Here is a 57,671-nt window from a genome sequence, read left to right as displayed (position 1 = left end):
GAAATTTTACAGGAGTTTAGCCCTAAAAGCACTAGCTATTTTAGCACCCTCAAAAGCCTATTTAAAAGCTACGCCCCCCCCACGCAATTGGCCCAAGAATTGCAAGCCACGATTAAATCGGATCAAATCTTAGAAGTGATTAAGGCTTTTTCGCTCTATCACATCTTAGCTAATCTCGTAGAAGAGCGCTATAGAAACAAACAACCCTCCACCATGGGGCTAGCCAAAGCCCATAAAGATCTCAGCCAAGCGGGCTTTAGCCCTAAGGAACTTGCCGACAAACTGCAACACATCCGCTTTTACCCCGTTTTCACCGCCCACCCCACGCAATCCATGCGCCGCACCTTTTTAGAAGCGATCCAGGAAATGTTTGGCGATCTTGCTACGATTTTTGACCACCCCTGCGACCCTTTGGGGATGAAAAAAGCCAAAGAGCGGCTCGCCTACCGCCTGCGCCTGCTGTATAAAAGCCACCTCGTGCGCCAAGAAAAACTAGAGGTCTTGTTTGAACTAGACAATCTGCTGTATATCCTAGAAAACTCGTTTCTGCCTAGCTGTTTAGATTTATGCCAACAAATCCAAGCGGCATTTAAAACCCCCCCCACCCCCGCCCCGCTCAAACTGGGCAGCTGGATCGGCGGGGATCGCGATGGTAACCCCATGGTTACTAATGCCCTCATGCGTGAAGTCGTGGCGATCCAACACCACTTTATCATCGACCTCTACCTCAAAGAGCTAGACAAATTGCGCCGTGAGTTGTCTATCTCTGTGGACTTTTGCCCCATCTCTGCTGCCCTGCAAGCCGATTTAAACGAGTCCTATCACAAACTAGACCCCACGAGTGCAAGGTTGCACCCCAAAGAGCCCTTTAGAGCCAAATTGCTTTTAATGCAAACCAAATTAAAAAACCGCCTCATCGCCCTTAATTCGCCTATCCCCATTGACTTTAGCTACCAACACGCCGGCGAACTTGTTGCCGACATTGATTTGCTTTTAGAAAACTTAGAGCCTAGTTTGCAAGGCTCTATACGCCGTTTTAAAAATTTAGTCTTGCTCACGGGCTTTCACTTGCTGAGTTTGGATTTTAGAGAACATCGGGCGGTGTTTGTCAATGCCCTGAGCGAGGTTTTTTCTCTACTCTCTCTTGCCACCGACTTTTACGCCCTGCCTGAAGAGCAAAAGCTAGAAGCCCTAAACCATGCCCTCAAACTAGAACCCATTTCCTTTTGGTCGCTGCTGCCACAGGTGAGCGCAGAGTGCAAACGGCTACTAGAGGGCTTTTTAACCATGCTTTGGGCACAGTGCAAAATCGCCAAAAACGCCTTTTCAAGTGTCATCATCTCCATGACAACGCAGGCAAGCGACCTACTCGCCGTGCTGTGGCTGGTCAAACAAGTGGGGCTAGAAAAAGATTTATACATCACTCCCCTTTTTGAAACCATTGAGGATTTAAACCACGCCCCCAAAATTTTAAAAGCCCTGCACGCCAACCCCCACTACCAAGCCTATTTGCAGGGCATGCAAAACACCCAAGAGATCATGGTGGGTTACTCCGATTCAAGCAAGGATGGGGGGATTTTTGCGAGCAACTACAACCTACACATGGCGATCTGCCGTTTGGTCGCTTTGGGTCAAGAGCTGGGCATTGAATTTATTTTGTTCCATGGGCGGGGGGAGTGTGAGTCGGGGCGGGGGAAGCTTAGAGGACGCTTTATTAAGTGCCCCGCTTTTTAGTGTGCAAGACACCTTGAAACTTACCGAACAAGGCGAAACCATCAGCTCGAGATACCTCAACAACACGAGCGCGCTCAATAATCTATCTAACATTGTGGGGGCGTTGCTAAAAAAGTCGCTCTACGATGAAAAGGGGATGTCTAAAAACCCCATTAGCCCCGCCACTAAAGAGCTCATGCAACAACTCTCAAAAATCTCTTACACCACCTACCGTCAGCTCTACACCATGCACGGCTTTTTGGAATACTTCAAACAAGCCACCCCCATCGCCTTTATCCAAGAGTTGAATTTAGGCTCACGCCCCGCCAAGCGCAAGGAAAGCACGAAGTTAGAGGATTTAAGGGCGATCCCATGGGTCTTTGCGTGGACGCAAAATAGAAGCATTTTACCGGCGTGGTTTGGCGTGGGCAGTGCGCTTAAGAGCGTGGATTTAGCCGATTTGCAAAAATGCTACCTTGAGGGTGGGTTTTTTAAGGTGGTGATCGACAACATCGCCCAAGTCTTATTAAAAGTGGATTTAGACACCGCTAGAGAATACCACCAATTCGCCCACGATGTCCCCAATGCTGCGCACATTTGGGCGCAGATTAAAAACGAATTTACCACGAGCCTAGAGCGCATTTTAGCTATCCGCCAAGAGAGCGCGTTATTAGAAAAAGACGAACTAGTTAGGCAAGGGATTTTATTTAGAACCCCCTACATCAACGCCCTTAGTTGCTTGCAAACCGAGCTCATCAAGGCGTTTAAGCACCACCCCAAAGACGAAATCAAGCTTGCCATACAAAGCACTTTAATTGGCATTGCTCAAGGCTTGAGAAACACCGGCTAGGGGGTTTCATGTTTTGGGTGTTGTGGCTTTTAGCGGTGGCTTGTTTGCAGGGTTTGACCATCCAAACCCTCCAAGATTTGCCCCTAAAACAAAAGAGTGGGCGTTTTAGCGGGTATGTCCTTTACAAAAACACCGCCCAAAAACAGCTCATTGTCGAGGGGGTGTATCGACTTCAGGGCAATCAACTTTTTTTACAGACCTTGCGCCTTAAAAAGTTACCCTCAAGCAAACGCGCAACGCCAGCAAAACACGCACTGCGTGTTTTGCCCCTAAAACTCCAAACCACGCAAGAGCTAGGTGCGCTTTTGCTAAATAAAATCCACAAAGGCACACGCATTTATTTCAAAGACCCTAGCCCCTCAAAAATGGCACAAATGCTAGACTTGCCTCCACAAACTTATCCGCACTTTGCGTCCCCACAAAGTGCCCCTTTTCTAACACCTCTAAGCCCCACAAGTGTGGGCGTAAACCCACCAAATATAGGCACGCAAAACCCGCCCCAAAACAGCACCAAAGAGAGCCAAGAGAATAAAAGTGTAAAAACCACATTCCCTACATTCCCCACCTACAACCCTAGAAGCTATAGCAGAAAACCCATGAGCACAAGAAAAACCACAAGCTCTAAGAGTTCTAGCCCACGCCCCAGCTCTGCTAGAAGTACAAGGGGTTCTACAGCCACAAGCCGCAATGCAGGCAGTTCTACGGGCGCAAAAAGCACCACAAGCACTAGAAGTTCTCCTTCTGCCCACAGTGCAGGCATACAAAGTAGAAACACACGCCGCTACAGCCCAAGGCGCACAAGCCCCAACCCCCAAAGTCCTCGTTCGAGCGCACAAAACACACCCCCTCTTTTAAGTCTGCCTTTAAGCACACAAGGGGCGCAAGAGGAAGCTTGTGGGGTTTGGAGCTATGACGATGAAAAATTGCAAGCCACACGCCCGAGTGTCGTGCGCGCTTTGGATAAAGCCAGCGGGCACTACATAGACATTAGCCCTTGTAGCCTTCAAGCCGACAGCGCACATGGCAAAGAGGCGGGGATCACGCTAGATTACGTAGAATTGCCCCCTAAAATTGAAGTGTTAGGACCCACCACGACCACACACACTTTTATTTTAAGCAAGGCAAATTACAGCGAAGGGCTATGCCCTAGAGCACGCACCCGCCAATGCCTGCAGATCGAGCCTAGCCGTGTTACAGAGTGGAGAAGCACCTACTCCACCACCACCACAAGGACCATTAGGACCTACCAACGCCCCCCCCAAGTGGGACAAACCACCCCCACGGAGTTTAGCACCACCACAGATGAGGTCAAAGCCGAGAGAAAAACCGACATCAAGAAGAACGACTTGCACTTAAGCCCTAAGTTTTTGGAGTATGTGGAGGTGTATGAAAAAGAGTATTTGGATAGCCAAGTGGCGCACTCTAAAGAATATTTGGAGTGGCAAGATAAGTATGTCCGCCCAAGTCAAGGCACTTGCAAAGAATACCAAGTGCAAGAGCTGAGTAAAGGTCAAAAAACGCGCCCAAGCATCCACAACACCCGAATCCTTTGTGTCAAGAGCGGAAACTATCTACTAGAAGAAGATAAACAAAAAGTTAATTGAGCCAAATTTTTTAGAAAATCTTAAGTTTATTAGAATACAATACGCCAACTTTATTAAAAAAGTTCGATTTTTATTACTGGCTTTGCCGGTGGTTAGGTTGAGGGCTTTCGGGTTCTCTGTGTTTTGTGTTCGACCTTTAAAATTTAGAGCGAGGAGTTTTTCGCATCATGCATAAAAGATTGCTTTCGGCTTTGATAGCCTCTTTGGCGTGCCAAGTGGCTTTAGACGCTAAGGATAAAACCTACACCCTAGGCAAAGTTTCTACCGCCGGGCAAAGAGGCAAAACCGACTACTCCGGACATGTCAATTTGGGCTATAGCGGAATCACCGCGCCTAAAAGCTGGCAAGATGAAGAGGTGAAAAAATACACGGGTAGCCGCACGGTGATCTCGCATAAAGCCCTCAGCCAACAGGCCAACCAAAGCATCGAAGAGGCCTTGCAAAATGTCCCGGGCTTACAGGTGAGAAACGCTACTGGCGTGGGGGCGATGCCCAGTATCCAAATCCGCGGTTTTGGGGCGGGGGGCTCAGGGCACAGCGATGCCACCTTGATGTTGGTCAATGGCATCCCCGTTTATATGGCGCCTTACTCGCACATTGAGCTAGACATCTTCCCCGTAACCTTCCAAGCCATCGATCGCATCGATGTGATCAAGGGCGGGGGAAGCGTGCAATACGGACCCAACACCTATGGCGGGATCGTGAACATCATCACCAAGCCCATTCCCAAGCACTGGGAAAACCAAGTGGCGGAGAGAACCACCTTTTGGGCTAAGGCGCGCAATGCAGGATTTGCTGCGCCTCCTGGCAAAACCGGTAATCCCTCTTTCTTAAAATCTTTAGGCAATGACATCCTTTACAACACCTATGTGCGTAGCGGAGGGATGATCAACAAACATGTCGGCGTGCAGGCGCAGGCTAACTGGGTCGATGGACAGGGCTTTAGGGACAACAGCCCGACCAATATCCAAAACTACTGGCTCGATGGAGTCTATGACATCAACGAAAAAAACGGCATCAAAGCCTACTACCAATACTATAAATTCAACATCGCCCAGCCCGGGAGCCTAAGCGCAGAGCAGTACCAAGAAAACCGCTTTGCCAACATGCGTCCTTTGAACTCCAAAGGCGGGCGATCCCAGCGCTTTGGCATCGTGTATGAAAACCGCTTTGGCGACTTAGAAAAAATCGGGGGGACTTTTAGCTTCACCTACTATGGGCAATTCATGACGCGCGACTTCCAAGTGAGCTCTAGCTACAACAGCGCGAACATGGTGACTTGCTTTAGTGCTGCAAGCTGTGCGGCGCAGGGGCTTAGTGGCTACAACTTAGCCGTGCCCTACTACGCCACGAACTACAATGGCTGGGGCGAAGTGGAAAACCCCGTGCGCTCCATCAACAACGCCTTTGAGCCCAAGGTGAATCTCGTGGTGAATACTGGCAAGGTCAAACAAACTTTTATCATGGGCTTGCGCTACATGACCACCACCTTTTTACAACGCCAATACATGAACACCAACGAGTGTGCCACTAAAACGAGCGGAGAGGGGGCAGGCTTTTTATGTGAGGGCGCAAATGTGATGAGCGGCTGGCAACCCCACATCAAGCATGGTTTGTATAAGAACTGGAATAACTGGCGCAACGACTACACCGCCGTGTATTTGAGCGATCGCATCGAAACTTGGAATGGGCGCTTTTTTGTGGTGCCCGGACTGCGCTACGCTTTGGTGCAATACAACAATGAAAACGCTGCTAACTGGGCCTCCATCCCTAAAAAAGACCTAGAAAAAATTAAGAATATGAATAACTGGATGCCCTCGACTAATATAGGCTTTATCCCCATACAGGGCGATCACACGCTGCTCACTTACTTTAACTACCAACGCTCCTATGTCCCGCCACAATTGGATGTTTTGAGCTATGGCGGGGCGGAATACTTCACCCAACATTTTGACACCGTAGAAGTTGGGGCGCGCTACACTTATAAGAGTAAGGTTAGCTTCAATGCCGACTTTTTCCGCATTTGGGCTAGAGATTTTGCGACCGGGCAATATTCTATCTACACCAGCGGACCTATGAAGGGCAATGTGCGCCCCGTCAATGGCTATTCTCAGGGTGTAGAGTTAGAGGCATACTATAGACCCATTCAGGGTTTACAGCTCCACGCCGCCTTTAACTACATTGACACGCGTGTTACCAGCCACGAGCAATTAACAGATTTAAATGGCGGTGTTTTGCCCGGGACCAGCTACAACAAGCACTTCCCCTTTGTGAGTCCCTACCAATTCATCTTAGACGCGCGCTACACCTATAAAAAAACCACCTTTGGTTTGTCTAGCTACTTTTATAGCCGGGCTTACAGCGGGATCAGCAACAGCGCAGCGGGGGGCTACTATGGAACCCAGCGTTACACTAATTCTGGTCCAAATGCCAATGGCGGACAATGTGCGGCGTGGTGTATGACCCAACACGAGGGGATGTTGCCCTGGTATTGGGTGTGGAATATCCAAGTGAGTCAAGTCTTTTGGGAGAGTGGGCGGCATAAAATCGTGGGCAGCTTACAGGTGAATAATATTTTCAACATGAAGTATTACTTCACCGGCATTGGTTCTAGCCCAGCAGGTTTGCAACCCGGCCCCGGGCGCTCGGTTACGGCGTATTTGAGTTACACTTTCTAAACTTTAGATTGGGTGATTTAGGCTATAATGTGGTTTAAATTTTGAATAAAGGCTAGCCATGTTGCGATCTCTTTACAGTGCGACCACAGGAATGCTCGGGCAACAAACTCACATCGACACCACTTCTAACAACATCGCCAATGTCAACACCGTGGGCTTTAAGCGCCAAAGGGCAGACTTCAACGATCTCTTCTATCAGGCTTTGCAATACGCCGGCACTTCCACCTCGGACACCACCAAATCGCCCAATGGCATTGAAGTGGGCCTAGGTGTGCGGACTTCTAGCGTGACGAAAATGTTCTCTCAGGGCAGCCCTAAAGAAACGGAGAACAACCTAGATTTAGCCATCACAGGCAAGGGGTTTTTCCAAGTGCAAATGCCCGATGGCTCTACGGCTTACACCCGCGCGGGCAATTTTAAAATTGACGATCAGGGCAATATGGTAACCACCGAGGGCTATTTACTCATCCCCCAAATCACCTTCCCCCAAGACACCACGCAAATTAGTATCGGCGTGGATGGCACCGTGAGTGTAACGCAGGGCAATGCCAGCACTTCTAATGTGATCGGGCAAATCACTTTAGCAAATTTTATCAACCCCGCCGGCTTGCATGCTTTGGGTGATAACTTGCTTGCCGTAACCTCAGCCAGCGGTCCGGCGATTGTGGGTAACCCTAATGCCGATGGCTACGGGCAGTTGCGCCAAGGGTTTTTAGAACTTAGCAATGTGCGCTTGGTCGAGGAGATGACGGACTTAATCACTGCCCAACGCGCCTATGAAGCTAACTCTAAGACGATCCAAACGGCGGATAATATGCTCCAAACGGTCAATAGTTTAAAACGCTAGGGGGCTTGACAAAGTCTTTTCTTTTGCGTTAGAATGTGCGGTTTATTTAATTTTTGTAAAGGAGTTTATGGTATGGTGAAGAAAGCAATCAGCAATCAGCAATCAGCAAGGACAAGGCAAGTAAAAGTAAGTTTCTAGCTTTCTTTGGCTCTCTAGCCCTTTGTTCTTTTGCCCCTTTGAGTGCAGAGAAAAACGGGGTTTATACTTCCATAGGGTTTCAATACAGCATGGTTAAGACGACCAATAGTGGCGCAAGTTATGGGAAAATGAAGGTTGAACAGCCTACTTTCAGCTATAAAAACGGGCAAAGCAACATGTATGGCTTTGGCTTTAACATAGGCTACAAAGCGTTCTTTGGCAAAAGCAAACGCAATGGGTTGCGTTTCTTTGCCTACTACGATTATGGCTACAGCAACCCCAACTTTGATGGCCCACGCTATAACCTCAATGCCTACGGGGCGGGCATGGATTATCTCTTTGACTTCATCAACAAAGATGATACGCAAGTGGGCTTTTTTATCGGCTTTGCGCTTGCGGGTAACTCTTGGAACAACTCAGGAGCGTCTAATATAGAATCCACAGCTAAATATCTCAATGATGTCTTAGCCCCCTTAGCTGCCGCAAATGATGGAAGCGTAAAAGCCAGCACAAATTTTAGCTATTTTCAACTCCCTATCCAATGGGGGATTAGGGCAAATGTCAGCAAACACCAAGGTTTCGAGTTTGGCATGAAAATCCCCTTAGTGCGCAACTACTACTTTAAGTCGGTCGCCAAAAGCAATGCCCCCGGCGACAAAGCCGTTCACATTGACGGCATCACCTTCCAAAGAAGCGTGGTGTTCTACGCCAACTATGTGATCAACTTCTAGGCTAAGACTCTCTTAGCCAAAGTGGGGGGGTCGATTTGCAAGGCTTGCTCGACTAAAGAGCTTTTGCCATGCGCGGGGTAGCAATCTGCCACTTCAAAACTTTCAATGCTGACCCCCCCGCCCAAAAACTCTAACAAGGCGCTAGCTACTCCCCCCATTAAGTAGGAATCGCTAAAGACATAGATTTTAGAGTAGCGGGGCAGAATTTCTTTAAGCGCACTATCTAGGGGTTTTAAAAAACATAAATCCAAGAGAGCCACTTTTAGCCCCTTGTCTTCTACAAGTTTTAAGGTTTGGTGCGCCCGCCCCACGCCATTGCCATAGCCCACAAATAAAATATCTCCCTCAGGTTTGAGAAGTGCGCATTTGCCTAGCGTGTAGGGCGTGGGCGCAAAAACCCCCTCTTCTAGCAAAAACGCCCCCCGTGGGTAGCGAAAAGCACAGGGACCCGTTGTGTGCTCTTTAGCAAAATGGATCGCATTTTGTAGCGTAGCGTTGTCTCTTGGGGCAAGTAAAGTCATATTAGGGATCGGGCGCAAATAGGCGATGTCTAACAAACCTTGGTGGGTTTCGCCATCCTCGCCCACAATCCCGGCGCGATCGATCGCAAATTTTACAGGCAAGGACATGATACCCACATCATGCACGATTTGATCGAACGCCCTTTGTAAAAAGGTCGAGTAAATGCTGACAAAGGGTTTAAAGCCCTCTTTGGCTAAAGCCGCCATAGAAGTTACGGCGTGTTGCTCGGCAATGCCGACATCCCAAAATCTTGTAGGGTAGCTGTCTATGAGTTTGCCAAGCCCCGTGCCCCCGGGCATGGCTGCCGTCACGCCCACGATTTTATCATCACGGCTGGCTAGTTCAAAAAGTGTGTTTGAATAAACTTGGGTGGGGTTAGCCACTTTGGGTGCGCTTTTGAGGCTTTGCCCCGTTTCTAAGTCAAAGGGACCCACGCCATGCCACTTTTCATACTTGCCCTCTGCCATTTTATAGCCCTTGCCCTTAGTGGTTTGGGCGTGGATGAGTAGGGGGGTTTTGGTGTCTTTGGCAATTTTTAACGCTTGCGTGATCGCCTCTAAGTCGTGCCCGTCAATGGGACCTAAATAGCTGATGCCTAGCTCTTCAAAGAAAATCCCCGGGGTGATGAGCTTTAAGGATTCTTCAAAGCGGTTAGCTAAATAATTCACGCCCTCGGGCATGGACTTTAAAATGTTTTTGATCCTCTCTCTAAAAGACTGGTAGAGTGGGCGTGCCATGAGTTGCGATAAGGCGTTGCTGATCGCGCCTATGGGCTTGGCGATACTCATTTCGTTGTCGTTTAGCAAAATCACTAAGGGGTATTTGCGATCGCCCAGCTCATCTAAAGCTTCGTAAGCAAGCCCTGCACTCAAACTTCCATCGCCCACCATCACCACCGGCACTTCTGCCTTGCCTTGCAAAGCGTAAGCCTTAGCCACGCCCACGCCCACAGAGATCGCCGTAGAGCTGTGCCCGGCGATGAAGTAGTCGTAGGGCGACTCACTAGGGCGCACAAAACCGCTAAGCCCGCCCATTTGGCGCAAAGTGCTAAAGCTCTCAAAGCGTCCTGTTAAAAGTTTATGGGCGTAGGCTTGGTGGCTGGTGTCAAAGATGAAGGGGTGTTTGTCCTTGTCAAAGACATTATGCAAGCCCACAATCAGCTCAATCGCCCCAAGAGACGAGCTTAAATGTCCCCCATGCGCACTCACCACTTCTAAAATCCGCTCCCTCAGTTGGGCACACACCCGCTCTAAATGGGGCAAATCTCTTTGATAAACTTCTAAATCCATGCCTTGTCTAAGCCTTTAGATTGTCTAGCACGCTCTCTTTTAAGTTCTTGTAGCGCGCCATTAAATTGCCATCAATGTTGCCCTGTGAGCTGGTGATTAAAACCCCCCCCTTAGCGATCGCATCGCTGGGTTCTAGCTTGATTTTGGGGAGGTTTTTAAGGTTTTGGGAGAGAAAGGGATAATCTAAAGTGTTGACCTTCACGCAAATGTCGGTGGCATCCATGATATTTTTTAACAACTCTTTAGCTAGGGCTAGGGCGACCTCTTGGCTCTTTTCCTCCACTTCTTTAACGATCACCTCTTTAGCAATTTCTACCGCGATCGCACTAAGTTCCTTTTCAAGGGCTTCTAAGTGGGTTTGGGATTGTTGCATTTTTTGATCGATCGTTGTGAGCGATTGCAATAAATGGTTTTTTTCCTCATCTATGCTAGCGCTCAGCTCGTCTTTAGCCTTTTGCTCGCCTTCTTTAAAACCTATTTTGTAATTGTCCTCCCTAGTTTGTTGCAAGAGGGTTTGGTTCTCCTCTTGGCTCTTTTCAAATTGCATTTGGAGTTTGGCAAGTTGCCCTGAGAGTTCATCGGTTTTTTTTAGCAAACACTCGATGAGGTCGTTTTCTAATTGTATGGAGCGTTCAATGGGTGCGCTTTCTTCAATGGGCTCGGGGTGTTGTTCTTTGGGCGGTTTTTTCTCCTCGGGTTTTTCGGCGGCAATTTCAGCAAAGGATTTAAAGGTGTATTTTTTAATCGTGTGCTTGTCAAGATCTTCTTTGGGGATTAAATTTTCATCGCTCGAATTATTCAATGACATCTTCCTCTCCGCCCATTTGGATCACGCCTTTTTCTGCGAGCGATTGGACGATCTCGATAATCTTGCGTTGCGCTGATTCGACATCTTTGATTTTTACAGCCCCCAGATACGCCATTTCCTCGACGAATTGGTCGCTTGCACGGGTGCTCATATTGCTTAAGAATTTTGTTTTTAACTCTTCTGTGGAAGTTTTAAGTGCCAAAGTGAGATCTTTTTTATCCGCCACCTTAAGGATTTCACGGATCGCAAAGTTGTCAAGCCCACTGATGTCTTCAAAGGTGAACATCATCTCTTTAATGTCATTGGCAAGTTTAGCATCGATGTTTTCAATGCGCGCCAAAGTCGTTTTAGCCGCTTTTTGCCCCAAGCGGTTAAAGATTTCAGCCACCGCACGCGTGCCGCCCACTTCGACTTTGTAGCTAGTGAGGGCTTCTAATTTATTTTCTAGCACGGTGGAAACCCGTTTAACCACCTGCGGGGAGATGTCGCCAAGACTTGCCATGCGGATACTCACCTCTGCTTTCATGTCATCGGGGAAAAAGCTTAGGGTTTCGGCGGCATTGGCCGATTCCATATGCGCTAAGATCAAGGCGATGGTTTGAGGGTGTTCGTTGATGATGAAGTCAGCAAGTTGCTGGGGTTTGATACGCCCCAAGTAAGAAAAGTTTTTTTGGGTTTGCAGGCTACGGCTCAGTTTCTCTAAAATGATCTTTGCCTGCTCGGGACCTAGTGCCTTAATTAAAAGCTCTCTAGCATACTCCAAACCGCCGCTGTTGATGTATTGGTTGGATTGCAAAATGGCAAAAAACTCTTCTAAAACCGCTGCCCCGATGGCTTTATCCGTGCCGTTAAGTTGCACGATTTGCTTGCTGATCTCGGTGATCGAATCCACATCTAAATGGCGTAAAATCCCGGCAGTGGCCTCCTCGCCCACTTGGATGAGCAAAATAGCAATTTTTTCAGACATCGTAAACTCGTCTAATTGCGTCTTCTGTCTAGGGGTTAGTTTAGCCATTAATTCCCTTTGGTGTTAGTGATAGCAACCTCATCCTTAATCAAAAGCTTAAACAAAGAGGCGATTTCTTCGGGTTTTTCTTTAATAGAGCTACGCACCCGCTCAAGCATAATATCATACTTAACATCCTCTTCATTAAAGCTCGCACTAAGCCCCAACTGATCCTCCACCTTTTTACGCATTTCGCCGAAACGATCGACCTCCTCCTCATCATCCTCATCCATAGCAAAGAGGGATTGCACCTGTTCCTCTTCATCGGGGTGGATCTCAAGCATGCGTTGGCTGAAAGGCGTGATGACTTTTTTGTAAAAGACAAACAGCACCAAGCCTACAATGATGTATTTAAGCAAAGATGAGAAAGGACCTAAAACTTTCTCAGTAGTCGCCACGACTTTTTCATATGCACTCATGGGTACATATTTAGCCGACTTACCATTAAATTCAAAATTGCTGACGGTTACTGCATCGCCTCTAGCTTGATTATAGCCGATGGCTTGCTTGACTAAGGCATTGATTTTACTCATTTCATCCGCACTCAATGCGACATATTCTACACTCTCTGTGCCGTTTTTATCTACTTTTTTGTATTTGCCATCCACGACTACAGCGGCATTTAAACGGGTTAAGACCCCAAATTCGCCCTTGATTTCGCTCACGGTCTTACCCACTTCGTAGTTGGTGGTATTGGTGGATTTCTCGTATTTTTCTTTTTCTGCGCTGTTTAAGCCTTGCACAGGCCCGATGTTGCTCACCACTCCGGGCACCCCACCCACTTGCTTTTTGGGTAAGCCCTCTTTTTTCTCTTCCATCGTTTGCTCACTGCGCACGACATTGTTAGGATCAAAGGTTTCTTTGGTGCTTTTCTTTTGGCTAAAGTCAAACTCCGCGCTCACCTTTGCCACGACCTTGTCGCGCCCGCCCACGATGGGAGCTAAAATGTTGGCAATTTTACTTTCTAAAATGTTTTCAAAGTTTTGTTTGTAGTGCAACTGGGCTTGGGCGAGTTCTCTCGTGGTGTCTAGCTCGTCATTTTCGCCCAAAGGCTCGCCATTCTCATTCACCAGCTTGACATTTTCCACCGTGAGTTTAGGCACAGAGGCGGCGATTAAATTTTTAATGCCTAAGATTTGCTTAGGCAACAAGCGCATGTTGGGTTTGATTTTGAGCATCACCGAGGCAGTAGGGGGGATCTCGCGGCTCACAAACACGCTGTCTTTGGGAATAGCGATGTGCACATCCGCCTTTTCAATCGGCACAAGGCTTTCAATGGTGCGGCTTAATTCCCCCTCAATCGCGCGGATGTACTTAATGTTCTGATCAAAGTCTGTTGCCCCAAAATCCTTCACATCAAAGATCTCATAGCCGACCTTACTAGTTTTGGGGATGCCCTGAGAAGCTAGAGAAATGCGCTCCTCATAGACCTTGTCTTTGGGGATTAAAATGGTGTCGTCCTTGGGGATTTTATAGGGGATGTGTTTTTGCTGCAGATGTTGTAAAATCAGCGCATTGTCGCTAGCGTCCATGCCCTCAAAGAGCACCCCATACCCGCTCAAATCCCCCCTATCTTTGGTCGGGTAAACCAATAAAAAGATCAAAAAACCCACAATTAAGGATACCGCCACCACAACAGTGATCTTTTGTGCTTTATTGAGTCTTGAGAAAAGACGGATAATCTGTTGTAATAAGCCCCTAAAATCCACGAGCCATCCCAAAAGTCATTGAACTAAGTCCGTTTTAAATAGCCTAAATAAAATCCCATAGAACAACACACACAGCCCATGCCCATTAAAAATCCCCCCAAAACATCCGTAGGGTAGTGCACTCCCAAATACACCCGATCATACATCATCAAAAAAATCCAAAAAAACAAGAACACAAAGCCTCCCACCTTTGCCCCCACATTTACTCTAGAGGTGCAGAGCAAAAACGCCAACAAACCATAAAAAAGTGTAGCGGCTAGGGCGTGTCCGCTAGGAAAGCTAAAACCATGCGCCAAATACAATTCCCCATTAGTGGCAGGGCGGGGGCGTTGCACAAGGTGCTTTAAGGTTTTAAGTGCCACCTCACCCACAAGCACGGTGCTAAAAAACCAAACCCCCAGAGCGGTGCGCTTTTTAAACACCCACCAAAGGGCGATGAGTAGAGCCGCTGGTGTGGTGAGTTTGGATTGGGCAAACCAAGTGCTCAAAAGCACAAATTTAAGCCAAATCCCTTGAGTGGGCTCTGGAGTGCGGATCAAACCAATGAAAAAGCGATCCACACTTTGCACCCACTCTTGTTTTTGGATCACCCCACTGGCATCTAACCCCAACAACACAAAGAAAATCGCCCCCCAAAACCACAACAACTTGACCGCTAATTTTTGCCCATTTCTCACACCCACCGACCCTTTATAGGGAGTTGCCATTTAAAACCTCCATACCACATAATAAGCGGGAATGATAACGAAAAATTGGTAAAAAATAGCCATAAACCCAGTCATTTACTAAGTATTTGCCCTACAAACGCATAAATTTTGACTATAATATCTCCACAAAAGCATAAAGGACAGTCCATGACAACAAATCCCTCAGAAGATGTAACCCCCCAAAATGAGAGCCGTCGAGAGTTTTTAAAATCAGCCGCCTTAGCCTCTGCGATGGGCAGTGCAGGGCTCTTAACCCCTCCCGCTTTGCAAGCCAAGGCCGAACATGCCCAAGAGGGCTGGAAGTGGGATAAAGCCGTATGCCGCTTTTGCGGTACGGGTTGCGGGATCATGGTTGCCACCAAAGGCGATAAAATCGTCGCCACAAAGGGCGATCCACTAGCCCCCGTCAATAAGGGGCTCAACTGCATTAAAGGCTACTTCAACGCCAAGATCATGTACGGGGCTGATCGCCTTGTCGAACCGCTTTTAAGGGTCAATGACAGGGGTGAGTTTGATAAAAAGGGCAAGTTCCAGCAAGTTTCTTGGAAACGCGCCTTTGATGAAATGGAAAAGCAGTTTAAAAAATATTATAAAGAAATGGGGCCCACCGGCGTGGGGGTCTTTGGCAGCGGGCAATGGACGATCCTAGAGGGCTATGCCGCTTTAAAACTGATAAAAGCCGGCTTTAGGGGCAACAACATCGATCCCAACGCCCGCCACTGCATGGCAAGCGCGGCTGCCGGATTCATGCAAACCTTTGGAATCGATGAGCCCAGCGGGTGCTATGACGACATCGAAATCACGGACACCATCATCACTTGGGGGCAAACATGGCAGAAATGCACCCCATTTTATGGTCAAGGGTGAGCGATCGAAAGCTTAACAGCCCCGACAAGGTCAAGGTCATCAACTTAACAACCTTTTCTAACCGCACTTCTAGCGTGGCAGATGTAGAGATCATCTTCACGCCCAACACGGACTTAGCCATTTGGAACTACATTGCGCGCGAGATTGTCTATAACCACCCCGAGGCGATCGACCAAAAATTCTTAGATGATCATATTGTGTTTGCCACCGGATACGCCGACATTGGCTATGGCATGCGCTCTGATCCCAACCACCACGGCTTTAAAGCGAGCGAAAAGGACACCGTGGCTAAACAAAACGCCATCACTCTAGATGAGGATGAGGCGATTGCCCTCAAACACTTGGGCGTGAAAGCGGGCGAGGTGTTCAAAATGGAGCACCAAAAAGAAGCGGGCAAACACTGGCAAATCACCTTTGCCCAGTTTAAAGAAGCCCTAGAACCCTACACCCTAGACTATGTCGCCAGAGTCGCTAAGGGCGATAGGAACGAGTCGATGGAGAGCTTTAAGCATAAATTGCAACACCTTGCCAAACTTTACATCGAGAAAGACCGCAAGGTGGTGAGCTTTTGGACGATGGGCTTTAACCAACACACAAGGGGTTCTTGGGTGAATGAACAAGCCTACATGGTGCATTTCTTGCTCGGCAAACAAGCCAAGCCCGGCTGTGGGGCGTTTTCACTCACCGGCCAGCCCAGCGCATGTGGCACGGCTAGAGAGGTGGGGACATTTAGCCACCGCTTGCCCGCAGATATGGTCGTGAACAACCCCGAGCATGTCAAAATCGCCGAAAAGCTTTGGCATTTGCCCAAAGGCACGATCAACCCCAAACCCGGCTACCACTTTGTGGCGATGATGCGTGCTTTAGAAGATGGCAAGGTGAAATTCATTTGGGTGCAGGTAAACAACCCATGGCAAAACACCGCAAATGCCAACCATTGGATCAAGGCGGCTAGAGAAATGGACAACTTCATCGTGGTGAGCGATTGCTATCCGGGCATCAGCGCGAAGGTGGCGGATTTGATTTTACCCACCGCCATGATTTATGAAAAGTGGGGGGCGTATGGCAATGCCGAGCGCCGTACACAACACTGGAAACAACAAGTTACGCCCGTGGGCTCAGCCATGAGCGACACTTGGCAGATTTTAGAGTTTGCCAAACGCTTCAAGCTCAAAGAAGTTTGGGGCGAGCATAAAATCGATGACAAACTCACCTTGCCCAATGTCTTGGCTGAGGCACGTAAAATGGGCTACAAGGACAACGACACGCTCTACCATGTGCTCTTTGACAACCGCTTTAGCCGTAAGTTTTTAGCCAATGACCCCATCGGTCGGGGTGCGCCCAACTCCGAAGTCTTTGGCGATAGACGCCATGTGATCGGCAGTGATGGCAAGCCTTTTAAAGGTTATGGCTTCTTCATCCAAAAATACTTGTGGGAAGAGTACCGCAAATTCGGCAGAGGGCATGGGCACGACTTGGCTTATTTTGACGACTACCACAGAGCAAGGGGGCTAAGATGGCCGGTGGTCAATGGCAAAGAAACCCTCTGGCGTTTCAACACCAAGTACGACCCTTACGCTAAAAAAGCCGCCCCCAATGGGGATTTTGCCTTCTATGGTAAGGCGGGTAAAAAGCTCGTGAGCGGGGATTTAAGAGGCCCACAGGGCACAGAGGCCAAAAGCCTAGCCAACAAGGCTAAGATTTTCTTTAGACCTTTCATGAAAGCCCCTGAGCGCCCCAGCAAAGAGTATCCCTTTTGGCTGGCTACGGGTCGGGTCTTGGAGCATTGGCACAGCGGTACGATGACCATGCGTGTGCCCGAGCTCTTTAGAGCTGTGCCCGAGGCTTTGTGCTACATGAATGAAGAGGATGGCAAAAAGCTAGGCCTAAATCAAGGTGATGCAGTGTGGATTGAATCACGTCGGGCTAGCGTGAAGGCTAGGGTGGATATGCGTGGGCGCAACAAGCCACCCGCAGGGCTGGTTTATGTGCCTTGGTTTGATGAAAATGTGTTCATCAACAAGGTTTGTTTGGACGCAACCTGCCCCATTTCTAAACAAACGGATTATAAAAAATGTGCGGTGAAAATCACCAAAGCTTAAGGGAGCTTGATGACAAAATTTAAGAGGGCTTTGGCGGTTTTGGCTGTGTCGGGGTTGTGCGTGGGGTTGTGGGCAGACCCAAACCCCTTTGCCCGCCCATGAGAGCGACCAAGAGCTCATCAGCATGGCGGGCAAAATAGACGCAGAAAAAGTCCCCGACTACCACATGGAGCTATACAAGCGGGCAAAAAAATTGAGCCTAGCAGAGCGCAAGAAGTTTTACCATAGGGTGATTGCAGCGGCGAACAAAAACACCGCCAACATGACAATGGAGGAATTTGAAAACCACATGGAGGCGATCCAAAAAGCGATTAGGGCTAGGGTGGCTAAAATGACGCGCACACAATTTGACGCCACGGGGTTACGCCTAGATGGCAAACTCCCCTACACAAATTAAAGGTTTTGATGCAAAGACGGGCGTTTTTACAAACAGCCCTTAAGGGGGCTTTGCTGTGCGGCAGTGGGGGGGCGTTTTTGGCTGCCATGCTCAAAGCCAAGCACAGTAAGGACTCGTATGCGCTAAGACCCCCCGGGGCAGAGGATGAAGAGCGTTTTTTGAGCCTATGTATCCGCTGTGGGCTGTGTGTGAAGGATTGCCCCTACAACACCCTAAAACTCGCTACTTTGCTCGATCACGCCAAGGTCGGCACGCCTTTTTTTGAAGCCCGCAAAGTCCCTTGCTACCTCTGTCCCGACATCCCTTGTATTAAAGCTTGCCCCACAAGCGCGCTAGACAAGAAGCACTTAGAGAAAAATCAAGGCGTGGGATCGCTTAAAATGGGTGTAGCGGTGGTCGATCCGATCTCTTGCGTGGCGTTTTGGGGGATTCGTTGCGATGTGTGCTACCGGGTTTGCCCCCTCATCGATCGCGCCATTAAGCTAGAAAACAAACACAACGAACGCACGGGCAAGCACGCCTATATGTTGCCCATGGTCCAAAACGATGTGTGCGTGGGCTGTGGGCTGTGTGAAAGGGCGTGTATCACCAAAGAGCCGGCGATTCGGGTCTTGCCCGTGGCGTTTGTGAGTGGCAAGGTGGGCAACCACTATGTCAAGGGCTGGGACGCAAAAGATCAAGAGCGGGTGAAAGACGCCAAGCCCAACACCCTAAACCCCAAGACAGACAACCCCCTAGACTACCTGAATAAGGGGCTTTAATGCGCTATTTAGTGCTAAGGCGGCTCATGCAATGCGGTATTTTAGCCCTTTTTGCCGCCAACACTTGGATACTCAAGGGCAATTTGAGCGCGTCTAGGTTGTTCAACACGATCCCCCTAAGCGATCCTTTTGCGGCTCTGCAGGTGTTTTTAGCCAGTTTGCACGTTGAGATCACGGCACTCTTGGGGGCACTCTTGGTGCTGTGTGTGTATGGCTTGTTCTTGGGGCGGGCGTTTTGTGCGTGGGTGTGTCCGGTGAATATGATCGTGGATTTTGCGGCGTGGGTGCGGCGCAAACTCCAATTTAGGGGCGTGCATTTGGGCTTGCCTAAGAATTTGCGCTACATCCTCTTAGCTCTAAGCTTAATCCTCTCCTTTGCGCTTGCCACGCCCGCCTTTGAGAGTGTGTCCTTCATCGGGGTGGTGCAAAGGGGGATCATTTTAGGCACGGCCTCGTGGCTCATTGTGGCGTTGTTGCTCTTTTGCGTGGATGCGTTTTTGGGTGATAAAATCATTTGCTCCAAACTCTGCCCCTTGGGGGCGTTTTATGCGCTCACCAGCCGCTACGCGCTCTTAAAGATCAAGCATGACGCGATGCGTTGCACCAAGTGCGAACTGTGTTGGGAAATTTGCCCCGAGCGGCAGGTGCTGTGGATGGTGGGGCTTAAAAGCGTGTCGGTCAATTCGGGGGAGTGCACCCGTTGCGGGCGGTGCATTGAGGTGTGCGAGGACGATGCGTTGGGGTTTAGCATTTTGGACTTGAAAGGAAGTTTTAAGAAAAAGGACCTAGGCTAGAGCTTTTATCGCTTTGGAGGATAAAAGCCATGCTAACCCTTTTTGCCATCCTCATCATCACTTCGTTGATCGCCTTGCTTTTGACCGATAAACTCTCGCCAATGGTCGCCTTAACCCTCGTGCCTTTAGGCGGATTGTTTGGCTTTTGGCTCACTTCTGCCCTAATCTTTCAGCCTGTAGTGCCTAAGAATTACGCTTATATGCTCAGCCACTCCAATGAAAAGCACTTTTTAAAGCACCTTGCTAAAGATAATGGTTTTGATCCACCAGATGGGCATTTGCGCCACGCCTTTAGAAAAGCGGGCAATGTGGCGCTGGGTTTCAAGCCCAAAATGAAGGACTACCCCCCACTCTCTAAAGCGCAAGTGGAAAAATTTTATCTAGCCGGCGCAGCAGCCCTTTATCCTAATGCCAAACACATTGAGGAGAATTTAGCTCCGCTCTTTGCCAAGCACAACGCCCTCTACACCTTTAAAGACCATATGCAAGAGTTGGTGCGCTACTTCAAACAGGGCATCGGCAAAGTGGCACACATCGCGATCATGTTCATCTTTGCGATTTTGTTTTTTGGGGTTTTAAACGATGTGGGGGTGTTTAATCCGCTCATCAATGCGCTGATTAAACTCAGTCAAGGCAGTGTAGTGGCGGTGTGTGTGGGGACATGCCTCATTGCGATGATCGCCCACTTGGATGGCTCTGGGGCAAGCACCTTTTTAGTGGTGATCCCTCCGCTCTTGCCCATTTATAAACGCTTAAACATGAACCCTTATTTGCTCCTACTGCTCGTAGCCGCCAGTGCGGGCGTGGCAAACATGCTCCCTTGGGGTGGGCCGCTTGGGCGTATCGCCAGCGTGCTAGGCACAGATGTGAGTGCGCTCTACACCCCCTTGATCAAGGTGCAGCTGCTTGGCTTTGCGTGTATTTTGCTCATGGCGGTGTTTCTAGGCTTTAAAGAAAAGCGGCGCATTATGAAGACGGGGCTAGAAGTGCAGGGGGGTTTAGGTGTGCAGACATTGGATCACCCTCGCTTTTTTTGGATCAATGTCGTAACCGCCCTGATTGCTTTGGGATCGGTGATGCTTAAAATCTTGCCTCCTGAGTTTTGCTTTCTCTTGGCCTTGTGTGCGGTGCTTTTAATCAATTACGCTAACCCCAAGGAGCGCATGGCAAAGGTGAAGGAATACGCCCCTGAAGCCATCTCTATGGCGGTGATCTTGCTTGCCGCCGGGGTGTATATTGGGATCTTAAGCGGCTCTGGCATGCTTGTGGATTTAGCCCAACATTTAAGCCTGCTCTTACCCGACTTTGCGACTAAACACCTACACATCATCACAGGAGTTTTTGGCGTGCCTTTTGAGTTGCTCTTAGACACCAATGGCTATTATTTCACACTTTTTCCCATAGTCGCCCACATCACCGCCCCCTATGGTGTGAGCGGGGAAGCGACAGGCTATGCAATGCTCATCGGTTCGATTGTGGGGACTTTTGTCTCCCCCTTTGCGCCCGCCTTGTGGCTAGGTTTGGGGCTAGCTAAACTTTCTATGGGGCGGCACATCGCCTACAGCTTCTTTTGGCTTTGGGGGCTCTCCTTAGTGGTGCTCGCCCTTGCCAAACTCTTGGGGTTGTTTTAGACTACATGCTTTGGGGGACTTTCACATCTCCATAGTTCATCGCATCCTTAAAGACTTGGCGGACTGCTTGTTGCAGGGCTTTGATGGTGTTGGTGTGGATGGGTTTGATGGCGAGTAAATTCTTTTCAAGTAAGCCCCGATCGTAGCCATCCACGCGCACCAAAATAAAAACTTCTTGGTTATTGGGGTTGATGTATTCGCCCAGCTGGACTCCCTGATCTAGGCTGGCAGCGATGGCTTGGACAATCTGTTTAAAAATATTGTCATCAAAGGGGCGTTGATTGGCGTTTTGGGTTTGTTTGAACACATCTTTAATTTGCTTGCCGATGTGCTGGGCGACTCGAAAGCGCGCCCGCTCCCTAGCGATTTTCTCCGAGCGGGCGATCTGCCCGTCTATGATGTGCGAACTATCGATGCCCTGCGTGATGAAGGCACTACGGTCTTCAAGCATCCAAGCGGGCACATTGGCTAGAAAAACATCTTTCTTGTGTGTGCTGGTGCAAGCCGAGAAACCTAAAATCACCAAATAAAGCAAAGTCGGGGGTAAAAAGCGTGTTTGAAACACTTCAGTTCCTTTCAACAAGTTTAGGAACTGTAGTATACGCTTTTAGAGTGAATAAATCCCCCCCACTTGCAAGAATTACGAGAGTTGCCCTTTCACTTCACCGATCCAAGCATCGATGCGGCTGTCGGTGAGATCGTCCTGGTTGTCTTCATCGAGCACGAGACCCACGAATTTACCACCCTCTACAGACCTAGAAGCCTCGAAATTGTAACCATCTGTAGAAGTGAAGCCCACAACCTTACCAGCTTTGGCTTTTTCATAGATGTGGAAAATGCCCTCAGCAAAGGTTTCAGAGTAGGTGTCTTGATCACCAAGACCCACTAGAGCGATGGTTTTGTTGGCAAAATCCGTATCGCTCAAAGTACCTAAAAACTCCTCCCAGTCACTTTGCAAATCCCCAGCTCCTGCAGTGGGTGCGACCAGAACTACAGAGCTACAACCATCAAAGTCTGCTTTAGACGCTTTGGCCACATCATATACTTTCACCCCACCTAGTTTTTCAGCAATTTTACCGCTAATTGTTTCAGAATTTCCGCTGTCTGTGCCGTAAAAAATACCAACTGCCATGTTAATCCTTTCGTTTTTTAAAAATAAACCCGCCCATTATAACGAATTTTGGTAAAAATGCAAAAAGCAATCAATAGCAATCTGCAGAGAGTTTAAAGGGGGCTTGTTTATAGGGGTAACCCTCGATGTCCATCGCCAAATCTTGGGATTTTTGTGGAGGGAGTTGCACCTTAAAAGACTGCGTGTAGGTGTGTACAAACACCCATTGGTATAAATAGTCTTGGAGTCTGTTGTGCGGTTGGTGCAGAACATCTAGGCGCAAAAGGCATTGGTTAATGGTCAAACGGCCGACATTTTTGACATTGATCTTTGCCATGAAAGCGTTGGTGTAGGTGAAGGAAAAGGTCTCGTATATGTGGGTTTGGATTTTAAAAAGCTGCTCTTCAAGGATGTAGCGCACCACAAGGGGGGCACTCAGCATGCACAAAGCGGCTAGAATGTAGAAAAAGTAGGACATAAAGCCCCGAAACGACAAGCCGGAGATATAAAAGCATAAAAAAAACGCACAATGCATGCCAAAGATCACCAACGCAAAGGGGCTAGCATTTGCCCAAAAGATTTTTAGATGGGCGAGGACAGAATACAAAATAGCGGTCGTGTCGATCATTTATTGTGTGTGGTCGCTATTGCCTTTTGGCGGCTCTTGGTGTCTAGCCAAATGTTGGGCACGGCGCCGCCGGGGACTAAAAAGATTTGGGCATTTTTATTCACCTTTAAGGCTTCGTTAAACTGCCCCTGGGTTTCAATTTGGCGCAGACTCAAAAGCTTTTCACTCAGGCTTTGGGCGATGCTGGCGTTGGCTGCGGATTTGGCTTTCGCCTCGATCACGATCGCATCTGCCACGCCTTGCGCTTTAATGCGGTTTGCATCCGCCTCGCCCTTGGCTAGGGCTGCTGCTTTTTGCGCCTCTTGTTTGGCTTTTTCCACCTCGTATTTCACCCGCTCGGATTCTTGGCGGGCGATCTGCACCTTCTCGATCTGTTCTTTGATCTTGGTGGGCAAGACAATTTCACGTAATTGGATAGAGCTAAGCTGCACGGGGGAATTGGGCAGTTTGGAAACCTCTTTGTTGATGTCGGTATTGATCAAAGCGGCGATTTCATTGCGCTTGATGGGTAAATCCTCAGCCGGATAGCGCCCCACCACAGAGCGCACGACATCACGCACCACAGGGTTGATGATCTTTTGCTCCCAACTAAGACCATAGGTGGCGATCGTTTGGGGCGTGGTTTGGGCGTTGAGGCGGTATTGCACGGTGAGCTCAATGGAGACGGTGAGCCCCCTTGAGTCCATCACATTGATCGCATCGTTTCTAAAAATCCCCTGATTTTTCCCAACAATCCCCATGTCCTCGGTGCGCGAGAAGTTGATCGTGCGCACCCTTGTATCTATGACTAGAATATCCTGCACTAGGGGGATAAAAAAGTGTATCCCGGGTTGCAAGGGGATCGGGTCGTAACGCCCCGCCGTAACCTTAATGCCGATCTCACCCGATTGGATCACCATGAAGGGCTTTGCCAAAAAGAGCAAGGCACATACAACAATCGCAATGATTAAAGTGGTGAATCGCTTGGATTGCAAGAAATTAGAGGGCAGAGTTGGGGGTTTGGGGCTCTTGGGGGTGTTGTTAGAATTATTGGGGGTATTGTTGTCAGAGTTAGGACTCTGCTTACGCTTTAGATGCTCGTTGAGATCAATGGGCATACACTTCCTTTAGACCCGAACGACATAATGCGCAAATTTTTCTAAATCACCGGCGGTTTCGCCTTTAACAAGCTTCATGTAGGTGTCAAATAGAGCTTTGGTGATGGGATTTTTGTCCGTGCCAATGGGTCTAAAGTCCAAAGACTTAATGGGTAAAATCTCCATACCCGTGCCCACAAAGAAGGCTTCTTGGGCGCTGTAAATTTCCTCACGCACCACATGGCGGTGCACCATGGGGATGTTTAAGTGCTCGGCGAGCTCAATGATGGTTTGGCGGGTGATTGAATCGAGCGAATAATCTAGGGGGGGGACAATGAGTTTGTCTTTTTTCACCATAAAAAAGCTTTCAGCCGAACCCTCCGCCACAAAGCCATTGACATCAAGCAGCAAGCCCTCATCGCAACCGCAATCTAAGGCTTCTTGCTTAGAGAGTTGGGAGTTTAGGTAGTTGGAGCTGGCTTTGGCTTTATTCATCGTGGATTGCACGCTGGGCTTTCTATAAGAGCTGGTTTTGACCTTAATGCCCTCGTGTTGGTTGTCTTTCCAAGTTACGGTGGCAATGGCAGTGTGGATGGGGGGGTTGCTCGCACAAATGCCAAGTGTGCCAAGCCCCATGAACACAAAGGGGCGGATGTAGGTGTTGGCATCGCACTTATTCGCCCGCAAGGTTTCTAGTGTGGCGTGGTTTAGCTCTTCTATGGAGTAGGGGATCTTTAGCCCCACCGCCTTACACGAATCCAAAAGCCGTTGCATGTGATCGTGCAAACGGAACACAAACAAGCCGTCCTTGCCCTTATAGGCGCGGATGCCTTCAAACACCAAATTAGCGTAGTGCAGACTATAACTGAGAACATGAATAGTGGCTTTTTCAAAGGGGACAAGCTTGCCATCTTGCCAAATAAAAGGGTGGTTCATGATGTTTTCCTATTTTTCTATTTTCTTAATACTTGCGTCTGGAGTCCTTAAAACGCCCATTTTTGCGGGGTCTCGAACTTCTTGGGGGTTTTTTAGACTCGCTTGGCTTTGACTCTGTAAAAATATGGTCTAAATCTACCTTGTGGCTCTTAAATTGCAAACTTAAGAGCTTGAGCACCAACTGAGAGGGTTCAAACTGCTCAGTCAGTTGCTCGTATAAGCTCACGACCTCAGCGTCCACTTCCACCTTTGAAAGGGCTTTGACCAAGCGATCCTCATCCATGTGTGGGATTTCGTAAAGCTCTAAAGACGCGCCGATGTCCTTTTGCATGCGTTGCAACTCTTTATACTCTAAGGGGGTTACAAGTGTGATCGCCACGCCCTTTTTGCCCGCCCGCCCCGTGCGCCCGATACGGTGGATGTAGCTCTCGGTGTTTAGGGGCATGTGGTAGTTGAATACATGGCTTACATCGCTGATGTCTAGCCCCCGACTCGCCACATCGGTGGCGATCAAGACATCCGCTTGTTTGGATTTAAAGGCTTTAATAGAAGCTTGCCTCGCCCTTTGTTCCATGTCGCCGTGTAGGGGCGTGGTCTTATAGCCCTTCGCACTCAAAAATTGGTGCAATTCATCCACTTCTCTTTTCATCCGCATAAAAATGATGCTTTTGCTGGGGGTTTCTTTATCCAACAAGCGCATGATCGCTTCGTTGCGCTCATGTTCATTGATCACATAAAAGCGTTGCGCAATGTCGGCGTTGGTTACATGCGTGGGGGCAATGTGGACGGACACGGGGTTTTGCAAGATCTTATTTGCCAACTCTTTAATGGGCGGGGGCATGGTGGCAGAAAATAAGAGAATCTGCGCATTTTCGGGCAAATAGTCAAAAATCTCTTCAATGTCATCCAAAAAGCCCATGTCAAGCATTTCATCGCTTTCATCCAAGACCACGACTTTGGGTGCAAAGCGTTTTAAGCGTTTGTTTTTTAGGTGATCTAAGAGCCTGCCCGGGGTGGCGATCATCACCTGCGGGTTGCGCTCTAGTAGCTCGCATTGTTTGCGGATGCTCTGCCCCCATAAACGCATATCGTGCGGGTGCGTGAGCTCTTGCCGAGTTTAAAAATCTCATCGCTCACTTGCATGGCCAGCTCTCTAGTGGGTGTGATGACTAGGGCTTCCACGCTCTTGTTGTTTTGCAAGTTTTGGATAATGGGCAAGGCGAAGGCGGCAGTTTTGCCCGTGCCGGTCTGGGCTTGGGCGATCACATCCTTGCCTGCGAGCACTAAAGGGATCGCCTTTTCTTGTATGGGGCTAGGCTGGGTGAAGCCCACTTCGGCGATAGATTTTAAAATCTTGGAGTTTAAGCCCAAATCTTTAAAAGACTTCGTGGGCTGGGTGGTTTCTTCAATGGGGGTTTGCATCGGTGGCTTAATGTCCTTAAATCTAAATGCTAGGTGTACTATAATTGTGCGGTATTATAGCAAAAAACTTAGGATAGGTAGATGTTCGAGGACAACCTTTTGACGCTCTTTGACAAAACACCCTTGATTGCTTCATTTTTGGCGGGCATTTTGGCGTTTTTAAGTCCCTGCGTTTTGCCCCTAATCCCCGCCTACTTGTCCTACATCTCGCAAACTTCTTTAGAGGAATTAAAAAGTGGCAACGCCCCGCGTTGGGCGGTTTTGGCTAAGGCTAGCTTGTTCGTGCTGGGCTTTGGTTTGGTCTTTTGGCTCATCGGGGTGTCTATGGCAAGGATCATGCACGCTTATTTAAACGCCCCTTGGGTGCGGGTGGTGGCGGGCTTGGTGGTGGTGGTCTTTGGCTTACACTTTTTGGGGGTCTTGCCTATTAAATGGCTTTACAAAAGCAAAACCCTAGAAGTGCGCCTAGAGTTTAAGAATCCTTTTTTAAACAGCCTCATCCCCTTCATTTTGGGCGTGAGTTTTGCTCTAGGTTGGACTCCTTGCATCGGCCCTATCTTTACAAGCATCGTCCTACTTAGTGGGGCGGAGCACGCCTATGGCATGGCGCTTTTGGGCGTGTTTGTGCTGGGTTTTGGGCTGCCCTTTTTGGTGGTGGCGCTGTTGCTTAACCAAGTGTGGGGAGTGCTCAAAAAAATGCGCACTTACAGCCGGGCGGTGGAGGTTTTCTCAGGGTTGCTCTTAGTGGGCATGGGTGTTTTGATCTTAAGCGGACAAATGGATCGCTTGGGGGCGTTTTTACTGCAACTTTAAGGAGGTCTTTTGTTACTCAAAAATATCAAGCTTATGGGCGGTGCGGGCGTGGATGTGCGCATTTTAGGCGCACACATCGTCCAAATCGCCCCATCCCTATGCCCCACAGAGGGCGAAAAGGTTTTAGAGGGCAAGGGGCTTACACTTTTGCCTAGCCTTGTGGATTTGGGCGTGTTCTTGCATAACCTGCAAGCCACCACCTACGCCGCCCTAAAAGCCCAAGCCTTTAAAGGGGGGGTGGGCACGCTCATGGGGATTGATTTAGAGCCCCTTTACTCTTTACACGAGCCAGAAATGCAGCCTTTGGACTTTAAAGAGGCAGAGGACAATTTAGAAAACACCACCGCCAAAGAGGCGCAAAAAGCCAAAGACCCCATTTGTTTGCACCCCTTAAACGCCAAACAACGCCTACAAAATTTATCTAAGATTGTAAGCAGTTTATCTAGCCCTGCCTGCCTTTACATTTACAACCTAGAGGGGCAGAAGCTCTTGCCCGCCCTAGATTATGCCAAAATGTTGAACTTGCCCCTGGTGTGCGGTGTGCGCGGCTATGAGGGCCGCCCCACTCTAGGCATCGCAGACAGCACCCCCCTAGCCTACAAACTCGGGCTGCCCAGTGTGAGCCCGCTCATCCAAATTAAAGAGGTGGGCAAATACGCCAGCATGGCGCTGCATATCCAAAGAGACACCATGCTAGATAGCGTGGTGGAAATGGACGCGTTAAACATCGCCGCAAGCTTAAAATCTCTAGGCGCGCCCCTATTCGTGCAAACCCCTCTACACCACCTCATCCTCACCGAGAGCGTTTATAGAACCTACGAGCCCCGCTTTAAAATCCTGCCCCCCCTGCAAAGCAAAGAGAAGCAAAAAGCTCTACACAAAGCCCTAAAAGGGGGGCAAATTGACATGCTAACAAGCCTACACTACACCCGTCCCCCCAAAGCGCAAGACATCTTTGAAGAAGCTCCTTTTGGCATGCATTGCATTGAAAGTAGCTTTAGTCTCGCCTACACGTATTTAGTCCAAACGGGCCTAGTGAGCCTTGAAAGGCTCATAGAGCTCATGGCAAGCACGCCGGCTAAATTCTTGCGCTTAAATTGCGGTGCGGTGCAAGAGGGCAAAGAAGCCCGTTTAATGCTTGTGGACCTTGAGGGGGAGGAAGTGGTGCAAAACCCACACAGCCCCTACTATAAAGAGAGTTTAAAAGGGGTTGTGCGCTTGGTATTGCAAGGGGAAGATATTGTCTATGGGGCTTAAAATTTTGGGAGCGAAGTGCGCGCTTGTGTGTAACCCGAGCTTTGATATTCTGCCTAATGGGGGGGTGTTGTTTGAGGGGGGGCGCATTTTAGAAGTGGGCGATTACGCTAAACTTTGCACCAAGCACCCAAGCGCAAAAGCCCATTTTTATAAAAACGCCCTTTTAATGCCCGCTTTGGCAAACCCGCATATCCATTTTGAGTTTGCGGGGCAGAAAAATAATTTTAGCTATGGGAGCTTTGAGGGGTGGCTTAGCTCAGTCATGTCCAACAGAAGCCAAGTGCTCAAAAAAGCCACAGCGCATATGCAAAAAGCGGTGTGCGAGCAACTCATGCAGGGTGTGGCGAGTGTAGGGGCGATCAGCAGTTATGGTTTGGATCGCCCTATCTTAAAAGAGAGCCCCTTACGGGTGGTGTTCTTTGATGAGCTCATCGGGGCAAACGCCGATATCACCCCCGCTTTTGAGGCGTTTAGTAAGCGCCACGCTCTAAGCCTTGAATGTCAAAGTGCGAAATTCACCCCCGCCATTGCCATCCACGCCCCCTATTCAGTGCATAAAGACTTAGCCAAGCAGGTTTTAAGTACCTACAAAAGTCCCGTGGTCTCCACGCATTTTTTGGAGTCTAAGGCGGAGTTGGACTTTTTAGAGGGGCGGGGGGGATATTTCAAGGATTTTTACGCCAAACACGGGCTAAGTGCCCCACACTATGTAAGCCCTTTAGAGTTTTTAGACCTATTTCAAGGGCAAAAGTTGCTTTTAGTGCATGCCATGTTTGCCACAAAGGTGCATTTACAGCACGTCAAAGAGAGTGCGCACCCCACGCTCATTTCTTGCCCGCGCTCTAACCGCCTGTTAAGCGGTAAACTCTTGGATTTTAAGCAGATAAATAAGGCGGGTGTGAAGATCGCCCTAGCCACAGATGGCGCAAGCTCTAATGCCAACACCCTACTTTTAGAGGAACTGCGCATCGCCCTTTTTGCCTTGAATGTTCCCCTTTTAGAGGCCCTACCCCAAATTTTGCTCGGGGCGACCCTACGCGCCAGCCACGCTTTGGGCCTACAAGGGGGGAGTTTGCAAGCGGGCTTTTTAGCGGATTTTGCCCTCTTTGGTTTTAACTCTCAGCCCAACTTACAAGGGGTGTTGCATTGGCTCTTGCAAGCAAGAAAGGTGCAGAGTCTATACATCGGCGGGGAGTGGGTGTGGGGCTCTAAAAGGGGTTTTAAGGCAAGGTAGGCTAAACTTCAAGGCTATTTCATGGGAGGTCTTAATGGAACTGCGTTTAGCCAAAATGGATCGCAAACAGAGCAAAACCCCTAGCTTGAGTTTAGAAGAATTGCACCAAAAATACCTCAAAAGCGAGCATATTTTTTACTTCGCCCCCACAAATCCCCATAAGGATATGTTGGCCACGGTGGCGTTTTTAGAAAAAAAGAATTGTCGGGTGCATTTGTCGCAAGTGCAAGTAAGCTCGGATGAAAAGGACTTCATCTACCAAATGCACATCATTTAGGGCGGTTTGTGAAACTTTACATTGAAACGATGGGTTGCGCGATGAATAGCCGTGACAGCGAGCATATGGTGGGCGAACTTGGCAAGGTGGGCTACACCCCCACAAGCGAGCCTAGCGAGGCGGATTTAATTTTAATCAACACTTGTAGCGTGCGTGAGAAGCCAGAGAGAAAGTTGTTCTCTGAGATCGGGCAGTTTGCTAAGATTAAAAAGCCGGGGGCGAAGATCGGCGTGTGTGGTTGCACGGCAAGCCATATGGGCGCAGAGATTCTAAAAAAAGCCCCGAGCGTCAATTTTGTTTTGGGCGCGCGCAATGTGTCTAAAATCAGCCAAATCATCAAGCAGGATAAAGCAGTTGCCATCGATTTAGACCATGACGACAGCACTTATGTGTTTGCCAGCCAAGCCCCAAGCAGCATTAAAGCCCTTTTAAACATTTCTATCGGGTGCGACAAGCATTGCACCTATTGCATTGTCCCCCACACAAGGGGCAAAGAGATTTCTATCCCTATGGATTTGCTCTTAAAAGAGGCGGACAAATTAGCACAAGCTGGGGTGAAAGAGATTTTGCTTTTAGGGCAAAATGTCAATAACTACGGCGTGCGCTTTAGCACCGCACACCCAAAGGTGAATTTCACCACCTTGCTAGAGAAGTTGAGCCAAATTAGTGGGCTTAAACGCATCCGTTTTACATCGCCCCACCCCTTGCACATGGACAACGTTTTTTTAGAGCATTTTGCCACAAACCCCAAGGTGTGTAAAAGCATCCATATCCCCCTGCAGAGCGGCTCTAATGCCATTTTAAAAGCCATGAAAAGGGGATATAGCAGAGAATGGTATTTAGATCGCATCACCCGTTTAAAAACCCTCGTGCCTGAAGTGGGCATTAGCACGGACATCATCGTGGGCTTTCCTGGCGAAACGCCTAAAGACTTTGAAGACACCTTAGACATCTTAGAGCAGGTGCGCTTTGACACACTCTATAGTTTTATTTACTCCCCCCGTCCGCTCACGCCTTCTTACACATGGGAGAATAAAGTCCCCAAAGAGGAAGCGAGCGCGCATTTAGAACGGCTACAAAGCCGCCACAAAGAGATTTTAGAGCAAAAGGCTAGAGCCGAGCTTGGCAAAACCCACGAGGTTTTGATCGAGAAAATCGCCGAGGGTGTGGCTGAGGGGCGCAGTGGTAACGGGCGGCTACTTAGCTTTGAGGCTGGCGGGGCTGGCGTGGGGGATTTTGTGGCGGTTAAAGTGGTGGCGCACCACAAGGGGAGTTTAAAGGGGAGGATCGCTTAAGTGTGTTGTTGAAACGCTTACGAAACGGCTTTGTTTTACGCGCTTTACCCGTGTTGCTCTATTGGGTTTTGCGGATTTTGTTTAAAACTTGCAAAAACCGCTTTTTTTTAGCCGAGGGGCTGCAAAAACAAACTTTCATCGCTAGCTGCTGGCATGGGGAGATGGCGATGTTGCCCTTTGCCTATTTGCGCATCAAGCCTAAAGCAAATTTATCAGTGATCGCCAGCCAGCATTTTGACGGCGGGCTAGCGGCAAAACTCTTTGAGTGCTTTGGCTTTCAAGCCATTAGAGGCTCTAGCAAAAAGGGCGGGGTGGGTGCGCTCATTGAGGCGATCAAACGGCTAAAGGGCGGGGAGGATATTGGCATCACCCCCGATGGTCCCAAGGGACCAAGGCATAGCGTTGCCGATGGGGTGGTGGCGTTGGCACAAAAAACGGGGGTGGGGGTGGTGGTGTGCCGCGTGGTTTTTAGCAACGCTTTCACGCTCAACACTTGGGATCGCTTTAAGTTGCCTAAACCCTTTTCTAAAATCAATTACTACATGTTCTCCCCCTTGTTCATCCCTAAGAACATGGATTTACAAGAGGCTAAAGCGTTGCTGAAGCAGCGCATGGAGGCGGTGTAATGGGGGTTTTTAGCTTTTTTAAAACCGTCTTTCATGACAGCGTGCGCTCCTTGCTTTTCTCCGATGTTTTTATCTGTTTTAATTTAGACCATGAGGTTTTACTCGGGCGGGCAGAAAGGTTAAAATGGAGAAAGACACGCGAAATTGTCAACAAAGCCTACCCCGTAAAAGATGGCATGATCCCTATCAAGGCAGTAAAGGATACCCGCGATTTTACTAGCGTCTACCCTTTTTCTTATATCTGTGGGATGTCTAAAAGCACAGATCAAGGGATGTGTAAAAAATCTGAGTTGGAGCAACACATCCCACAGGGGTTGCGCAGAAAGGACTTAGTTGTCCTAGAAGTCGATGATTACTGCTTTTATATCCCCAAGCAATCTTTAGAAAGCGACCGTAAAACCTTTTCCCTCGCCTTCAAGGTCGACTACATTTTTTCACCTTTTCTTCTTATGTATAGCTTCATCAAACCCATGTTAGAAGAGGAAGTGGCCGTTTATGCACTCTTAGAACACTCTCGTTTGTTTGTGATGGTGAACAACTGCAAGAGCATTTGTTACAGCAAATTCTACCCCCTAGAAGTGATCGAGGCGGATTATGGGGTACAAATGCAAGAAGATCAAGTTGGCTATGAACACGAAGAGCATGTTTTGCAATCTTTTTTAAAGTCTATTGAGGCTAACCTGATGCAAATGGATTTTAATTTTGAGTCCCCTCCACCTAAAGAAAAGTCTAATCAAGACCCCAAAGCCTTAGTGGATAACATGTTCCACGCTTCCGATATTATCAAGTATTTAGAGGAGTCGATCAAGACAGCCTACGAAAACCCAAACTACCGCGTTGAGGATTTTGTCCAAAAGGTGTGGGTGTTGCACACCTATGAAATTTCTTACCAACTCATCGATGCGCTAAAAGACGAGCTCATGCTAGAAGTTGTCCACATCCCTATGTCTTTAGTCGAACAGATGGGAATTTTAGCCAAAAAAGAACAATACAATGAAGTTCAGCTATAGTAAACCTTTCCCCAAACACATGTTGGATCTGCTTGCCAAGATTTGGCTGTTTTATATTCTGCTTTCTATGGGGGTTGTATATGGCCTAACTTATCTTTTGCAAAAATACATTGAGATCACCAAAAGCAGGACAGAAATATCTCAAGTGCAGGGCCGTATTTATAGCCATGAGAGCCACTATGTCCAAGAACGCATCGAACACACAAGACAAGCTTTAAAAAGTGCGCAAAGTAAAGCCTCCCACATAACTAGTACCAAAGACTCCATTAGGGGGATTTTAGAGATAATCCCCGACTCTATCACCATCAATTCTATCACCATCGATTATTCCAGCTTGGTTCTTAAGGGTGTTGTCCCCTCCAAAGAGGTTTTTAAGCGCACAATCCAACAAAGGCTCAACTCGATCTTTGAAAATAGCAATGTCAAGTTTTACCCTCTCAGTAATGGGTGGTTTAGCTTTGTTTCCATAAATTCCTCTGTTTTACCCTACATTGAAAAGGCGAGCGACTGACAGAGCAAAATCTCGAACAACTCTACGCTACCCGCTACGCTGAGGATTTGGCCTTTGAACGCTTGGTTAAGAACTTCGTCTTTTTCATAGTTTTTGTGGTGGTGGGGGTGGTGAGTGTGAGTCTGTGGCTCTACCCAAAGATGATCGGTTACCAATCTCAAGATGCCGATGCCCGCCAGCAAGCCATGATTGTTGCCTACCAGCGCCAAAATTTTGTCAACGCCTTGCAGGTCTACCGCACCATAAAACAAAAAAATAGTCGTTTGCTCAAGCACCCCAACTATGCCGTGTTAAACAATCATCTAAACACTCTACTACACAAGCACTTCACCCACATTCAAATCCGAAAAAAAAATCGTAGGATCGACCTCATAAACCATTGCATCTACGAGGAATTGCGGGTGAGCGCCCACGCACGCAATTTGGATGATTTTTACGCCTTTTTTGATGGTTTAGTGGGCTTTAGTGCGCATATGGAGATTGAATTTCCCATCACCATTGCCAAGAGTGAACATGCCCTTGCTTTAGACTTTGGCATGCGTGTCGCTTACAAAGCTGTTGAGCCTTAATGGATTTTACTTTTAACCCCAAAGCTTGCGCCACATGTGGGGCAAAATGCTGTTTAGGGCAGAAAGGTTATGTTTTTCTCAAGCCGGTAGAAATGCAAGCCATCAGCACATTTTTAAATTTACCTTTTGAGAGTTTCACCCTTAAATATGTCAAAAAAGTGGGCTATGCCTACAGCCTGCTAGAAAAGCCCGCTAGCAACCCTAAAGAGGGCTATGCGTGCATATTTTTGGATGAAAACACAAAGCTTTGTCAAATCTACCCCGTGCGCCCCAAACAATGCAAGACTTTCCCATTTTGGGAGTGTTTCAAGGATGTAAAAGAGATGAGAAAATTGTGCGCCCTTTGCCCAGGGGTCAAAGTTAACTAAAACATGTTTTTTATGCGGTATACTCCGGTGCAAATTTTACACATAAGCGAGGTTTCGAGGTTTTATGCCACAACAGAGAATTAAAGCTTGGAGGTTTTTGGGTCTAGGGCTGGCTCTAAGTAGCATGCTCTTTGCCCAAAGTGCTACAGAAGATCAGCAAATTTTAATCACATCGGATGCCTTCCACAGGGGCGACTTTGCCACGGCTAAAAAGGGCTATCTACAGCTTTACAAAGAAACGCACAATATCATTTACGCCAAAGAGGCTGCCATTTCAGCTGCCAGCTTGGGCGACATTAACACCGCCGTAGAGCTCGCCATGCTCTATAAAAAGGTTACCAAAAACAACAAAGACTTGTCGATCAACAAGATCTTAGTGGATGGCTACATCAAAACGGGGCAAATCCAAAAGGCAATCACTCTACTAGAGAGGATCCGCAAAGAGGACAAGTCTTTGATGCTCGATAGCGTGTTAGGTGCACTCTACATTGGCGAGAAACAATACACCAAAGCCTTTGACATTTTAAGTAAGCTCTACAACCAAGTGCACGATGAGGACACTTTAGAGAAGCTCATCACACTTTACTTCATCCAAAACAGCCAACAAGAAGCTGCAGACCTCATCGTTTCTCACTTAGAAAAATACGGCTGTTCGCCCGGATTGTGCCAAAAGAGTTTCAACACTTTAGTCCAAATGAACCAACTTGCCAAAGCCAAAGAGGTCTTTGGGGTGCTCTACCACAAAAACCCCATAGTGCAAAACGCACAGCTTTACATTGAGGTTTTGGTGATGCTCAAAGAATTTAATAAGGCTGAAAAGATTGCCAAAAACTTCCCCTTTAACCGCCGTTTGCTCCTAGACCTTTACACCGCTCAAAAAAACTTCGCCCTAGCCTCCAAACAAGCCGGCTTGCTCTACAAGGAACATAGGGACCCTAAATTTCTAGCCCTAGAGGCGGTTTACACCTATGAACACCTAACAGCACATAAAAAACTCAGTAGAGCGGACATGTTGCCTATCACCCATAAACTTGAGAGGGCCATTGCCGAACGGCGGGAGCAAATTAGATTGCATAAGGGTCGATTAGATGTTCAAGATGCCTTTTTCTATAATTTCTTGGGCTATTCGCTCATTGAGTCCGGTCTAAATATCCGCAAGGGGATTAACTATGTTAAGGTGGCTTTGCAGATCGAGCCCAAATCGATTTTTTACATCGATTCGTTGGCATGGGGTTACTTCAAGCTGGGCAATTGCGCTTTAGCAAAGAAACTCTTTTTAGGCATTTCTAAAGAGGACATTGCCGCCCAACCCGAGTTAAAAGCCCATGCCCAAGCCATCGCTGAGTGCCAATAGACAATCTTAAAGCCCTTTTAAAGCTCAAACAAGAAATCCGCCCCTTTGAACTTTTGGGGCGTAGCCTTGCCTACAACCCCTACTTGCCACGATTAAGCCTAGAGCAACTTAAGCGCCCCAAAGAAACTCCCCTAGCCCACGCCCTTTTAGCCCTAGATTTACGCCAAGATTTAGAACAATTCTTAAAAAATCTACAAAAGGCGCAAGAGAGCCAAGCTTTGGCTTTATTGCTTGACTTCACCCCACTTTATGCCAAAGAGCCGTCCCTAGAAATGTTGGATTTGTTGGGCTATGTGCGCCGTCTTTGCACCAAGCCCTTGATTTCAAAAGATTTGATTGTGGATCGCTACCAAATTTTAGAAGCCTTGGTTTATGGCGTGGACGCTCTAGTTTTAGACCCTAGCTTGTTGCAAAAGGATTTAAAAGACATGCTTGCCTACACCACGCATTTAGGCTTACTTGGCATCGTGCAAGTGGCGAGTGTGGCGGATTTAAAAAATGCCATTTTAGCACGGGCTAGAGCCCTTTACATCGTGCAAGATTTTAAAGAGATTTTGCAACTTGTCCCGCAGGGCTTGGTTATTTTAAAAGATTTAAACAACCCCCCCATTGATCCCACAAATTCCTATGGAGTGGATGGCTTGGTCTTGTGGGGCTAGTAGCTGTTTTGCGCTGAAAAAAGCTCGCCTAGTTTTTTTAAGAGGGTGGGTGCATCGTCCCTAGCCATCCCCACCTCTATCAGGGCTAATTTATCAGGGTGGCTGTAGGCTTGCTCTAAAGCGTGGCTCAAACTTTCAGCCGTGTCTACCTTGAAGGATAGGGGCTTTCTGTGCAAATGCACATCAAAGGCTTCTAAAAGCTTGGTGTAGTGCCACATATTAATGTCGTTGTATTTACGCTCAGGCCCATGGATACAGCGCTCCACCGTGTAGCCATCGTTGTTGATGACCAAAATAATGGGAGTGATGTTCTCTCTAAGCATAGTGGAGAGTTCTTGAGCGGTGATCTGCAAAGAACCATCGCCCACTAACAGCACATTGCGCCGCTTGCGATCAGCAAGCGCACTGCCTAGCAATGCCCCAAAGGTGTAGCCGATGGAGCCCCAAAGTGGTTGTCCAATAAAGCTTGTCCCCTTTGGCAAATTTACATCTATTGCCCCAAAAAACGAAGTTCCTTGTTCGGCGATCAAAACCCCGTTAGGCTGTAAATGCCCCTCAATCACTTTAAAGAATTGTTTTTGGGTGAGTTTGCCGCTGAAATGGGGCTTTTCTTTGGGCTCTTTGGAGGGCATTTTGGATTCAAACTTGAGCGTAGAGAGTTTTTTAAGCACATCTTGCATGAGAATATCGCTGTAAACTTTCTCACCTATCTTGCTGTAGAGCGGGTGGATTTCTATTTTAGGGGTGGGTTCTTCACAAATATAGTGGAATCCAGCGGTTAAAGAGTCGGTGAGTTTCACTCCGATTAAAATGTTGCAATCGGATTCTTTAATGGCGTTTGTAATGCGTTCATCGCTTAGTATCCCATTGTAAACCCCAATGAAATTTGGGTGTTGCTCGCAAAACACCCCCTTGCCCATAGAAAGAGAGGCGATGGGTAAATTCGTGGCTTCGATGAAGTCGTGCAATTCTTGATTTAAATGGTAGCGGTTCACTTCGTAGTCGGCTAGAGCAATGAAGGATTTATAAGTTTTTAAGCTTTTTTTTACTGCTCCAATGAAGGCGTTGAGGTTTTTTTTATCGCTCTTGGGCTTGTAGAGCATGGGGCTTGAAACTTCAATTTGCATGTGGGGCACATCGGCAGGGATACCGATGTATACGGGCTTTTTATGCAAGGCACACTCGGCCAACACCCGATCGATCTCACTCTTAGCATTTTGTTTATTTAAAATCGTTTGCGCCACACTGATGCCCTGATACATGGCATAAAACTTCATAAACTCGCCATCGCCCAAAGTGTGGTGCACAAAACGCTTGTTTTCTAATACATTGCGCGAGGGCATCCCCACGATTTTCACCACAGGCACGCTTTCGGCATAAGAGCCCGCCACGCCGTTAATGGCACTAAGCTCGCCCACGCCAAAGGTGGTTAAAAGCGCACCCATAGGCTTAATGCGCGCATACCCATCCGCCGCATAAGAGGCATTGAGCTCGTTACAATTGCCAATCCACTCTAAATCTGGATCGTCTTCAATCAAGTCTAAAAAACTCAAGTTGTAATCCCCGGGCACACCAAAAATGTGCTCCACGCCGTAATCTTTTAATCTCTCCAATAAATACTGACCAACGCTGATTGCCATAAAATCTCCTTTGTGCTATTGAACGATAAGCACTATTTTAACCTAAAAGTGAAGCAAAACTAGCGGTTTGGGCTTGAGTCAAACAATTTTTAGCCGATTATAGGTGCGCCAAAGCAAGGAAGCTTTAGGAGATCAACAAGGAGTTAGTATGGCATTTCAGGTCAACACGAACATCAATGCGTTGAACGCCCACGCCGCTGGGTTACTAACGCAACGCAATTTGAGAGAGTCGTTGGAGCGGTTGAGTTCTGGACTACGCATCAATAAGGCAGCCGATGACGCTTCTGGGATGACGATTGCCGATTCACTGCGTTCTCAAGCCAAGAGTTTAGGGCAAGCAATCGCCAACACCAACGATGCGATGGGCATCATCCAGATCGCTGACAAGGCAATGGATGAGCAAATCAAAATCCTAGATACCATCAAAACAAAAGCCACTCAGGCGGCTCAAGATGGGCAAAACACACAATCTAGAAAGGCTCTACAAGCCGATATCGTGCGCTTAATCCAAAGCTTGGATAATATCGGCACCACCACTTCCTACAATGGGCAAACTCTCTTAGCGGGTTCTTTCTCTAATAAAGAATTCCAAGTGGGGGCTTATTCTAACCAAACCATTAAGGCAAGTATCGAAGCAGCCACCTCCGACAAAATTGGGCAGACAAAAATCGTTACCGGTAAGACGATCACCGCTTCAGGTCAAGTGGCTTTGACTTTTAAACAGGTCGATGGTACCCATGACATTAGTCTAGAGAGTGTGAAAATTTCCACTTCTGCTGGTACAGGACTTGGTGCCTTGGTGGAGGTGATCAATAAGAACGCTAATGCCACTGGTGTTAGGGCAACGGCTAATGTGATCTCCACCTCAGATGAGGCTATCCGTTCGGGGAGTCTACATAATGTGGTTCTCAATGGCGTGCATATTGGTAATGTGGTGGGTGTGAAGAAAAACGACAGCGATGGTCGTCTAGTGGCAGCCTTTAACGCTGTCACCGCTGAAACAGGCGTTGAGGCTTATACAGACGCTGCAGGGCGTTTAAATCTACGCAGTCTAGATGGGCGGGGCATTAGCCTAAAGGCCGATAACGAAGGCGGTAGTGATAAAGACAGTGGCGGAGGCAAAATGGCTCTAGACACCCTCAATGGTGGTCAAAAAATCACAGATGGCTCTGTGAATTATGGTCGTTTATCCTTGGTCCGCCAAGATGCTAGAGACATCCTCATTGTTTCTGGGGCAAATGTAGCTGATGCCAACGCTGGTTATGAAGCCATTGGTTTTGGCAAGGGAGAAACTGCTAACACCACGGTTAACCTCAGAGATGTGCTCGGTGAATTTAACCAAGCTGTGCGCAGTGCTTCTGGGGCTAACTTCAACAACACCCTAGCTAAGGAAAACCTCACTTTAGGTTCTGGGGTTACAACGCTTCGGGGTGCGATGGTGGTGATGGACATTGCTGAATCTGCCCAAAAAATGTTGGATAAAATCCGCTCCGACTTGGGTTCTGTGCAAAACCAAATGGTGAGCACGGTCAACAACATAAGCATCACCCAAGTGAATGTGAAGGCCGCTGAATCTCAAATCCGTGATGTGGACTTCGCCGAAGAAAGCGCAAACTTCAGCAAAAACAATATTTTGGCGCAGTCTGGCAGCTACGCAATGAGCCAAGCCAACACAGTGCAACAAAATATTCTCCGCCTTTTAACATAGAGCCTTCGGGCTTTAAGTGAGCCACAAAGCGATTTCATCCGCTAGGAAGAAGTCGCAAGCAACCAAGCGTTGGTTGCTGATTTTGCATTTTTCCTCCTCTACAAGGGTTTGGGTTTTTTTAGGATCTAGCCCTTTTAACTCTACCCCCAAAACACAGCGCAAGCCTAAAAACAGTCTTTCAAACTCTAAATCTTGATCGCTTAAATGCTCTATGCGCCGCTTTAGGGGGTCTTTAATGTAGGCTAAAACATATTTTTGTTTGTAAAACCTCTCTTTACCCATGCGCCCCACAGCCCCAGCCCCACAGCCCAAATATTCACAGCCAGCCCAATAGCCCAAATTATGTTGCACTTGATAGGGTTTGGCGTAATTAGACACTTCATAGGGCGTAAAACCCAAATCTTTTAAAATATTTTGGAGCGTGGAGTCAGCGTTTAAAAGTGCACTTGGGGCGGTGCTTTTGGCGAGGCGGGTGTTGTCTTCAAGGGTTAGGCTGTAGGCAGAGAGATGGTTTATGGGTAGGGTGTTTGCTTGCATGCACTCTGCCTTAAGGCGGGCGGGCGTGTCTAGCGGGGTGTTGTAAATTAAATCGATGCTTAGGTGATTAAATCCACAAGTGTGGGCGATCTCAAGGGCTTTAAAAATATCTTGTTGGTTGTGCTCTCTTTGCAAAAACTTTAATTTATCGGCAAAAAAGCTTTGCACACCCAAAGAGAGGCGGTTAGCCCCAAGTACCCTTAGAGTCTTGCACCACTCTTTAGTGATGAGATCGGGGTTGGCTTCTAAAGTGATTTCTATATTTTGGGCGCTAGTGGTGTGGGTGGCAATGGTGTTAAAAATGTACTCGTAGTGTTTGGGCTCTAGTGTGTTTGGCGTGCCCCCGCCGATAAAAATCGAGCTTAAAACCGGCGTGCTTTTAAGGCTGTCTTTGAGGTCTACAATCAAGGCTTCCACATAGGCATCTTTTAGGGAGTCTAGCCCGCTGAAAGAATTGAAGGCACAATACCCGCACTTGCTCGTGCAAAAAGGGACATGTATGTAAAGGCTAGGGGCTCTTGGAGGCGTGGATTTAAGCATAGCTTAATCCTTTAAATAATATCATCTTAGTATACTTTTTGATAAATTTAAAGGAGCTTGTTTTGAAAAAGGTTTTATTCTTGGGTGTTGTGTTGGGTCTTGGGCTTTTAGGGGCAGCTCAACCTGCCGAGATCATTAAACGCTGTGCTGGTTGCCATGGACCTTCTATGGACCGCAAGGCCTTTGGTAAGGGGCATGTGGTCAATACTCTCGATAGTGCGACCATTAAAGAGGATTTGATGGGCTATAAGGCGGGCACACTTAACCGCTATGGGGCGGGTGGCGTGATGCACGGGCAGGCAAAATCTTTGAGTGATGCAGACATCGAGGCTTTGGCAAAATTCATCCCCACTCTTAAAAAATAAATCCAAGCATAAAGAGGAGGGGGTTTCTTTCAGTTTTGCGTGTGTTATAATGTCGCCTAGTTTTTGGCTCTAAGTGCTAAAGTGAAGGACGACTATGGACACCAAAAAAAGTTATCGCCCAAATGTGGCCGCTGTTGTGCTTTCTTCCCACTACCCTAGGGATTGCGAATTTTTCCTCGCACAGCGCATAGACATTCAAGGGGCGTGGCAGTTCCCCCAAGGTGGGATCGATCAAGGCGAAACCCCCTTAAAGGCTTTGTATCGTGAGCTCTTGGAGGAGATCGGCACAGATGCGATAGAGGTGATCGCCGAATACCCCAAGTGGATCACCTATGACTTCCCCCCCACGATGCCTAAAAAACTCTACCCCTTTGATGGGCAGAAACAGAAGTATTTTTTAGTGCGTCTCAAAAACAATTCTTTGATCAATATCCAAACCCTTTCACCCGAGTTTAATTGTTGGTGCTTTGTCAAAACACAGGATCTTTTCCATAAGGTTGTGCACTTCAAGCGCCAAGTTTACCGCCAAGTGATCGGTTATTTCCGTAAAGAGGGTTACCTATAATGTTGGTGGTGCAAAAGTTTGGAGGCACGAGCATGGGGGGCTGTGCGCGCATTGAAGCCGTGGCTAAACGGGTCGTTGAGAGTAAAAAACTCTACGAAGATTTAGTGGTCGTGGTTTCGGCAATGGGCGACACCACAGACGATTTTTTAAACCTTGCCCACTATTTTGGCGCACGCAGCAACCAACGCGAGTTAGACCGCCTGCTTAGCAGTGGGGAGCAAATTTCTAGCGCGTTGCTTGCCATTGCTTTGGAGTCTATGGGGCAAAAGGCGTGTTCTCTTAGTGGGCGTGAAGCGGGGATCTTAACCAACACACACTACACCAAAGCCCAAATTTTAGACATCAACACGGCTAAAATTCGGGAGTTGTTGGCACAAAACTTTGTGGTGGTGGTGGCGGGCTTTCAAGGGATTAGCCAAAGTGGGGAAATCACCACTTTGGGGCGAGGGGGGAGCGACTTAAGCGCAGTGGCTCTAGCCGGGGCTTTGCACGCCGAGCTTTGTGAGATTTATACGGATGTGGACGGCATTTACACCACAGACCCACGCATTGTGCCGAGGGCGCATAAAATTGATGTCATCAGCTACGAAGAAATGCTGGAGTTGGCTTCAATGGGAGCGAAGGTGCTGTTTAACCGCTCTGTGGAGCTGGCTAAAAAATACAATATCCCCCTTGTTACACGCAATTCTTTTAATAATAATGAGGGGACACGCATCACTTCAGAGGAGCAGATTTTGGAAAAACCCATTGTGAGTGGCATTGCTCTAGACACCGACCAAGCCCGCATCAACATTGTCGATGCTTTGGATTATCCGGGCATTGCCGGGGAGATTTTTGGACTCTTGGCCAGTGCAGAGATCAACATTGATTTGATCGTGCAAACAGTTGCCCGTAATAACAGAACTGACATTAACTTCACTGTGTCTAAAGGCGATTTAGAATCCTGTCTACGGGTTTTAAAGAATCTACAAAACATCGGTTCAATCGAACATGATGACAAGGTCGCTAAGGTTTCTGTGGTGGGGGTGGGGATGCGCTCGCACTCGGGAATTGCTAGCGTAGCCTTTAATGCTTTAGCCAAAGAAAATATCAATATTTTAATGATCGGCACCAGTGAAATTAAAATCTCTGTTGTGGTCGATATTAGTGCCGCCGAGCTTGCTTTAAAAACTTTGCACACGGCTTTTAAACTCGACCTTTAATGCACCTTAGGGAGTGGCTGTCTAACCTGCAAAGAGAGGGGTTTTTATGCCTTGAGTTGCCTAAAGATTGCACCCCTCTTTTGTGTGCCACAGAGCATATTTTAAAGGGGGGATGTGTTCTTATCGCTACGGATAGTCAAAGGGTGTGGCTTAAAACCTACGCTTTGGCGCATTTAAACAGCCACCCCATGCACCCCCTAGTGCCGGTCTTTGACCCCTTGCAAAGCTTCCAAATTTATTTGCAGCAAAGCCAAGACATTTCTTTGATACGCAACACTTTAGATTTGGTTTACCAAAACTATATCTTTTGGTATGTGGGGACAACCAACTCCAAAATAGCCCAACTAGCCCTAAGCGTGGAGCGCAGTTTATTGTGGCTTTTAGACAGCCTCAAAGAGGGGGCAATTAACTTCAAGTCCCTTGATCCTTTACTCGATCACAAGCTTTTACAGCTTTATCGGGTGTTTACGCACATGGTATTAGAGAGTTTGCTGGGCAAAGTGAGTCTAAATGACTAGCCAAATCATCTACACCAACACCCCTCACGATGAGGTCCAAAGTTACAGAGCATTTTTAGAGGCGGATTTTAAAGCCCAAAACACCCCCTTTTTAGCCGAAGTTATTTGTGAAGATGAGCTAAAAATCGAACATGCCCACGAGATTAAACGCCGCTGTGTGCTGAAATTTGCCGGTCAAAAGGCATTTCTCATCGCCACGCCCAGCTTAAACATTTTTGCCCAAAACGCCCTGCTTAAAATCCTAGAAGAACCCCCAAAAAACACCTTTTTTATTCTCATCACCAAACACCCAAGCGCATTGCTGCCCACCATCCGCTCTAGACTGCCCCACACCAACAAGCACACCAAAACACCCCTTCCACCCTTTGGGCTAGACCTCAAAACTTGCGATCTATGCACCCTTTATCGATACCTACAAAACGCCGATAAACAATTTAACCAAGAGGAAGTGAAAGTCCAAATCGCCGCCCTTTTAGAGGCGGTCAAACAAGTCGGTATCCGCCTAAACCCCACTCAGCTCGCACAATTTGACAATGCCCTTTACGCCAACGCCCTTTATCTGCGCCCCAGCTATAATCTCTTGCCCTTGCTTTTAAGTGTCTTGCAAGCGAGGGGCTAATGTTTTTACAAAGGCTCAATCCCGCTAGTTTTTCTCATGCCCTCAAAGAGATCGGCACGCACCCCATAGGGCAAGCCATTATGGCTAAAAAAGCCCAGCTTTTGAGTTTTAAAATCACCGACCTGCCCCTAAGCGCCACTTTGATTCTAAAACAAGAGGCATTGCGTGTGGGTGCAGAGCTAGCCACGCCCAAAAGTTGCATTTTGGCAAAAGAAAAGGCTTATGATTGTTTGCTTGTGGGCACTTTAGACCAGCTCAAACACCTCGCCCAAAAATGCGCTAAACAAGATTTTGGGCTTAAAAAACTTGCCCAAGAGCTAGAAACCCACTTCATCCCCCCCACCTATGCCCCCGCTCTAATGGCAATCGTCAATCTCACCCAAGATAGCTTTTATCCTAACAGTCGCTACAGCGCAAAAACAGCCCTAGAGCAAATCTACAAATTCTTAGAGCAGAAAATCGCCTACATAGACATCGGGGCGGCTAGCTCCAGACCGGGAAGCCTTTACACAGACGCCAACGCAGAAATTGCCCGCTTAAAAGATTTATGCACCGAGATCAAAGGTCAAAACCTTTACAAACATGCCAAATTTAGCATAGACACCTATAACTCCAAAACCGCCGCCTTTGCCCTAGAGCATGGCTTTTGTGTGCTAAATGATGTCAATGGCTTTAGGGATTTGGAGATGTTGGCTATAGCCAAAGAACATCAAGCGCAAGTGGTGTTGATGCACTCTTTGGGCGTGCCCCTGCAAGCGCAACAACAACTCACAGCCAACAATTTATGGGAGGACATGGAGGCGTTTTTTCGCGCCAAGATCGCCGCTTTGCAAGAGCAAGGCATGAGCGACATCATCTTAGACGTTGGCTTTGGCTTTTCTAAACAAATGCCCGAGAATTTGGCCCTCATCAAACACTTAGCGCATTTTCTGCACTTTGGCTACCCCTTGCTTGTGGGCTGTAGCCGTAAAAAAAGCGTGGGTGAAGTGTGCGCTAGAGAAGTGGAGGATCGTCTAGCCGGCACGCTGGCGTTGCATTTAAAAGCCTTAGAAAATGGGGCGAGCATTCTAAGAGTGCACGACATCCCCGCGCATTTAGACATCTTAGCCATCCACAACGCTTTTTTGCAAATCCCCTAGATGACCGTCCGCCACAAAACTCCCCTAAATCGCCTTGCGTGGCTAGAACTGGTGGCCTATTGTCTTAATTTTGTTACAATACAGCCTTTGACTTTAAAGGTACAAGGGTTTAAATGGCGCAAGCGGATAAAAGGTTAAATCTCTTTGACATCCGTTGGATGTGGTCGCTCTTTGGCACGGCTGTTGGGGCAGGGATTTTATTTTTACCGATCCAAGCGGGCGAACATGGATTTTGGCCTGTGGTGCTTATGGCAGTTTTGAGTTTTCCCATGACATGGCTTAGCCATAGGGCTTTAGCGCGCTTTGTCAATGCCATAGGCAACCAAGACATCACCCACGCCGCCACCCGCTTGGGTAAAAAGGTTGGATTTTTAATCACCCTAATGTATTTCTTTGCCCTTTACCCTATTTGTCTTGCCTATGGTGTGGGGATTACAAACACGGTTGAATCTTTCTTTGCTAACCAACTAGGTTTGCACTACTTTGAAAATAACCGCTTCTTTCTAGCCGAACACATGATCACGGGCATGATTTTTGTGATGCTTTTCAATACCAAGATTGTTACCCGGGTCGCTAACGCCCTTGTTTATCCTTTGGCGTTGATTTTATTAATATTTTCTTTGTATTTGATCCCTTATTGGAAAACGGCGATGCTCACAGAAATTCCGAGTTTTAAAGGGTTTTTTGCGGCGTTGTGGTTCACTCTGCCTGTGTTGGTGTTCTCGTTTAACCACAGCGCGATCATATCGACTTTTGCCCAAGCCGTGGAAAAACGCTACGGGGAACTTAAACACTATAAGACTAACCAAATTGAATTATTGAACACTTCCTTTTTACTCTTCTTTGTAATATTTTTTGTCTTCTCTTGCATTTTATGTTTAGACCCTACAGATTTTGCCAAAGCTAGAGCGCAAAACATCCCCATTTTGAGCTACTTTGCCAACACCCTACACAACCCCTTTATTGGTTATGCCGGCCCGGTTGTGGCATTCTTAGCGATCACCACTTCTTTTTTTGGGCATTACTACGGAGCAAAAGAGGGTTTAAAGGGCTTGATTGTGCAAATATTCACTAAAGATAAACTCAACACCCACCACCACCGCCGCATCGATGTGTGGACCACCATATTTTTTTGGATCAGCATCATTGCTGTCGCCTACTACAACCCCAGCATTTTAAGTTTCATTGAGGATTTGGGCGGGCCTGCCCTAGCTACTATTACCTTTATTTTACCCATTGTGGCGATGTATGCCCTGCCTTCTATGAAAGACTTTAGAAGCCCGATTGCCGATGGGTTTATCTTTGCAACGGGTGTGCTCACCGTCTTAAACGCCATTATCAATATTGTTAAATGAGGTAACCATGACACAACAAGAAATTTACAGCCAATCCATCACTGCCATTTTTAAAATAGGCATCGGTCCTAGTTCTTCGCACACCATAGGCCCTATGGACGCTTGCGTGCGCTTTTGCAAACTTTTGCAAGAACAACAAGTTCTTGAGCAAGTGGCTAGGGTGCAGGTGATCTTACACGGCTCACTCGCCTTAACCGGCAAGGGGCATTTGACAGACTTAGCCTGCGTGGTGGGTCTTAGCGGAGTGTGCGCTAAAGAGGTGAGCGTGTCCCAAAGGCAAGAGATTTTACAAAAAGCGATCCAAGAGCACACCTTGCACCTAGCTAAAACAAAAAACATCTCTTTTAATCTTGAAGAGGACATTCTCTTTGAATCCGAAGCCTTGAGTCTACACGAAAATGGCATGGAGGTGTGCGCCTTCAATAGCAAACAGGATTTATTGCTAAAGGAGATTTATTACTCTACGGGCGGCGGATTCATCTACACAGAAGAAGAGCTAAAACACAAAACAACCAATTCCACAAAACCCAAACACAACGCCTTTGATTTTTCCAGTGCCAAAGAATTGATGGAATTGTGCGAAAAACACCGCACCCACATTGCGGGCATTGTGGACATGCACGAGAGCGCGCTATTTGGGCAGAATTACGCCCGCACCTACTGCCTAGAAATTTATAAGGCGATGTTAGAGTGCTATAAAAATGGGGTGTCTTCGCAAGAAAAGCAACTGCCCGGCTACATTGGCATGGCACGCCTAGCCCCTAAAGTCTATACCCGTTTAAACAAACATCCAAGCCAAGCCGACCCGCTGGCAATGGTCGATTACGCCACGCTTTATGCTAGGGCTGTTAGTGAAGAAAACGCCTGCGGGCATAAAGTGGTGACCGCCCCCACCAATGGGGCGTGTGGGGTGGTGCCAGCGGTGCTACTGTATTGCCACCACCACATCAAGCCTTTAGAAACCGAGCAAATCGTGGATTTCTTGCTCACTTGTGCGGCGGTGGGGTATTTATACAAAAAGAACGCGTCTTTGAGCGGGGCGGAGGCGGGCTGTCAAGCCGAAGTGGGGACAGCTTCTTCTATGGCGGCGGCGGGCTTTGCCTTTGTGATGGGGGGCAATGTGCGTCAAGTCTTAAGCGCAGCCGAGATTGCCATGGAGCATCATTTGGGCTTAACCTGCGATCCGGTGGGCGGCTTGGTGCAAATCCCTTGCATTGAGCGCAATGTGGTGGGGACGATCAAGGCGATTTCTTCGGCAAGACTCGCCCTAGAAGATGGCTACCAAGCCAAAGTGAGCCTTGATGATGTGATCTCTACCATGTACGAGGTCGGCAAGGCATTAGATTCTAAGTACAAAGAAACTTCACTAGGTGGGCTAGCCACACACGTACATATCCCCAAGTGCTAGGGGGCTTGACCTTTATAAAGAAACAAGCTATAATGGCACTTTTTCGTTGGAGTATCGCCAAGTGGTAAGGCAGCAGGTTTTGGTCCTGCCATTCGGAGGTTCGAATCCTTCTACTCCAACCACTCCCCCTTGTGACGCGGGATAGAGCAGTCCGGTAGCTCGTTGGGCTCATAACCCAAAGGTCGGTGGTTCAAATCCACCTCCCGCAACCATCACACCAACTTTTTAAACTCTGCTTCAATAACGCTTTTTGTATCAGGCTCGACTAATCGTTGCCCCACTTCCGCCCCATCTTTATAGAAAATCAAAGTCGGGATGCGTTTAATGCCCAGGCTTTCTTTTAAATCCTCGCTCTTGTCAAAATCCACTTTAAAGATTTTCACTTGGCTGTAATCCTTGGCTAAAGCGTCCATCATAGGCGCGATTTTACGGCAATCGGGGCACCAATCCGCTCCCACATCGACCACAACCGCCCCTTGGCTTGTTTTTTCTTTATAATCCTGGCTGGTTAAAACTTCCATTGAATCCCTTTCTCTTAAGTAGATTAAAAGCCAAAGCATAACTTGAAATAACTAAGCTTTAGGTTAAGAAAACCCCACGCAAAAAGACTATAATAAGGCATTTTTTACAAAGGATGCCCCATGATTGTGATTCCTGCTAGGCTAGAGTCCACCCGTTTTCCCCGCAAGCTTTTAGTGCCGATCCAAGGCGTGCCTATGGTGGTCGCCACCGCGCGCAACGCCCAAAAGGTCGATGAGGTCATTGTGGCGTGCGATGACGCTTTGCTTTTAAGGGCTTGTGAGGATTTTAACATCAAAGCCATTTTGACAAACAAGGCGCACACAAGCGGAACAGATAGGTGCGCTCAAGCTTGCACGCTTTTAAACCTGCCCGAGCACACCCCCGTTTTAAACCTGCAAGGCGATGAACCCTTTTTAGAACCAGAGATCATCGCCACGCTTTTAAAAGAATCCCAAAACACGCCTTTCATGCACACCTGCATTAAAGAAATTAACCCTAAAGAAGCTAAGGACCCTAATATCGTCAAAGTCGTGCTCGGCGCAGAAAACCGCGCCCTGTATTTTTCACGCGCCCCGATCCCCTATGGCAGAGACGAACAACACCACGCCTTTTTAGGCCATATTGGCATTTACGGCTTTAGGGTAAATACGCTTTTAGAGTTTTGCGCCCTAGAAAAAAGCCCCTTAGAGGACATTGAAAAGCTCGAGCAACTAAGAGCGCTCTACCACCACAAGGCGATCACCACAAGTCTAGTGAAAACCCAAAGTGTGGGCATAGATACCTTGCAAGACCTACAAGAAGCCCTAAAAAGGTGCTAGAAGAGCTAAAAACCCATAAGGTTTTAAAGGCGCAGATCGCCCTTTTTGCCCCTATTTGCAAAGTGGGGTTACCGAGCTTCTTAGCAACACTGAAAACGAGCTGTGGCTCTATAAGCTGAGTGGCGCGCGCCAAAAAATCTATGACCCCACCTTTAACAAAGAGTTCTTGTTGCGCTTTTGCGAGCAATTAGCCAGTTATAGGGATTTGCCCTTTAGTAGCCTTGCCCCCACGCTAAACTGCTCCATCCCCTTTACCCGCTACAGAGTGAGCGCAAACCACTTTAGCATCACCACGAATAACCAAATCAGCCTCAATATCCGCGTGCCCAGCCTACTAAAATTCCCCCTTGAGGCATTTAAAATCGCCCCCACCTGCGCCTTTAGCCACAGCGATTTAAAAAGCATGGCAAAAGAGGGGCACAACATATTAATCAGCGGGGCGACTGCCAGCGGCAAAACAAGCCTACTCAACGCCCTCTTGGAGTTTATCCCCAAAAGCGAAAGGGTGGTGAGCGTGGAGGACAGCCAAGAATTGGATTTAAGCGGGTTTGAAAACAGCGTGGGGCTCTTGGTGGGTAAAATGGAGCAAACCCCCTTCACCTACGAAAACGCCCTAAACATGGCGATGCGCATGCGTCCCGATCGGCTCATGGTCGGCGAAATTGACACCAGAAACGCCCTTTTGTTCCTGCGCTTTGGCAATACAGGGCATAAGGGGATGATGTCCACCCTGCACGCCAACAGCGTGGAGCAAGTCCTAGAAGCCATTGCTCTAAATATTGAAATGGGGCATAAAGCCAAGTTTGATTTAAGCATTGTCAAACGCTACTTTAAAAGTGCGATTGATGTGGTGATCCAAGTGTGTAAAATCAAAGAGCAGCGGCGCATCACCCAAGTGCTTTTAAGCAAGGATTTATAATTCAGTCACGAGTTTATAGCTCGTCGCCACAATGCTCAGGACATAAATGCCTAAGAGCAAAACCCTATGGATGCGCTCATTAGCCACAAGGATTAATTTAATGCCAAGCCCGACCCCGACAAGCGCGCCCACGCCTGTTAAAAAGCCGATCCACAAAACATGGGGGGTTAAAATGCCCGTGTGCGTTAGGGCGATCACGCCTGAGAGCGAGGAAAAGATGACAAAAAACAGCCCCAAGGGCACGATTTTTTGCGTGTCGTATTTTAAGAAATAGCCCAAAAAGGGGACAATCAAAATCCCCCCACCCATGCCAAGTGGGATCGAGAAAACCCCCGTGATGAGCCCTGCTAGGGTTAAAATGGCATGCTTTTGACTCAAGTGCCAATGGGTTAGGGGGATTTTAAAACGGGTGCGCTTAGAGTGCATTTGAAAGTGAGCACTTTGGTAGTTGCCCTTTCTCACAAAGGCGTATTTAAAAAAGGTATAGCACACCACCGCCACAAACAGCCCCATTAAAATCCGATCGTCAATGTGCTTGAGTAAAAAACTGCCCAGCATTGCCCCAAACAACCCCCCTAGGGCGATTGCCAAGCCTTCTTTAATGTCTAACAAGCCCTTTTTATAGTTGATGAGTGAGCCCACTAAAGACGAAAAGAGCATTTGAAAAAGCGAAATGCCCACGGCGTGGCTGTAGCTAAAGCCGGCGAACACAGCGGCAGGCACGACAATCTCCCCTCCGCCGATGCCAAAAAAACCGGCTGTAACGCCCGTAACAAAGCCCACAAAAGCCAAGACAAAATCTAAAGCCACTTAATCAATCCCATTTTTATCCGACCATGTTTGGCAATAACCCTTCTCATAGCAATGATCTTCCAAATCATCTAATGCATTATTGTCAATTTTATCTATAAAAATTTGTTTGCCATCTCTTTTTTGGTCATAAAAAGGATCGAGCCCAACACCATCGTTCCAACGGTTGTATGTTTGCAATACATATCGGTTGTGCCCTTTAAGGGGTTTAAAGATTAACTTTTTATTCTCAAAATGCTCACGATCGCATTCAATATAACGATCATGAAAGTCTAAAATAATGGCATCATTTTTAAACTCCACATGGATTTGTAATTGGGCGGATCTAGGAAATAGATATAAACAAAAACCTTTGAATGCAAAAGAGCCCTTTTTAGAAGTCTTAGTTACTTTAAAGCACATGGCGCGCATCACAGCGTATTTGTAGTATCGCGACCCTTCATCGCCTTCTAAGTCCTTTAAGCTGTCCGCACCAAAAAGGCGTGCCACAAAGCCACAATACAATGCACCATCTACATAAGCCTTATGCACATCTAAGACATAAGCGGCTTGCTTTGGTTGGTTGGGATCGATGAGATAATTTTGATCTAGGCGGATTTTTGGATTGATAGGTATTTTTATAAACGCCTGTGCCTGCGCTCTTAGGGTAGTGGCTTGATCAGGGTTGCACTCCAAGCCCCACGCCACATTAGCCAAGAAGCACAAAAGCCCTAAAATTTTCGCCACTCTTAGCCTCGCCATTAATCATCACCTCCTTACAATACCCCTTATTTTCGCAACGCTCCACTAAGTCTTGCAAAATATTTTTTTCCATGGTGTCCATGAAAATTTTCATATGATCTCTTTTTTGGCGATAAACAGGATCGATAGGATCATCGTTGCTTTTAACATCAAGTGTTGTTAAAACATAACGACCCTTAAAGGGTTTAAAAGTAAAATGCGCGCGGTTGATACCATTGTCTCGACCTATCCTGTCTGCTTCATCAGCGCATGCCCGGTAGTCCTCACGCAAGTGCAAGAGGAACGCATTCTTTTTAAACTCCATGCCAATTTCAGAGAAAGGAGCTTCTTCATTTAACATCAAACAAGAGCCCTTGTACCATTTAGAACCTTTAGCAAATCCAAAACACATAAAGCTCAAGTCAAGTCCAGCTGTCGTACCACGATCGCCATTATTGTAGATGATATTCCCGACCCGATAACCACGCACCACAGCCCCGCAATAAATATTCTTGCCTATCACCATGTGGCTTTCTTCAAGCACGAATTGCGGATCCAATGTGCTATGATCGCCATCACTGTTAAGACCGTGATTTTTTTGCGCAAAATCTCTTGCTTGCTCGAGCACATCATCCGGATGGTAATTTATGTTAGTTTTACAACCCACCCCCCATGCCACATGAGCCAAGAAACACAAAAGCCCCAAAAACAAACCAACCCGCCTCATAGTGCCTCCAACCCCTCCTTTTGTTTGTTATAAATGAGAAATGATCACCTCGCCAAATTCAGAGCTAGACACTTCGCTAGCCCCCTGCATCAAGCGGGCAAAGTCGTAAGTTACTTTTTTGCTTTCAATCGCTTTTTGCATGCCCTTGACGATTAAATCAGCCGCCTCAATCCAACCCATATGCCTTAACATCATCTCAGCACTTAAGATAATGGAGCCGGGATTAACTTTATTTTGCCCTGCGTATTTGGGGGCGGTGCCGTGTGTGGCTTCAAACATTGCTACGCTGTCGTTCATGTTTGCCCCGGGGGCAATGCCAATCCCGCCTACCATCGCCGCCAAAGCATCCGAGATATAATCCCCATTTAAGTTCATGGTGGCGATCACATCGTATTCTGCCGGGCGGAGCAAGATTTGTTGCAAAAAGGCATCAGCGATCATGTCCTTAATGACGATCTCTTTGCCCGTTTTGGGGTTTTTAAGCACACACCAAGGGCCCTTGTCTAAGAGTTTTGCCCCAAACTCTCTTTGCGCTAGGGCATACCCCCATTTCATGAACGCCCCCTCAGTGTATTTCATGATATTGCCCTTATGCACGAAGGTTAAGCTGTCGCGGTCGTTGTCAATGGTGTATTCGATCGCCTTACGCACAAGCCTCTCCGTCCCCTCTAGGCTAATGGGCTTAATGCCTATGCTACTGCTCTCGGGGAAGCGGATTTTTGTAACTTTAAGTTCCTCTTGCAAGAATTTAATGAGCTTTTTAGCTTCAGTGCTGTCTTGGTTAAACTCAATGCCGGCGTAAATGTCCTCGCTGTTTTCGCGGAAAATGACCATATCCACTTTTTCAGGGTGGGAAACAGGGCTAGGGCTAGAATACCAACGCACGGGGCGCAAGCACACATACAAATCCATTTTTTGGCGCAAGGCGACATTGAGCGATCTAAAGCCCTCGCCCACAGGGGTGGTTAGGGGGCCTTTGATCGACACTTTAAAATGGTTGATCGCCTCAATGGTGTCGGGTAAGAGCCATTGCTCTTCAACGCTCAATTCTTTGTGGTCCTTGAATTTGTTGTAGCATTTTTCGCCCACAAAGACTTCATACCAAGCGATCTTTTTTGCCCCTTTGTAAGCCTTTTGCACGGCGGCATCCACGACTTTACACATCACAGGCGTGATGTCTACCCCGATCCCATCGCCCTCAATGAAGGGGATAATGGGATTGTTTGGCACATGCAATTTGCCCTCTTTGTAGGTGATCGCCTCCCCTTCTGTAGGCACAGACAAATACTTAGGATTGTAAGACACAAAAAACTCCTTAAAAAATGATATGTGTTGCATTGTAGCATAAAGCCAGTTTAAAGTTTTGGGTTAAAATAGGTGATCTTCAACTTTAAGGGGTGTTCATGGCGCAAGAAGTCGATCTTAATTTGGCGGATTTAATGTCTAGGGCACTTCATTTAGCCAAAGAGCACATCCACAGTGACACTAGCTTGAGCGACTCTTTAAATGTCTTGGTGGCAGGCGGCACGGGCACGGGCAAAAGCACCTTGATTAATGTGGTCTTTGGCGCAGAAGTCGCCCGCACAGGGCAGGGCGCACCCATCACCCAGCAAATTAAAAGTTACAGCCAAGGGGGGCTAATAATTTACGACACAAAGGGGCTTGAGCTCAAAGACTTTGAGGCCACTAAGCAAGAGATCGCAAACTTCTTAGAGGGCATGCACCAAAAAGAGGCAAAGGATCAAATCCACATCGCATGGCTGTGTATCCAAGAGCCCGCAAGGCGTATCCAAGAGGGGGAGGTGGAGCTGTATGGGTTGCTAAAAGCGCACCAAGTCCCCACGATTGTAACGATCACTAAAGCCCAGCAAGACAAGGATGACAAGGGGGAAAAGTTCTCTAGCGTGGTGCAAGCGTGTTTTGAGCTTGAGGAGGCGCATTTGCAGAGGGTGAGGGCTTTAGAGGTGGAGGACGACGAAGGAGAAATCAAGCCCATCATGGGGATTGACAAACTCATGGAGAAAACCCAAGCCCTTTTGGCTGAGGGGCAAAAGGCGGCTTTCAAGCGCAAACAAAAATACGACCTAAAGTTGCGCCGCCAGCAGTGCAAAGAGGATGCGCATAAAGCGATCGTGGGCTACACCACAGGGGCGGCAACCATCGGCGCAACCCCCATCCCCTTTTCAGACTTTGCCCTACTTGCCCCAACACAAATTGCTATGATCGTGCACATCAGCAAAATTTATGGGCTTGAACTCTCGCAGAGCATGGCAGAGCAGCTACTAGCGGTCTTTGCGGGCGTGCTTGGCGTGGGCTATGCGGTGCGCGCGGCGGTGGGCGGTGTTTTAAAGTTTATCCCCGTAGCGGGCAGTGTCCTTGGGGGCATGATCAGCGCCACGGCAGCAGCGGGCACAACGGCTTTAGTGGGCAAGGCGTTCGTGGCGTATTTGGATGCCAACATTGAGGATTTAGAGGGAGCGATTAAAGATTTTAACGCTAAGGTGTTTCAAAAATACTTAGATATGGTAAAAGCCATCAAGTCCTATGTCTAAGAGGGTTTTTTAAGCCTTGCAAGATGTTGGAAAAAGCTAAAATTTTGGGGTGTTTTCTATAGGTTTTTAAGTGGGAGTGTGGCACAATCTGCGCACATGTCTAGTCTTTCTATCGGTTTTTATCGTGGTATGCTCATCGGCGATAATCTTGTCTGTATTCCTGCTATGGTTGCCATTAAAGCCCTTTACCCCTCTTGTAAGCTCGTGGTCTATACAAACACGATTGGCAAAGAGCTTTATGCAGGCTATGATTTCATCGACACCCTCGTGGACATGGACACCCTCTCTAAAGAGGCGATCCAAGCAAGCATCAATTCTTGGCACTTTGATTATTTCATCCTCACCCAAGCCAACCGCTGGCGTTGTAAGCTCGTCAACGCCACTAATGCCAAAGTCGTCCTCTCTTTGCTTAGTTTAGGTAGCATTTTTAAGCCACGATTTCGCACCCTTTTTATTTCGAGGAATTTTAGCCCAACGGCGCAATATGCGAGGATGTTAAGGCTGGTAAGAGAGATCGACCCTAAGTATTTTGACTCCCATTTTAAGGGCATTGACTTTACAGCCACGCGCCTAAAGACCCTTGCTAAACACAAAGAAAAAATCGATGCGTTCCTCGCCCCCTATGGCGCATTTTCTAAGCTGGTGTGCTTAAACCCCTTTTCACGCACGTGCACGCATAACCTCAGCCTTCAAGGTTGGCTAAAGCTCACGCAAAAACTTGCTAGCCTCTACCCACAAATCCTTTTTATTCTCCCCACCTATCAGGGCAACCCCACCCCCCTAGACTTCACCCCCACACAGCCCAATGTGGTGGTTTTCAGCAACGATCGCGATCTCTTCAACATGGTTGAGCTCATCTCCCGCCTTTGGTTACTTATTTCGCCCAGCACGGGCAACGCCCACATCGCCAACAACCTTAAAATCCCCCTGCTGGGGCTCTTTAGCAAAAGGGATCGGGTGCTTTGGCGGGGAGAGAACATGGATCTAGACAAGCTCATCACTTTGAAAAAATCCCAAGCAAAGATGAGCGAAGCGCAAGAAGAGGGGGTGATCGCCCAAGTGGTGCTTATGTTTAAGTCAATTTTTGAGAGGTCAAATACACAATGATAAGAGAGGTATTTTGGCCTGTGCATTGCGTAGGCTACGCACTTTAGCAAGCCACCCCGACAATAGGGCAAATACACAACCCACTAAAATGGTTTTCTTTTACATTTTGTGTGTATAATTAAAGCATTTTTAGAAAAGGAAGCCCATGTCTATCACACTAATCAACAATGAAACAAACGAGAAGTTTGAGTTTGAGACCATCAACTGCACGCGCGGTCCCAATGCGATCGATTTTTCTAAACTCTTTGAAACCTCGGGGATTTTCTCCTACGATCCGGGGTACGCTTCTACGGCTGGGTGTAAATCCACCATCAGCTACATCGATGGCAAAAAAGGGGAGCTTTACTACAAGGGACACCCCATTGAAGAGCTGGTCGCTAAATACAAGTATGTAGATGTGTGTAAACTCTTGCTCACCGACCAACTTCCCCAAAATGAAACCGAGTCGCTGGAATTTGAGCTGGAGCTACGCCACCGCAGTTTTATCCACCGCACTTTGATGAACATGTTTTCCGCCTTCCCCACAAACGCCCACCCTATGGCAAAACTGAGCAGTGGGGTGTCCATCCTCTCCACTTTCTATTTTGACCACGCTGTGATGAAAGATGAAAACGACCGCCAAACCATGGCAAGGCGCATCGTGGCAAAAATGCCGACCTTGGCTGCCATTTGCTACCGCAACGAGATCGGTGCGCCCATCATCCACCCCGACATCAGCCGTAGCTACATTGAGAACATTTTATTCATGTTAAGAGCCTACCCCCACGAGCGCCTCAAACACGGGATACACGGCGAAGTGGAGATCACGCCTCTAGAGGTGGAGGCTTTGGATAAAATCCTCACTTTGCACGCCGACCATGGGCAAAACGCCTCCTCTACGACCGTGCGCAATGTCGCCTCTACGGGTGTGCATCCTTATGCTGCCATCAGTGCGGGCATCAGCGCACTTTGGGGGCATTTGCACGGCGGAGCAAACGAGAAAGTGTTGATCCAACTAGAGGAAATCGGGGATGTAAAAAATGTCGACAAATACATCGCACGGGTAAAAGACAAGAACGATTCGTTTAAACTCATGGGCTTTGGGCATCGGGTGTATAAAAGCTATGACCCCCGTGCGCGGATTTTAAAAAAGCTCAAGGACGACTTGCAGGCTAGGGGGATTAAAATGAATCCCAAGTTGGATGAGATTGCCGCTAAAGTTGAGGAAGTCGCCTTAAAAGACGAATACTTCATCGAGCGCAACCTCTACCCGAATGTAGATTTTTACTCGGGCACGATTTTACGGGCATTGCAAATCCCCGTGCGCTTTTTTACCCCCGTGTTTGTCATCGGGCGCACGGTGGGCTGGTGCGCCCAGCTCCTAGAGCATGTTAAAAACGCCCAAGCGAGGATCACCCGCCCTAGACAAGTTTACATCGGCAAATAGGTTATGTCCCTTCGTGTTGCGCCCCTGCCACTTAGTTGGGGCTTGTTGCTCTACAGCGTTGTTTCTTTAATTCTCTTTAACTTGCCCTTACTGGGATTTGTGCTGAGAGAAAATGGGGGCTTTAGTGTGGTCTTTAGCGTGTGCGCTGCCTACATTTGCACCACAAACATGGTC

Annotated in this window: 51 protein-coding genes, 2 tRNA genes and 4 pseudogenes (2 of these 57 only partly in view); 39 read left to right on the top strand and 18 right to left on the bottom strand. The window is 47.8% G+C overall.

All coding sequences use genetic code 11. From position 1 onward, the window contains the following. The 5 genes and pseudogenes from K6J74_RS04600 to K6J74_RS04580 all read left to right on the top strand — a co-directional run. Positions 1 to 2,563: pseudogene (locus tag K6J74_RS04600) on the top strand (phosphoenolpyruvate carboxylase) (it extends 51 nt beyond the left edge of the window). Positions 2,564 to 2,571: 8 nt separating this feature from the next. Then, complete coding sequence (locus K6J74_RS04595; protein WP_221271136.1) at positions 2,572 to 4,167, top strand: hypothetical protein; 1,596 nt, start codon at positions 2,572 to 2,574, stop codon at positions 4,165 to 4,167. Between the two features lie 167 nt (positions 4,168 to 4,334). Further along, complete coding sequence (locus tag K6J74_RS04590) at positions 4,335 to 6,845, top strand: TonB-dependent receptor family protein (protein ID WP_221271135.1); 2,511 nt, start codon at positions 4,335 to 4,337, stop codon at positions 6,843 to 6,845. A 58-nt stretch (positions 6,846 to 6,903) separates the two neighbouring features. Beyond that, on the top strand, positions 6,904 to 7,692 hold the full coding sequence (gene flgG, locus K6J74_RS04585; protein WP_221271134.1) for a flagellar basal-body rod protein FlgG: 789 nt from the start codon (positions 6,904 to 6,906) through the stop codon (positions 7,690 to 7,692). A gap of 227 nt (positions 7,693 to 7,919) precedes the next feature. Next, positions 7,920 to 8,561, top strand: coding sequence for an outer membrane protein (locus K6J74_RS04580; RefSeq protein WP_221271133.1), 642 nt, complete (start codon positions 7,920 to 7,922; stop codon positions 8,559 to 8,561). Here K6J74_RS04580 and dxs read toward each other — a convergent pair. From dxs to K6J74_RS04555, 5 genes are read right to left on the bottom strand one after another with little or no spacing between them, the layout of a single operon-like run. Further along, positions 8,558 to 10,372, bottom strand: coding sequence for a 1-deoxy-D-xylulose-5-phosphate synthase (gene dxs / locus K6J74_RS04575; protein ID WP_221271132.1), 1,815 nt, complete (start codon positions 10,370 to 10,372; stop codon positions 8,558 to 8,560). The genes K6J74_RS04580 and dxs overlap by 4 nt on opposite strands. 7 nt (positions 10,373 to 10,379) lie before the next feature. Further along, complete coding sequence (fliH, locus tag K6J74_RS04570; protein WP_221271131.1) at positions 10,380 to 11,180, bottom strand: flagellar assembly protein FliH; 801 nt, start codon at positions 11,178 to 11,180, stop codon at positions 10,380 to 10,382. Beyond that, entirely contained in the window at positions 11,167 to 12,195 is a 1,029-nt protein-coding gene (gene fliG / locus K6J74_RS04565) for a flagellar motor switch protein FliG (RefSeq protein WP_221271130.1), read from the bottom strand. The genes fliH and fliG overlap by 14 nt, the downstream gene beginning before the upstream one ends. Continuing rightward, positions 12,195 to 13,895 carry a flagellar basal-body MS-ring/collar protein FliF gene (fliF, locus tag K6J74_RS04560; RefSeq protein ID WP_221271129.1) on the bottom strand — a complete coding sequence of 567 codons (1,701 nt, stop codon included), beginning with the start codon at positions 13,893 to 13,895 and terminating at the stop codon, positions 12,195 to 12,197. Before fliF ends, fliG begins: the two co-directional genes overlap by 1 nt. Before the next feature lie 23 nt (positions 13,896 to 13,918). Further along, positions 13,919 to 14,602 (bottom strand): phosphatase PAP2 family protein, encoded by a 684-nt coding sequence (locus K6J74_RS04555; protein ID WP_221271128.1) that lies wholly within the window; start codon positions 14,600 to 14,602, stop codon positions 13,919 to 13,921. 147 nt (positions 14,603 to 14,749) lie between these two features. On the opposite strand from K6J74_RS04555, the pseudogene napA reads away from it, so the two are divergent. The 5 genes and pseudogenes from napA (at position 14,750) to K6J74_RS04530 (ending at position 21,154) form a co-directional block, all read left to right on the top strand. Then, positions 14,750 to 17,571 (top strand): annotated as a pseudogene (napA, locus tag K6J74_RS04550) (periplasmic nitrate reductase subunit alpha). A gap of 88 nt (positions 17,572 to 17,659) precedes the next feature. After that, the gene (locus tag K6J74_RS04545; RefSeq protein WP_260321520.1) at positions 17,660 to 17,968 is read left to right on the top strand and encodes a DUF1104 domain-containing protein; all 309 of its coding nucleotides are present in this window, start codon (positions 17,660 to 17,662) and stop codon (positions 17,966 to 17,968) included. Positions 17,969 to 17,973: 5 nt separating this feature from the next. Next, on the top strand, positions 17,974 to 18,729 hold the full coding sequence (gene napG / locus K6J74_RS04540; RefSeq protein ID WP_260321519.1) for a ferredoxin-type protein NapG: 756 nt from the start codon (positions 17,974 to 17,976) through the stop codon (positions 18,727 to 18,729). Beyond that, positions 18,729 to 19,523: a quinol dehydrogenase ferredoxin subunit NapH gene (gene napH / locus K6J74_RS04535; RefSeq protein ID WP_221271126.1), complete on the top strand. Its 795-nt coding sequence runs from the start codon at positions 18,729 to 18,731 to the stop codon at positions 19,521 to 19,523. The genes napG and napH overlap by 1 nt, the downstream gene beginning before the upstream one ends. A 29-nt stretch (positions 19,524 to 19,552) precedes the next feature. Then, the gene (locus tag K6J74_RS04530; protein ID WP_260321518.1) at positions 19,553 to 21,154 is read left to right on the top strand and encodes a CitMHS family transporter; all 1,602 of its coding nucleotides are present in this window, start codon (positions 19,553 to 19,555) and stop codon (positions 21,152 to 21,154) included. Between the two features lies 1 nt (position 21,155). Here K6J74_RS04530 and K6J74_RS04525 read toward each other — a convergent pair whose 3' ends face one another. From K6J74_RS04525 to K6J74_RS04500, 6 genes and pseudogenes are all read right to left on the bottom strand, one after another. Continuing rightward, entirely contained in the window at positions 21,156 to 21,719 is a 564-nt protein-coding gene (locus tag K6J74_RS04525) for a hypothetical protein (protein WP_221271125.1), read from the bottom strand. A gap of 75 nt (positions 21,720 to 21,794) precedes the next feature. Then, positions 21,795 to 22,286 (bottom strand): flavodoxin, encoded by a 492-nt coding sequence (locus tag K6J74_RS04520; RefSeq protein ID WP_221271124.1) that lies wholly within the window; start codon positions 22,284 to 22,286, stop codon positions 21,795 to 21,797. Positions 22,287 to 22,356: 70 nt separating this feature from the next. Next, positions 22,357 to 22,893: a DUF2393 family protein gene (locus tag K6J74_RS04515; protein ID WP_221271123.1), complete on the bottom strand. Its 537-nt coding sequence runs from the start codon at positions 22,891 to 22,893 to the stop codon at positions 22,357 to 22,359. Then, complete coding sequence (locus tag K6J74_RS04510; RefSeq protein ID WP_221271122.1) at positions 22,890 to 23,990, bottom strand: prohibitin family protein; 1,101 nt, start codon at positions 23,988 to 23,990, stop codon at positions 22,890 to 22,892. Before K6J74_RS04510 ends, K6J74_RS04515 begins: the two co-directional genes overlap by 4 nt. 9 nt (positions 23,991 to 23,999) lie before the next feature. Beyond that, on the bottom strand, positions 24,000 to 24,905 hold the full coding sequence (locus K6J74_RS04505; protein ID WP_221271121.1) for a branched-chain amino acid transaminase: 906 nt from the start codon (positions 24,903 to 24,905) through the stop codon (positions 24,000 to 24,002). 25 nt (positions 24,906 to 24,930) lie between these two features. Next, positions 24,931 to 26,327, bottom strand: a pseudogene (locus K6J74_RS04500) (DEAD/DEAH box helicase). Positions 26,328 to 26,408: 81 nt separating this feature from the next. Between K6J74_RS04500 and K6J74_RS04495 the strand changes: the two are divergent. The 12 genes from K6J74_RS04495 to K6J74_RS04440 all read left to right on the top strand — a co-directional run bounded on the left by K6J74_RS04495 (position 26,409) and on the right by K6J74_RS04440 (position 36,300). Further along, on the top strand, positions 26,409 to 27,140 hold the full coding sequence (locus K6J74_RS04495; protein ID WP_221271120.1) for a cytochrome c biogenesis protein CcdA: 732 nt from the start codon (positions 26,409 to 26,411) through the stop codon (positions 27,138 to 27,140). 9 nt (positions 27,141 to 27,149) lie between these two features. Continuing rightward, positions 27,150 to 28,397 carry an amidohydrolase family protein gene (locus tag K6J74_RS04490; RefSeq protein ID WP_221271119.1) on the top strand — a complete coding sequence of 416 codons (1,248 nt, stop codon included), beginning with the start codon at positions 27,150 to 27,152 and terminating at the stop codon, positions 28,395 to 28,397. Further along, complete coding sequence (mqnF, locus tag K6J74_RS04485) at positions 28,387 to 29,631, top strand: aminofutalosine deaminase family hydrolase (protein WP_221271118.1); 1,245 nt, start codon at positions 28,387 to 28,389, stop codon at positions 29,629 to 29,631. Before K6J74_RS04490 ends, mqnF begins: the two co-directional genes overlap by 11 nt. Positions 29,632 to 29,665: 34 nt before the next feature. After that, the gene (locus tag K6J74_RS04480) at positions 29,666 to 29,908 is read left to right on the top strand and encodes an HP0268 family nuclease (protein WP_221271117.1); all 243 of its coding nucleotides are present in this window, start codon (positions 29,666 to 29,668) and stop codon (positions 29,906 to 29,908) included. An 8-nt stretch (positions 29,909 to 29,916) separates the two neighbouring features. Beyond that, entirely contained in the window at positions 29,917 to 31,203 is a 1,287-nt protein-coding gene (miaB, locus tag K6J74_RS04475; RefSeq protein WP_221271116.1) for a tRNA (N6-isopentenyl adenosine(37)-C2)-methylthiotransferase MiaB, read from the top strand. A gap of 2 nt (positions 31,204 to 31,205) precedes the next feature. Continuing rightward, a complete protein-coding gene (locus K6J74_RS04470; protein WP_430886773.1) occupies positions 31,206 to 31,829 on the top strand; it encodes a lysophospholipid acyltransferase family protein in 624 nt (207 codons plus the stop codon). After that, the gene (locus K6J74_RS04465; protein ID WP_221271115.1) at positions 31,829 to 32,839 is read left to right on the top strand and encodes a hypothetical protein; all 1,011 of its coding nucleotides are present in this window, start codon (positions 31,829 to 31,831) and stop codon (positions 32,837 to 32,839) included. The genes K6J74_RS04470 and K6J74_RS04465 overlap by 1 nt, the downstream gene beginning before the upstream one ends. Continuing rightward, positions 32,823 to 33,350, top strand: a complete 528-nt coding sequence (locus K6J74_RS04460) for a hypothetical protein (protein ID WP_221271114.1) — start codon at positions 32,823 to 32,825, stop codon at positions 33,348 to 33,350. Before K6J74_RS04465 ends, K6J74_RS04460 begins: the two co-directional genes overlap by 17 nt. 47 nt (positions 33,351 to 33,397) lie before the next feature. Continuing rightward, complete coding sequence (locus tag K6J74_RS04455) at positions 33,398 to 33,919, top strand: hypothetical protein (RefSeq protein ID WP_221271113.1); 522 nt, start codon at positions 33,398 to 33,400, stop codon at positions 33,917 to 33,919. Beyond that, positions 33,919 to 34,287 carry a YkgJ family cysteine cluster protein gene (locus K6J74_RS04450; protein ID WP_221271112.1) on the top strand — a complete coding sequence of 123 codons (369 nt, stop codon included), beginning with the start codon at positions 33,919 to 33,921 and terminating at the stop codon, positions 34,285 to 34,287. Before K6J74_RS04455 ends, K6J74_RS04450 begins: the two co-directional genes overlap by 1 nt. Positions 34,288 to 34,351: 64 nt before the next feature. Beyond that, positions 34,352 to 35,641: a tetratricopeptide repeat protein gene (locus K6J74_RS04445; RefSeq protein WP_221271111.1), complete on the top strand. Its 1,290-nt coding sequence runs from the start codon at positions 34,352 to 34,354 to the stop codon at positions 35,639 to 35,641. Next, positions 35,632 to 36,300, top strand: coding sequence for a beta/alpha barrel domain-containing protein (locus tag K6J74_RS04440; RefSeq protein ID WP_221271110.1), 669 nt, complete (start codon positions 35,632 to 35,634; stop codon positions 36,298 to 36,300). The genes K6J74_RS04445 and K6J74_RS04440 overlap by 10 nt, the downstream gene beginning before the upstream one ends. Here the strand turns inward: K6J74_RS04440 and K6J74_RS04435 are convergent. Continuing rightward, positions 36,297 to 37,940 (bottom strand): alpha-keto acid decarboxylase family protein, encoded by a 1,644-nt coding sequence (locus K6J74_RS04435; RefSeq protein ID WP_221271109.1) that lies wholly within the window; start codon positions 37,938 to 37,940, stop codon positions 36,297 to 36,299. The genes K6J74_RS04440 and K6J74_RS04435 overlap by 4 nt on opposite strands. Before the next feature lie 148 nt (positions 37,941 to 38,088). On the opposite strand from K6J74_RS04435, the gene K6J74_RS04430 reads away from it, so the two are divergent. Next, positions 38,089 to 39,648: a flagellin A gene (locus K6J74_RS04430; protein WP_221271108.1), complete on the top strand. Its 1,560-nt coding sequence runs from the start codon at positions 38,089 to 38,091 to the stop codon at positions 39,646 to 39,648. A gap of 12 nt (positions 39,649 to 39,660) precedes the next feature. On the opposite strand, the gene hemW is transcribed toward K6J74_RS04430, so the two are convergent. Beyond that, entirely contained in the window at positions 39,661 to 40,725 is a 1,065-nt protein-coding gene (hemW, locus tag K6J74_RS04425; protein WP_221271107.1) for a radical SAM family heme chaperone HemW, read from the bottom strand. Between the two features lie 62 nt (positions 40,726 to 40,787). Between hemW and K6J74_RS04420 the strand changes: the two genes are divergently transcribed. The 10 genes from K6J74_RS04420 to K6J74_RS04375 all read left to right on the top strand — a co-directional run bounded on the left by K6J74_RS04420 (position 40,788) and on the right by K6J74_RS04375 (position 48,108). Then, complete coding sequence (locus tag K6J74_RS04420) at positions 40,788 to 41,090, top strand: c-type cytochrome (RefSeq protein ID WP_221271106.1); 303 nt, start codon at positions 40,788 to 40,790, stop codon at positions 41,088 to 41,090. 94 nt (positions 41,091 to 41,184) lie between these two features. Then, entirely contained in the window at positions 41,185 to 41,655 is a 471-nt protein-coding gene (locus tag K6J74_RS04415) for an RNA pyrophosphohydrolase (RefSeq protein ID WP_221271105.1), read from the top strand. Next, on the top strand, positions 41,655 to 42,857 hold the full coding sequence (locus K6J74_RS04410; protein ID WP_221271104.1) for an aspartate kinase: 1,203 nt from the start codon (positions 41,655 to 41,657) through the stop codon (positions 42,855 to 42,857). Before K6J74_RS04415 ends, K6J74_RS04410 begins: the two co-directional genes overlap by 1 nt. Then, positions 42,857 to 43,375 (top strand): HobA family DNA replication regulator, encoded by a 519-nt coding sequence (locus K6J74_RS04405; protein ID WP_221271103.1) that lies wholly within the window; start codon positions 42,857 to 42,859, stop codon positions 43,373 to 43,375. Before K6J74_RS04410 ends, K6J74_RS04405 begins: the two co-directional genes overlap by 1 nt. Further along, positions 43,368 to 43,994, top strand: a complete 627-nt coding sequence (locus K6J74_RS04400; protein ID WP_221271102.1) for a DNA polymerase III subunit delta' — start codon at positions 43,368 to 43,370, stop codon at positions 43,992 to 43,994. Before K6J74_RS04405 ends, K6J74_RS04400 begins: the two co-directional genes overlap by 8 nt. Next, positions 43,994 to 45,133, top strand: coding sequence for a dihydropteroate synthase (gene folP / locus K6J74_RS04395; RefSeq protein ID WP_221271101.1), 1,140 nt, complete (start codon positions 43,994 to 43,996; stop codon positions 45,131 to 45,133). Before K6J74_RS04400 ends, folP begins: the two co-directional genes overlap by 1 nt. 113 nt (positions 45,134 to 45,246) lie before the next feature. Continuing rightward, on the top strand, positions 45,247 to 46,488 hold the full coding sequence (locus K6J74_RS04390) for an aromatic amino acid transport family protein (protein ID WP_221271100.1): 1,242 nt from the start codon (positions 45,247 to 45,249) through the stop codon (positions 46,486 to 46,488). 22 nt (positions 46,489 to 46,510) lie between these two features. Continuing rightward, positions 46,511 to 47,896: an L-serine ammonia-lyase gene (locus K6J74_RS04385; RefSeq protein WP_221272588.1), complete on the top strand. Its 1,386-nt coding sequence runs from the start codon at positions 46,511 to 46,513 to the stop codon at positions 47,894 to 47,896. A gap of 47 nt (positions 47,897 to 47,943) precedes the next feature. After that, positions 47,944 to 48,018: transfer RNA gene (locus K6J74_RS04380), tRNA-Gln, on the top strand. Between the two features lie 13 nt (positions 48,019 to 48,031). Further along, positions 48,032 to 48,108: transfer RNA gene (locus tag K6J74_RS04375), tRNA-Met, on the top strand. Here K6J74_RS04375 and K6J74_RS04370 read toward each other — a convergent pair. Continuing rightward, the gene (locus tag K6J74_RS04370; RefSeq protein ID WP_221271099.1) at positions 48,109 to 48,417 is read right to left on the bottom strand and encodes a thioredoxin family protein; all 309 of its coding nucleotides are present in this window, start codon (positions 48,415 to 48,417) and stop codon (positions 48,109 to 48,111) included. Between the two features lie 120 nt (positions 48,418 to 48,537). Between K6J74_RS04370 and kdsB the strand changes: the two genes are divergently transcribed. Continuing rightward, complete coding sequence (gene kdsB, locus K6J74_RS04365; protein ID WP_221271098.1) at positions 48,538 to 49,236, top strand: 3-deoxy-manno-octulosonate cytidylyltransferase; 699 nt, start codon at positions 48,538 to 48,540, stop codon at positions 49,234 to 49,236. Further along, positions 49,230 to 50,155, top strand: a pseudogene (locus K6J74_RS04360) (CpaF/VirB11 family protein). The gene kdsB and the pseudogene K6J74_RS04360 overlap by 7 nt, the downstream one beginning before the upstream one ends. Here the strand turns inward: K6J74_RS04360 and K6J74_RS04355 are convergent. From K6J74_RS04355 to icd, 4 genes are read right to left on the bottom strand one after another with little or no spacing between them, the layout of a single operon-like run. Next, positions 50,150 to 50,965, bottom strand: a complete 816-nt coding sequence (locus tag K6J74_RS04355) for a sulfite exporter TauE/SafE family protein (RefSeq protein ID WP_221271097.1) — start codon at positions 50,963 to 50,965, stop codon at positions 50,150 to 50,152. The pseudogene K6J74_RS04360 and the gene K6J74_RS04355 sit on opposite strands and share 6 nt — an antisense overlap. Further along, positions 50,966 to 51,691 carry a hypothetical protein gene (locus K6J74_RS04350; protein WP_221271096.1) on the bottom strand — a complete coding sequence of 242 codons (726 nt, stop codon included), beginning with the start codon at positions 51,689 to 51,691 and terminating at the stop codon, positions 50,966 to 50,968. After that, complete coding sequence (locus K6J74_RS04345) at positions 51,654 to 52,412, bottom strand: hypothetical protein (RefSeq protein ID WP_260321517.1); 759 nt, start codon at positions 52,410 to 52,412, stop codon at positions 51,654 to 51,656. Before K6J74_RS04345 ends, K6J74_RS04350 begins: the two co-directional genes overlap by 38 nt. Positions 52,413 to 52,439: 27 nt before the next feature. Beyond that, positions 52,440 to 53,717, bottom strand: coding sequence for an isocitrate dehydrogenase (NADP(+)) (gene icd / locus K6J74_RS04340; RefSeq protein WP_221271095.1), 1,278 nt, complete (start codon positions 53,715 to 53,717; stop codon positions 52,440 to 52,442). A gap of 98 nt (positions 53,718 to 53,815) precedes the next feature. On the opposite strand from icd, the gene K6J74_RS04335 reads away from it, so the two are divergent. The 4 genes from K6J74_RS04335 to K6J74_RS04320 all read left to right on the top strand — a co-directional run. Further along, entirely contained in the window at positions 53,816 to 54,964 is a 1,149-nt protein-coding gene (locus tag K6J74_RS04335) for a YcjF family protein (protein WP_221271094.1), read from the top strand. Positions 54,965 to 55,042: 78 nt separating this feature from the next. Then, positions 55,043 to 56,071, top strand: coding sequence for a glycosyltransferase family 9 protein (locus K6J74_RS04330; protein WP_221271093.1), 1,029 nt, complete (start codon positions 55,043 to 55,045; stop codon positions 56,069 to 56,071). 145 nt (positions 56,072 to 56,216) lie between these two features. Further along, positions 56,217 to 57,497 carry a citrate synthase gene (locus K6J74_RS04325; RefSeq protein WP_221271092.1) on the top strand — a complete coding sequence of 427 codons (1,281 nt, stop codon included), beginning with the start codon at positions 56,217 to 56,219 and terminating at the stop codon, positions 57,495 to 57,497. Positions 57,498 to 57,500: 3 nt separating this feature from the next. Then, positions 57,501 to 57,671 carry the 5' portion of a sulfatase-like hydrolase/transferase gene (locus K6J74_RS04320; protein ID WP_221271091.1) on the top strand. It continues 1,359 nt past the right edge of the window, so 171 of the gene's 1,530 nt are visible here — the first part of the coding sequence; its start codon is at positions 57,501 to 57,503; the stop codon falls past the right edge of the window.

Source organism: Helicobacter sp. NHP19-012 (assembly GCF_019703325.1).
Lineage (GTDB): Bacteria > Campylobacterota > Campylobacteria > Campylobacterales > Helicobacteraceae > Helicobacter > Helicobacter gastrofelis.
This window is presented reverse-complemented; position numbering and strand designations above follow the sequence as displayed.

Bases quoted from the DNA above. Each gene is read 5' to 3' on its own strand.
- K6J74_RS04450 (WP_221271112.1), top strand. From the start codon at position 33,919: ATGGATTTTACTTTTAACCCCAAAGCTTGCGCCACATGTGGGGCAAAA.
- K6J74_RS04405 (WP_221271103.1), top strand. From the start codon at position 42,857: ATGCACCTTAGGGAGTGGCTGTCTAACCTGCAAAGAGAGGGGTTTTTA.
- folP (WP_221271101.1), top strand. From the start codon at position 43,994: ATGTTTTTACAAAGGCTCAATCCCGCTAGTTTTTCTCATGCCCTCAAA.
- K6J74_RS04390 (WP_221271100.1), top strand. From the start codon at position 45,247: ATGGCGCAAGCGGATAAAAGGTTAAATCTCTTTGACATCCGTTGGATG.
- K6J74_RS04325 (WP_221271092.1), top strand. From the start codon at position 56,217: ATGTCTATCACACTAATCAACAATGAAACAAACGAGAAGTTTGAGTTT.
- K6J74_RS04590 (WP_221271135.1), top strand. From the start codon at position 4,335: ATGCATAAAAGATTGCTTTCGGCTTTGATAGCCTCTTTGGCGTGCCAA.
- K6J74_RS04510 (WP_221271122.1), bottom strand. From the start codon at position 23,990: ATGCCCATTGATCTCAACGAGCATCTAAAGCGTAAGCAGAGTCCTAAC.
- K6J74_RS04555 (WP_221271128.1), bottom strand. From the start codon at position 14,602: ATGGCAACTCCCTATAAAGGGTCGGTGGGTGTGAGAAATGGGCAAAAA.
- K6J74_RS04595 (WP_221271136.1), top strand. From the start codon at position 2,572: ATGTTTTGGGTGTTGTGGCTTTTAGCGGTGGCTTGTTTGCAGGGTTTG.
- K6J74_RS04335 (WP_221271094.1), top strand. From the start codon at position 53,816: ATGGCGCAAGAAGTCGATCTTAATTTGGCGGATTTAATGTCTAGGGCA.
- hemW (WP_221271107.1), bottom strand. From the start codon at position 40,725: ATGCTTAAATCCACGCCTCCAAGAGCCCCTAGCCTTTACATACATGTC.
- K6J74_RS04400 (WP_221271102.1), top strand. From the start codon at position 43,368: ATGACTAGCCAAATCATCTACACCAACACCCCTCACGATGAGGTCCAA.
- K6J74_RS04505 (WP_221271121.1), bottom strand. From the start codon at position 24,905: ATGAACCACCCTTTTATTTGGCAAGATGGCAAGCTTGTCCCCTTTGAA.
- fliG (WP_221271130.1), bottom strand. From the start codon at position 12,195: ATGGCTAAACTAACCCCTAGACAGAAGACGCAATTAGACGAGTTTACG.
- K6J74_RS04465 (WP_221271115.1), top strand. From the start codon at position 31,829: ATGGGGGTTTTTAGCTTTTTTAAAACCGTCTTTCATGACAGCGTGCGC.
- K6J74_RS04480 (WP_221271117.1), top strand. From the start codon at position 29,666: ATGGAACTGCGTTTAGCCAAAATGGATCGCAAACAGAGCAAAACCCCT.
- K6J74_RS04430 (WP_221271108.1), top strand. From the start codon at position 38,089: ATGGCATTTCAGGTCAACACGAACATCAATGCGTTGAACGCCCACGCC.
- fliH (WP_221271131.1), bottom strand. From the start codon at position 11,180: ATGTCATTGAATAATTCGAGCGATGAAAATTTAATCCCCAAAGAAGAT.
- napH (WP_221271126.1), top strand. From the start codon at position 18,729: ATGCGCTATTTAGTGCTAAGGCGGCTCATGCAATGCGGTATTTTAGCC.
- mqnF (WP_221271118.1), top strand. From the start codon at position 28,387: ATGGGGCTTAAAATTTTGGGAGCGAAGTGCGCGCTTGTGTGTAACCCG.
- K6J74_RS04370 (WP_221271099.1), bottom strand. From the start codon at position 48,417: ATGGAAGTTTTAACCAGCCAGGATTATAAAGAAAAAACAAGCCAAGGG.
- K6J74_RS04435 (WP_221271109.1), bottom strand. From the start codon at position 37,940: ATGGCAATCAGCGTTGGTCAGTATTTATTGGAGAGATTAAAAGATTAC.
- kdsB (WP_221271098.1), top strand. From the start codon at position 48,538: ATGATTGTGATTCCTGCTAGGCTAGAGTCCACCCGTTTTCCCCGCAAG.
- K6J74_RS04345 (WP_260321517.1), bottom strand. From the start codon at position 52,412: ATGAGGCGGGTTGGTTTGTTTTTGGGGCTTTTGTGTTTCTTGGCTCAT.
- flgG (WP_221271134.1), top strand. From the start codon at position 6,904: ATGTTGCGATCTCTTTACAGTGCGACCACAGGAATGCTCGGGCAACAA.
- K6J74_RS04580 (WP_221271133.1), top strand. From the start codon at position 7,920: ATGGTTAAGACGACCAATAGTGGCGCAAGTTATGGGAAAATGAAGGTT.
- K6J74_RS04410 (WP_221271104.1), top strand. From the start codon at position 41,655: ATGTTGGTGGTGCAAAAGTTTGGAGGCACGAGCATGGGGGGCTGTGCG.
- K6J74_RS04415 (WP_221271105.1), top strand. From the start codon at position 41,185: ATGGACACCAAAAAAAGTTATCGCCCAAATGTGGCCGCTGTTGTGCTT.
- K6J74_RS04530 (WP_260321518.1), top strand. From the start codon at position 19,553: ATGCTAACCCTTTTTGCCATCCTCATCATCACTTCGTTGATCGCCTTG.
- K6J74_RS04460 (WP_221271114.1), top strand. From the start codon at position 32,823: ATGAAGTTCAGCTATAGTAAACCTTTCCCCAAACACATGTTGGATCTG.
- K6J74_RS04520 (WP_221271124.1), bottom strand. From the start codon at position 22,286: ATGGCAGTTGGTATTTTTTACGGCACAGACAGCGGAAATTCTGAAACA.
- K6J74_RS04495 (WP_221271120.1), top strand. From the start codon at position 26,409: ATGTTCGAGGACAACCTTTTGACGCTCTTTGACAAAACACCCTTGATT.
- K6J74_RS04515 (WP_221271123.1), bottom strand. From the start codon at position 22,893: ATGATCGACACGACCGCTATTTTGTATTCTGTCCTCGCCCATCTAAAA.
- K6J74_RS04445 (WP_221271111.1), top strand. From the start codon at position 34,352: ATGCCACAACAGAGAATTAAAGCTTGGAGGTTTTTGGGTCTAGGGCTG.
- dxs (WP_221271132.1), bottom strand. From the start codon at position 10,372: ATGGATTTAGAAGTTTATCAAAGAGATTTGCCCCATTTAGAGCGGGTG.